28 protein-coding genes (2 of these 28 running past the window's edge) are annotated in these 57671 nt (G+C 71.2%); 10 read left to right on the forward strand and 18 right to left on the reverse strand.

Features of this window, described 5'->3' with window-relative positions:
• The 3 genes in view from EV374_RS11290 to EV374_RS11300 are tightly spaced (at most 47 nt apart) and all read right to left on the reverse strand, a layout consistent with a single transcriptional unit that may run on beyond the window.
• A protein-coding gene (locus EV374_RS11290; RefSeq protein ID WP_132234333.1) for a type I polyketide synthase crosses the window boundary here: on the reverse strand, positions 1–1996 show its start. It extends 7049 nt beyond the left edge of the window; 1996 of the gene's 9045 nt are visible here — the first part of the coding sequence; it begins with the start codon at positions 1994–1996; its stop codon lies off the left edge, out of view.
• A gap of 47 nt (positions 1997–2043) precedes the next feature.
• On the reverse strand, positions 2044–7491 hold the full coding sequence (locus tag EV374_RS11295) for a type I polyketide synthase (RefSeq protein ID WP_132234335.1): 5448 nt from the start codon (positions 7489–7491) through the stop codon (positions 2044–2046).
• A 37-nt stretch (positions 7492–7528) separates the two neighbouring features.
• Complete coding sequence (locus tag EV374_RS11300; protein WP_132234338.1) at positions 7529–15160, reverse strand: type I polyketide synthase; 7632 nt, start codon at positions 15158–15160, stop codon at positions 7529–7531.
• 509 nt (positions 15161–15669) lie between these two features.
• Here EV374_RS11300 and EV374_RS11305 point away from each other — a divergent pair.
• On the forward strand, positions 15670–17034 hold the full coding sequence (locus tag EV374_RS11305) for a condensation domain-containing protein (protein ID WP_132234340.1): 1365 nt from the start codon (positions 15670–15672) through the stop codon (positions 17032–17034).
• An 86-nt stretch (positions 17035–17120) separates the two neighbouring features.
• Here EV374_RS11305 and EV374_RS11310 read toward each other — a convergent pair whose 3' ends face one another.
• Both EV374_RS11310 and EV374_RS11315 read right to left on the reverse strand, forming a co-directional pair.
• On the reverse strand, positions 17121–17456 hold the full coding sequence (locus EV374_RS11310) for a hydroxyisourate hydrolase (protein ID WP_132234342.1): 336 nt from the start codon (positions 17454–17456) through the stop codon (positions 17121–17123).
• A gap of 642 nt (positions 17457–18098) precedes the next feature.
• Positions 18099–21269 (reverse strand): AfsR/SARP family transcriptional regulator, encoded by a 3171-nt coding sequence (locus EV374_RS11315; protein WP_132234344.1) that lies wholly within the window; start codon positions 21267–21269, stop codon positions 18099–18101.
• Positions 21270–22249: 980 nt separating this feature from the next.
• Between EV374_RS11315 and EV374_RS11320 the strand changes: the two genes are divergently transcribed.
• Complete coding sequence (locus EV374_RS11320) at positions 22250–22570, forward strand: hypothetical protein (protein WP_132234346.1); 321 nt, start codon at positions 22250–22252, stop codon at positions 22568–22570.
• A gap of 39 nt (positions 22571–22609) precedes the next feature.
• On the opposite strand, the gene EV374_RS11325 is transcribed toward EV374_RS11320, so the two are convergent.
• The 5 genes from EV374_RS11325 to EV374_RS11345 form a co-directional block, all read right to left on the reverse strand.
• Entirely contained in the window at positions 22610–24517 is a 1908-nt protein-coding gene (locus tag EV374_RS11325; protein ID WP_132234348.1) for a hypothetical protein, read from the reverse strand.
• Positions 24514–27885, reverse strand: coding sequence for a WD40 repeat domain-containing protein (locus tag EV374_RS11330; protein WP_132234350.1), 3372 nt, complete (start codon positions 27883–27885; stop codon positions 24514–24516). The genes EV374_RS11325 and EV374_RS11330 overlap by 4 nt, the downstream gene beginning before the upstream one ends.
• Positions 27882–29114: a hypothetical protein gene (locus EV374_RS11335; protein WP_132234352.1), complete on the reverse strand. Its 1233-nt coding sequence runs from the start codon at positions 29112–29114 to the stop codon at positions 27882–27884. The genes EV374_RS11330 and EV374_RS11335 overlap by 4 nt, the downstream gene beginning before the upstream one ends.
• Entirely contained in the window at positions 29111–30190 is a 1080-nt protein-coding gene (locus EV374_RS11340; protein WP_132234354.1) for a CCA tRNA nucleotidyltransferase, read from the reverse strand. Before EV374_RS11340 ends, EV374_RS11335 begins: the two co-directional genes overlap by 4 nt.
• A 1006-nt stretch (positions 30191–31196) precedes the next feature.
• Entirely contained in the window at positions 31197–31583 is a 387-nt protein-coding gene (locus EV374_RS11345; protein ID WP_132234356.1) for a hypothetical protein, read from the reverse strand.
• A gap of 224 nt (positions 31584–31807) precedes the next feature.
• Between EV374_RS11345 and EV374_RS11350 the strand changes: the two genes are divergently transcribed.
• Together EV374_RS11350 and EV374_RS11355 are read left to right on the forward strand one after the other, a co-directional pair.
• Positions 31808–35689: a WD40 repeat domain-containing protein gene (locus EV374_RS11350; RefSeq protein WP_132234358.1), complete on the forward strand. Its 3882-nt coding sequence runs from the start codon at positions 31808–31810 to the stop codon at positions 35687–35689.
• A gap of 162 nt (positions 35690–35851) precedes the next feature.
• Positions 35852–36415, forward strand: coding sequence for a hypothetical protein (locus EV374_RS11355; protein WP_132234360.1), 564 nt, complete (start codon positions 35852–35854; stop codon positions 36413–36415).
• Between the two features lie 677 nt (positions 36416–37092).
• Here EV374_RS11355 and EV374_RS32925 read toward each other — a convergent pair.
• Positions 37093–37575 (reverse strand): response regulator, encoded by a 483-nt coding sequence (locus EV374_RS32925; protein WP_486485700.1) that lies wholly within the window; start codon positions 37573–37575, stop codon positions 37093–37095.
• A 91-nt stretch (positions 37576–37666) separates the two neighbouring features.
• Positions 37667–37897 carry a transposase gene (locus EV374_RS32930; protein WP_486485701.1) on the reverse strand — a complete coding sequence of 77 codons (231 nt, stop codon included), beginning with the start codon at positions 37895–37897 and terminating at the stop codon, positions 37667–37669.
• 500 nt (positions 37898–38397) lie between these two features.
• On the opposite strand from EV374_RS32930, the gene EV374_RS11365 reads away from it, so the two are divergent.
• On the forward strand, positions 38398–39711 hold the full coding sequence (locus EV374_RS11365; protein ID WP_207914065.1) for an MFS transporter: 1314 nt from the start codon (positions 38398–38400) through the stop codon (positions 39709–39711).
• A gap of 282 nt (positions 39712–39993) precedes the next feature.
• Positions 39994–41001, forward strand: a complete 1008-nt coding sequence (locus EV374_RS11370) for a hypothetical protein (protein ID WP_132234362.1) — start codon at positions 39994–39996, stop codon at positions 40999–41001.
• Between the two features lie 476 nt (positions 41002–41477).
• Here the strand turns inward: EV374_RS11370 and EV374_RS11375 are convergent, their stop codons facing one another.
• Complete coding sequence (locus tag EV374_RS11375) at positions 41478–42983, reverse strand: AMP-binding protein (RefSeq protein WP_132234364.1); 1506 nt, start codon at positions 42981–42983, stop codon at positions 41478–41480.
• A 328-nt stretch (positions 42984–43311) separates the two neighbouring features.
• On the opposite strand from EV374_RS11375, the gene EV374_RS11380 reads away from it, so the two are divergent.
• Genes EV374_RS11380 through EV374_RS11395 form a run of 4 tightly spaced genes read left to right on the forward strand, consistent with a single transcriptional unit; the run spans position 43312 to position 51322 of the window.
• Entirely contained in the window at positions 43312–46572 is a 3261-nt protein-coding gene (locus tag EV374_RS11380) for a non-ribosomal peptide synthetase (protein ID WP_165947759.1), read from the forward strand.
• 33 nt (positions 46573–46605) lie between these two features.
• On the forward strand, positions 46606–47547 hold the full coding sequence (locus tag EV374_RS11385; protein WP_132234368.1) for a TauD/TfdA family dioxygenase: 942 nt from the start codon (positions 46606–46608) through the stop codon (positions 47545–47547).
• Complete coding sequence (locus EV374_RS11390) at positions 47544–49472, forward strand: condensation domain-containing protein (protein ID WP_132234370.1); 1929 nt, start codon at positions 47544–47546, stop codon at positions 49470–49472. Before EV374_RS11385 ends, EV374_RS11390 begins: the two co-directional genes overlap by 4 nt.
• Positions 49469–51322, forward strand: coding sequence for a non-ribosomal peptide synthetase (locus EV374_RS11395; protein ID WP_132234372.1), 1854 nt, complete (start codon positions 49469–49471; stop codon positions 51320–51322). The genes EV374_RS11390 and EV374_RS11395 overlap by 4 nt, the downstream gene beginning before the upstream one ends.
• On the opposite strand, the gene EV374_RS11400 is transcribed toward EV374_RS11395, so the two are convergent.
• The 5 genes in view from EV374_RS11400 to EV374_RS11420 are tightly spaced (at most 38 nt apart) and all read right to left on the reverse strand, a layout consistent with a single transcriptional unit that may run on beyond the window.
• A complete protein-coding gene (locus tag EV374_RS11400; protein WP_132234374.1) occupies positions 51319–52986 on the reverse strand; it encodes a PhpK family radical SAM P-methyltransferase in 1668 nt (555 codons plus the stop codon). The two genes, EV374_RS11395 and EV374_RS11400, sit on opposite strands and share 4 nt — an antisense overlap.
• Positions 52987–53024: 38 nt before the next feature.
• Positions 53025–54764, reverse strand: coding sequence for a class I SAM-dependent methyltransferase (locus tag EV374_RS11405; protein WP_132234375.1), 1740 nt, complete (start codon positions 54762–54764; stop codon positions 53025–53027).
• On the reverse strand, positions 54761–56545 hold the full coding sequence (locus EV374_RS11410) for a non-ribosomal peptide synthetase (RefSeq protein WP_132234377.1): 1785 nt from the start codon (positions 56543–56545) through the stop codon (positions 54761–54763). Before EV374_RS11410 ends, EV374_RS11405 begins: the two co-directional genes overlap by 4 nt.
• Positions 56542–57636, reverse strand: coding sequence for a non-ribosomal peptide synthetase (locus EV374_RS11415; RefSeq protein WP_132234379.1), 1095 nt, complete (start codon positions 57634–57636; stop codon positions 56542–56544). The genes EV374_RS11410 and EV374_RS11415 overlap by 4 nt, the downstream gene beginning before the upstream one ends.
• Positions 57633–57671: the 3' portion of a cytochrome P450 gene (locus EV374_RS11420; RefSeq protein ID WP_132234381.1), read on the reverse strand. The gene runs 1206 nt beyond the window's last position; 39 of the gene's 1245 nt are visible here — the last part of the coding sequence; its start codon lies off the right edge, out of view; its stop codon occupies positions 57633–57635. Before EV374_RS11420 ends, EV374_RS11415 begins: the two co-directional genes overlap by 4 nt.

Here is a 57671-nt window from a genome sequence, read left to right on the forward strand (position 1 = left end):
GCCGGGCCCGCAGGCTGGTCAGCCGAAGCGCGTCGGTGAGGGTGAGCACCCCGGCCAGGCAGTTCGCGACCTGCTCGCCGATCCCCTGGCCGACCAGCACGTCCGGCCGGACACCGCGGTGCAGCAGCAGTCGGGCGAGCGCGTACTGGACGACGAAGTGGAACGACGCGGCCAGTTCCGGCCGGTCGGCCTCGGCACCGGGTCCGGCGTGGAGGAACGGCCGCAGGTCCAGCCCGCAGTGCTCGGCGGCGATCTCGACGCAGCTGTCCACCGCGGTCGCGTAGGCCGGCTCACGCCGGTAGAGCCCGACCCCGAGCCCGCGGTGATTGGCACCGGAGCCGGGCAGCAGGAAGGCCACCCGCGGCCGGTCACGCAGGCTGCGCACACCGGCCGCGCCGGCCGCGGCGGTGAGCCGCCCGGTGGCGTCGGCGCTGTCCGTGGCGAGGACCGCCCGGCGGAAGCGGTGCTCGGCCCGCCCGCTCTGCAGGGTGTACGCCAGGTCGGCGACGGTGCAGCGGTCCAGCGCGCCGCCCAGCGCCACGAGCCGCTCACGCAACGCCGCCGGGTCGTGCGCGGAGACCGGCAGCAGGTACGGGCCGGGTGCCTCGGCGACCGGCTCGGCCTGCGGGGCGGCCTCCAGCACCAGGTGCGCGTTCGTGCCCGACCAGCCGAACGAGCTGACCCCGGCCAGCCGGGGCCGGTCCTGCTCGGGCAGGTCCAGCGTCGTCGTCGCCGGCCGCACGGTGTCGCTGGCCAGGACCGCCTCGGAGGGGTTGACCAGGTTGAGGTTCGGTGGGACCACGCCCTGCTTGAGCACCAGCACCGTCTTGATCAGCCCGGCGATGCCGGCCGCCGCCTGGGTGTGCCCGATGTTGGTCTTCACCGCCCCGACGTGCAGCGGCGTCGCCGGGGACCGGCCGCCGAAGACGTCGCCCAGCGCGCCGAGCTCGATCGAGTCGCCGAGCCGGGTGCCGGAGCCGTGCGCCTCCACGTAGCAGATCTCGTCCGGGCTGGTCCGCGCGGCGGCCAGCGCCCGGCGGATGACGTCCACCTGGGCGCCCCGGTTCGGCGCGGTCATCCCGTTGCTGTGACCGTCCTGGTTGACCGCCGAGCCGCGGATCACCGCGTGGATCCGGCGGCCGTTGCGCAGCGCGTCGGAGAGCCGCTCCAGCACCACCACCCCGGCGCCCTCGCCCATCACGTAGCCGTCGGCATCGGCGTCGAAGGTCTTGTTCAGCCCGTCCCGGGAGAGCATCGAGGTGGCGCAGGCGTTGACGTACAGGTCGGGTTGGATGAGCAGGAAGCCGCCCGCGGCCACCGCCAGGTCGCACTCGCCGCGGCGCAGCGCCGCACTGGAGAGGTGCACCGCCACCAGCGACGACGAGCACGCGGTGTCCAGGGTGACGGTCGGGCCGCGCAGGTCGAAGTGGTACGCGAGGCGGCCGGCGACCACGCTCGCCGAGCTGCCCTGCCCGGCGTACGGGTCGGTGAAGGCGGCGGCGCCCTGTAGGTCGGACTGCAACCGGCCGTACTGGGTGGTGTCCGAGAAGCCGATCATCACCGAGGTGCGGCTGCCCGCCACCCGGGCCGGAGGGGTGCCGGCGTCCTCCAGTGCCTCCCAGGTCAGCTCCATCAGCAGCCGCTGCTGCGGGTCCATCCGCAGCGCCTCGCGGGGTGGCGAGCCGAAGAACTCGGAGTCCCAGCGGGTGATGTCGGAGAGGAATGCTCCGCGACGGGTGTAGACGCCGTGGTCGGCGACGTACGGGTCGAGGTCGTACCGGCCGTCCGGTGCGTCGTCGAGCACCGCGCTACGCCCGTCGCGGAGCAGTTCCCAGTAGGCGTCCACGTTCTGCGCGCCGGGCAACCGGCAGGACAGGCCCACGATGGCGATCGGCTCGTGCCGGCCGGCATCGGCCTCGGCGAGCTGCCGGCGCGCCTCAGTCAGGTCGACGGTGACCCGCTTGAGGTATTCGCGGAGCTTGTTCTCGGCTGCCATCTGTCAAATCCCCTGTCCTAGCGCGTGGGTGGTGGGAAGCTGGATCGTCAGAGCTGGGTGTCGATGTACTGGAAGATCTCCTCGTCCGAGGCGGCATCCAGCTGCGCCTTCGACGCCTCCGCGCTGGTCCCCAGGCCGAGCCGGAGCAGGGCCGCCTGCAACGTCGCCACCACCCGGTCCCGCTCCCCGGTGTCGTCGTCGGCGAGTTGCGCGGTGATCCGGTCGAGGGTCTCGGTCAGCACGTCGTTGACCGCCGGCGCCGCCGGCGCGAGCTCGCCGAGCAGGTAGTCGGCCAGCGCGTCGACGGTGGGGTGGTCGAAGACCAACGCCGCCGGCAACTGCATGCCCAGCTCCGAGTTGAGCCGGTTGCGCAGTTCGACTGCGGTCAGCGAGTCGAAGCCCATCTCGCTGAAGGTCCGGTCCATCTCCACCGCGCCGGCCGAGCCGTGGGCCAGCACCCGGGCGACGTGCGAGCGCAGCGCCGCCACGATCTCCGCCCGGGCCTCGTCGGTCGGCAGGGCGGCGAGCCGGGCGACCGGGCCGAAGGCGCTCGCCGCGCTGCCGCCCTGCGGTCGCAGGGCGGGCTGGACCAGGCCGCGCAGCACCACCGGGATGTCGTCGCCGCTCTCGGCCCGCGAGCGCAGCGCCGCCAGGTCCCAGCGGGAGGCCACCACCAGCGGGTCACCGGTCGTGGCTTCGCGCAGCGCCGTGTCGAACAGGTCCAGGCCCTGCTCGGCCGAGATGGCCGCCACGCCGGCCCGGGACAGCCGGGCCTCGTCGGCCGCGGTCAGCTCCGCGGCCATCCCGGTCGACATCGACCACATGCCCCAGGAGATGGAGAGCGCCGGCAGCCCGGACGCCCGCCGGTGGGCGGCGAGCGCGTCGAGGAAGCTGTTCGCCGCCGCGTAGTTGCCCTGCCCCGCGTTACCGAGCACCCCGGCGATCGAGGAGAACAGCACGAAGGCCCGCAGGGGCAGGTCGGCGGTCAGCTCGTGCAGCAGCCAGGCGGCCTGGGCCTTGGGCCGGAAGACCGACTCCAGCCGCTGTGGCGTGAGCCCCTCCAGCAGCGCGTCGTCGAGCACCCCGGCGGCGTGCACCACGGCGGTCAGCGGCCGGTCGGCCGGCACCGAGGCCAGCATTTCGGCCAGCGCCGGGGCGTCCGCGACGTCGCAGGCGACGACCCGGACCGAGGCGCCGAGGCCTTCCAGCTGGGCGACGAGTTCGGCCGCGCCGCTGGCCGCCGGACCGCGCCGGGAGGTCAGCAGCAGATGTTGTACGCCGAAGCGCTGCACCAGCCGGGTCGCGACCAGTGCGCCGAGACCGCCGGTACCGCCGGTGACCAGCACCGTCCCGTCCGCCAGGTCCAGCTCGTCCACCGGGGCGGGCGAGCGACGGCTGACCCGCGGCACCAGGATCTTCTCCGCCTCGACCAGGCACTGCGACTCGCCCTTGCCGATCGCGGCGGCCAGCCGGCCCCACGGCGCCTCACGGGCGTCGGCCCTCAGGTCGGCCAGCACGAAGCGGCCGGGGTGCTCGACCTGCGCGGCGCGGACCAGTCCCCACAACGCGCCGGTGCGCACCGACCGCGGGTCGGCCAGGAAGACCAGCCGGGATCCGGCCAGCCGTTCGTCGGCGACCCACTGCTGCATGGCCTCCAGCGCCCGCCCCGTCAGCTCGCGGGCGGCGGTCGGCACGTCCGGCTCGGTGCCGGCGCCGGAGAAGACCGCGAAGTCGCACCGCTCGCCGCCGGCCACCGCGGCGGCCAGCGCGGCCACCGTCTGGTGACCGGGCAGCCCGGCCACCGGTTCGCCGAGGTACCGCCAGGTCGGCGCCTCGTCGGCGTCGGCAACCGGCAGGTCCACCCAGCCCAGGCCGAAGAACCCGGCCGGCCCGGTGGCCCGGCCCATCGCGGTGACCATCGAGGCGATGGAGACCGGCCGGACCCGCAGCTCCTCGATGGCGAGTACCAGCCGGCCGTCCGCGTCGGCGGCCTCGACCGCGAGCTTGTCCGCGCCGTCGGAGCTGAGCCGGACCCGCAGCGCCGAGGCGCCGTGGCCGGCCAGCCGGACCCCGCGGAAGACGAACGGCAACCGCAGCTCGTCCGAACCACCCTCGAAGATGTACGGGTGGAACGCCGTGTCCAGCAGGACCGGGTGCAGTCCGAAGCCCTCGGTCTCGGCGGCCTGCGGCAGGGCGACGTCGACGTAGAGCGCGTCGTCGGCCCGCCAGGCGGCCTGCACGCCGCGGAACGCGTCACCGTACTCGTAGCCGAGTTCGGCCAGCCGGTCGTACGCGCCGTCGAAGGCGATCGGGACGGCACCCGCCGGCGGCCACGAGGTCGCCCAGCCGCACCGGCCGTCGGTGCCGCCGCCGTGCGGGGCGAGGACGCCGCTGGCGTGTCGTACCCAGGTGTCGTCGCCGTCGGCACGGGCGTATACGCCCACCGTGCCGTCGCCACCGTCGACCACCACCTGTAGCGAGAGTCCGCCGTCGGCAGGCAGCACCAGCGGCGCCTCGAAGGTCAGCTCCACCACCTCGGCCAGTCCGGCCTGGGCACCGACCTGGCCGACCACGTCGAGCAGGGCGGCGCCGGGCACGACCACCCCGCCACCGACCGCGTGGTCGGCGAGCCAGGGCAGCTCGGTCAGTGACACCCGGCCGGTGACCACCACCCGGGTACCGTCGGCGACATCGACCGCGGCGCGCAGCAGCGGGTGGTTGACCGGGCGCAGCCCGGCCGAGGCGACGTCCGCGCTGGAGCGCCGGTGGATCAGCCAGTAGCGCTCCCGCTCGAAGGCGTAGGTCGGCAGGTCGACGGCGCGACCGCCGGCCGCCAGGGCCGTCCAGTCGACGGGCACGCCGACCACGAACGCCTCGGCGAGGCAACCCAGGAGCGCCTCCAGCTCCTCCTGCTTGCGGCGGTAGGTGGCGGTCACGACCGCCCGCTGGTCGGTGAGGCAGTTGCCGGCCATCCCGGAGAGCACCGGCAACGGACCGACCTCCAGGTAGACGTCGGTGCCGGCGGCCTCCAGCAGCTCGATCATCGGTGCGAAGCCGACGGTCTGACGGATCTGGTCCACCCAGTAGTCGGGGTCGGTCCAGGACCGCTCCGGCCCGAGGTTGGTCTCGTAGGGCAGCTGGGCCGCGCCGAAACTGGTCGCTTTCAGCTCGCGGGCGAACTCGTCGAGCATCGGCTCCATCAGCGGCGAGTGGAACGCGTGGCTGACCGGCAGCCGTCCGGTGCGCTTGCCAAGCGCGCGCCAGTGCGCCTGCACCGCGAGGCAGGACTGCTCGTCGCCGGAGACCACCACGTCACCCGGGCTGTTGATCGCGGCGATCCCGACCAGGTGCTCCATCCCCGCCAGCGAGGCGCGTACCTCGGCCGCCGGTGCCGCCACCGCGACCATCGCGCCGTCGGCGGGCAGGTTCTGCATCAGCCGGGCCCGGGTGGCGACCAGGCGGGCGGCGTCGGCCAGCGTCCAGATGCCGGCCACGTGCGCGGCGGCGATCTCGCCGACGGAGTGCCCGGCCAGCCTGGTCGGGCGTACCCCGAGCGAGGTGAGCAGCCGGAAGGCGGCCACCTCGTAGACGAAGAGCGCCGGCTGGGTGTAGAGGGTCTGGTTCAGCGCCGCCGCGCCGGCCGTGTTCGGCTCGGCCCACATCACCTCGCGCAGCGGCCGCTCCAGGTACGGGTCAAGCGCCGCGCAGGCCTCGTCGAAGGCCGCCGCGAAGACCGGGAACGCCCGGTACAGGTCCCGGCCCATGCCGGGGCGCTGGCCACCCTGCCCGGTGAAGAGGAAGGTGGTCGACACCTGGCCCCGGGCGACGCCGGCCGGGACCACCGCGCCGGGCCGGCCGTCGACGTACCCGGCCAGCCGCTCGACGAGTTCGGCCCGGTCCCGGCCGACGACCACCGCCCGGTGGTCGAAACGGGCTCGGGTGTCGGCCAGCGAGAAGGCGATGTCGGCGGGCCGTACGGCGGGGTCGGCGAGCACCCGGTCGTGCAGTCGCCGGGCCTGCCGGCGCAGCGCGGTCGGGGTGCGGGCGGAGATCACCCAGGCGTGCGGGCCCGGGTGCCCGGCTGCCGGTGCGGGCGCCTGGTCCTCCGTGGGCTCCTCCAGGATCACGTGCGCGTTGGTCCCGCTGATGCCGAACGAGGACATCCCGGCCCGGCGCGGCTGCTCGTCCAGGCGGGCCCAGGGCCGCGCCTCGGTGAGCAGTTCCACCGCGCCGGAGCTCCAGTCGACGTGGTGCGTCGGCGCGGTGACGTTCACCGTCCGGGGCATCGTGCCGTGCCGCATCGCCATGATCAGTTTGATCAGGCCACCGACGCCGGCCGCGGCCTGGCTGTGCCCGATGTTGGACTTCAACGAGCCCAGCCACAGCGGCCGGTCGGCCGGGCGGTTCTGCCCGTAGGTGGCGAGGATGGCGGTCGCCTCGATCGGGTCACCCAGCGGCGTGCCGGTGCCGTGCGCCTCGACCAGGTCGATCGCGGCCGGCTCCAGCCGCGCGTCGGCCAGCGCCCGCCGGATGACCCGCTCCTGGGCGCGCCCGCTGGGGGCGGTCATCCCGTTGCTCGTACCGTCCTGGTTCACCGCGATGCCGCGGATGACGCTCAGGATCCGGCGACCGTTGCGCCGCGCGTCGCGGAGCCGCTCGAGCAGCAGCACGCCCGCGCCCTCGGCCCACACCGCACCGTCGGCGTCGTCGGAGAACGCCTTGCACCGGCCGTCGGTGGCCAGGGCCCGCTGGCGGGAGAACTCGACGAACGGGTCGGGTACCGCCATCACGGTGACCCCACCGGCGAGCGCCATCGGGCAGTCTCCGGACCGCAGTGCCTGCACGGCCAGGTCCAGTGCGACCAGCGAGGACGAGCAGGCGGTGTCCAGGGTGACCGCAGGGCCCTCCAGCCCGAACGTGTAGGCCACCCGGCCGGAGAGCACGCTCGGCACGCTGGAGACCATCAGGGTGCCCTCGACGCTCGTCGGCATGTCACCGAGGAACTGGGTCGAGTAGTGGTCGTACATCATCCCCGACCAGATGCCCACCCGGTCGCCGCGCACCGTGGCAGGGTCGATGCCGGCCCGCTCGAACGCCTCCCAGGTGATCTCCAGGAAGAGCCGGTGGTGCGGATCGGTCGCCAGGGCCTGCCGGGGGCTCATGTTGAAGAACGGCGCGTCGAAGCCGGCCGGGTCGTCGATGAAGCCACCCCGGCGGGTGTACGAGGTGCCGTACGCGTCCGGGTCCGGGTTGTAGAGCTTCTCCAGGTCCCAGCCACGGTCGGTCGGGAACTCGCCGGTGGCGTCCACCTCGCCAGCGACGACGTCCCAGAGCTGCTCCGGGGTCGTGACGGCGCCGGGGTAGCGACAGGCCATGCCGATGACCGCGATGGGCTCGTGGTGCCGTTCGTCGGCCACGGCCAGCTGCTGCTTCGCATCGGCCAGATCAGCGGTGACCCGCCTGAGATAGTCACGGAGCTTGTCTTCGATCGCCATGGCTGTCCCTCCCCTTCTTCGTGTGTCCGGTGTGGTTTCAGAGCTGGCTGTCGATGAAATTGAAGAGATCCTCGTCAGAGGCCGTGCCCAGGCGGGCCGACGTCAGTACCGGCGCCAGGGCCGGGGTGTCCGGTTCCTGCTCGCGCCCGCCGTCGAACCGGTGCAGCGCGGCCCGCAGCACGGCCGTCACCCGGTCCTGTTCGTCCGGGTCGGCGTCGGCCAGGCGGGCGGTGACCCGGTCCAGCGCCTCGCGCAGCAGCTCGTCGGCGGCTGGCGGGGCGGGCATCAGCTCGCGCAGGATCCAGTCGGCCACGTCCTCGGTGGTCGGCTCGTTGAAGACCAGCGTCGCGGGCAGCGGCAGACCGGTGTCGGCCGCGAGCCGGTCGCGCAGGTCCATGGAGGACAGTGAGTCCAGTCCGAGTTCGGTGAACGGCCGGTCGGCCTCGACGGTGTCCTGCGGGCCGTAGGCCAGCACCAGCGCCACGGTCCGCCCGACCAGGTCCAGCACCAGTTGGCGGCCCTCGGTGTGGTCCAGCCCGGCCAGCTGGTCGGCCAGCCTGGCGGCGGCCGCCGGGCCGGTGGCGCCGGGCACGACACCGGCGGCATCCGCCAGCACGGTGCCGGCCGGGCTGGCGGGCGCCGCCCGACGGCCGGCACCCAGTAGTTGCCGCAGGATCGCCGGTGACTCGCCACCTGCGGTCAGCCGGGCCCGCAGGCCGGCCGGCTCCCAGCGGGCGGCGACCACCAGCGGGTCGCCCTGCCCGGCGTCGCGCAGCGCGGCGTCGAACAGCTCCAGTCCCTGCCGCTGGCTCAGGCCGGCCAGACCCGCGCGGGCGAGCCGGGCCTCGTCGGCAGCCGAGAGACCCTCCGTCATCTGCGTCCGGACCCCCCACAGGCCCCAGGCGATCGAGGTACCCGGCAGGCCGAGGTCGCGCCGGTGACCGGCCAGGGCGTCGAGGAAGGCGTTGGCCGCGGCGTAGTTCGCCTGTCCGGCGTTGCCCAGCAGGCCGGCCACCGAGGAGAAGAGCACGAACATCCGTACCGGCAGCTCGGCGGTCAGCTCGTGCAGCAGCCAGCCGGCGTCGAGTTTCGGGCGGAGCACCCGGTCCAGCGCGGACGCATCGAGCCGGTCCACCGTGGCGTCACCGAGCACTCCGGCCGCGTGCACCACGCCGACCAGCGGCCGCCGCGGCGGGATCGTGGCCAGCAGCCCGGTCAACGCCGCCCGGTCGGCCACGTCACAGGCCGCCACCCGGACCGACGCACCGAGCCCGGTCAGCCGCCGTACCAGCTCGGCGACGCCGTTGGCGCTCTCTCCCCGACGGGAGGTCAGCAGCAGGTCGCGCACGCCGTGGCGCTCGACCAGTCGGGCTGCGGCGAGCGCGCCCAGGCCGCTGGTGCCCCCGGTGACCAGGACCGTGCCCGAGCCGAGGTCCACCAGCGGGCCGGGCCGGGACTCCCGGCGGGCGAGCCGGGGCACCAGCAGCGCGCCGTCAACCACGGCGAACTGCGGTTCACCGGCGTCCAACGCGGCGGCCAGCCGCTGCCACCGGCCGGCGGAGCCGCCACCGCCGGGCAGGTCGGCCAGCACGAACCGGCCGGGGTGCTCGACCTGCGCGGTCCGTACCAGCCCCCACACCGCGGCCGTGCCCACCGACCGGTGCCCGGCCAGGATGAGCAGCCGGGCGCCGGTGAACCGGGCCTCGCCCAGCCACTGGCGCAGCAGCCCGAGGACGCGGTGCAGGTGGGTCCGGGCCCGGCCCGCCGGATCGAGGTCGTCCTCGTCGGCGTCGGCGGGCAGCGGCACCAGCACGACCGGCGGCACCGTACCGGCGTCCGGCCCGGCCAGCGCGGCGAGGTCGTGGTGCCGGGAGACGGTCACCCCGGCGGCGTCCAGCTCGGCGCGGATCGTGTCGGCCGCTCCGGTGTCGCCGAGCACCGCCCAGCTCCGGCCGGCGAGCTGCGCCTGCGGCGTACCGGCGGGGACCCAGCGCAGGTCGTGCAGGCCCGGCCCGAAGGCGCCCGGTGCGGTCAGCTCGGTGCCCGGCGGCACACTGCGCATGCTGAGCGCGGCCACCGCACCGATCCGCTGGCCGGTGCCGTCGTGGAGGGTCAGCGCGACGGCGCCGTCCGCGCCGGGGCTCAGCCGGACCCGCAGCCGGTCGGCGCCGGCCCCGGTGACCCGCACGTCGGAGAAGACGAACGGCAGCCGGAGTTCGCCGTCGCCGGCCCCGGTGTCGAGCACCAGCGGGTGCAGGGCGGCGTCCAGCAGCGCCGGGTGGATGCGGTAGTCACGCGCGCCGCCGACATCGGGCAACCGCACCTCGGCGTACCGGTCGGCGCCGCACCGCCAGGCGGCGACCAGTCCCCGGAACGCCGGGCCGTACTGGTAACCGGCCGCGGCCAGGTCGGCGTACGCGGTGGCCAGATCGATCGGCTCGGCACCGGCCGGCGGCCAGACGGTGAGCGGTTCGGACGGCGGGTCGGCGGGGGCGGGGGCCACCGACCCGCTGGCGTGCCGGGTCCACTCGGCCTCGGCCTCACCGACCGGCCGGGAGTGGATGCTGAGCGTACGGCGACCGTCCGCCTCGGCCTCGCCGAGGCAGATCTGCAGCTCCACGGCTGCCGCCTCGGCCAGCACCAGCGGGGCGTGCAGGGTCAGCTCGGCGAGCCGGTCGGCGCCGACCGCGGCGGCGGCGGCGAGCCCGAACTCCACGAAGGCGGTACCGGGCAGCAGCACCCGCCCGGCGATCATGTGGTCGACCAGCCAGGGCGTGTCGGTGTCGGACAGCCGCCCACGGAGCAGCAGCCCGCCGCTCTCGGCCACCGGCACCGCCGAGCGGAGCAGCGGGTGCCGGACCGTCCCGGTGGCCGGCTGGGCCGCGTCGGAGAGCCAGTAGCGCCGGCGCTCGAAGGGGTAGCTCGGCAGCTCGGGACGGTGCGTCGGAAGACCGAGCAGCCGCGCCCAGCCGACCGGCTCGCCATCGACCCAGGCCCGGGCGGCGGCGCTGAGGGCGTCGGAACCGGCCCCGTCGACGCCCGGCTCGGCCTCGGCTGGCTGGCCGTCCGCCGCGACCGGCCCGGGACGGTTCGTGGCGACGCCGGTCAGCACCGCCGGGTTCGGCGTACCGGCGGCGAGATCGGCCAGTGCGGCGCACAGTCCGGGCCGGTCGGCGCCGAACACGACCGCCCGGTGTGGAAAGGCGACGCGGCCGGCCAGTACGGCGGCGGCGGCACCGAGATCCGCGTCCGGGGCGTCCGTGGCGTACCCGCGCAGCAGCTCGGCCAGCGCGCGCAGCGAGTCACCGGTCCGCGCGGAGAGCACCCAGGGCAGCGGGTCGCCGGCCGCCGGGCCGGCCTCGTCCGGGTGCTCGGCCGGCTCGACCGACTCCAGGATGAGATGCGCGTTGGTACCGCTGATGCCGAAGCTCGACACCGAGGCGCGCCGCGGCCGCCCCGTCGCCGGCCAGGATCGCTGCTCGGTCAGCAGCCTGACCCCGGCGGAGTCCCAGTCGACCTTGGTGGTCGGCTCCTCGCAGTGCAGCGAGCGGGGCAGTACGCCGTACCGCATCGCCTGCACCATCTTGATCACTCCGGCCACCCCGGCGGCGGCCTGGGTGTGCCCGATGTTCGACTTCACCGAGCCGAGCCAGACCGGCGGCTGCCCGGTCCGGTTCTCGCCGTACGTCGCCTGGATCGCGTGCGCCTCGATCGGGTCGCCCAGCACGGTGCCGGTGCCGTGCGCCTCGACGACGTCCACGTCCTGGGCGCCGAGTCGGGCGTCGGCCAGTGCCAGCCGGATGACCTGTTCCTGGGCCAGGCCGTTCGGCGCGGTCAGCCCGTTGCTGGCGCCGTCCTGGTTGACCGCGCCACCGCGCAGCACCGCGAGCACCGGGTGCCCGTTGCGGCGCGCGTCGTCGAGCCGTTCCAGCAGCAGCACCCCGGCGCCCTCGGCGAAGGCGGTCCCGTCAGCCGAGGCGGCGAACGCCTTGGCCCGGCCGTCCACGGCCAGCCCGTTCTGCCGACTGAACTCCACCAGGTTGCCCGGGTTGGCCATCAGGGTCACCCCGCCGGCCAGGGCGAGCGGGCAGTCGCCGCGACGCAACGCCTCGAGCGCGAGCTGGATGGCGACCAGTGACGAGGAGCAGGCGGTGTCGACGGTGACCGCCGGGCCCTGGAAACCGTAGGTGTAGGCGATCCGGCCGGAAGCCACGCTCAGCGCGGTCCCGGTGAGCAGGTGCCCGTCGGCGGCCCCGGTCTGCAGGTGCAGCCGGGGACCGTAGTCGGTGGCCATCGCGCCGACGTACACGCCGGTCGACGAGCCGGCGAGGTCGGCCGGGTCGATGCCGGCCCGCTCGAACGCCTCCCAGGCCACCTCGAGCAGCAGCCGCTGCTGGGGGTCCATGGCCAGCGCTTCGCGGGGGCTGACACCGAAGAACGCCGCGTCGAAGAGGTCCGCGTCGTGCAGGAAGCCGCCGTACCGGGTGGCGCAGGTGCCGGGCCGCTCCGGACCGGCGCCGTAGAGGGTGTCCAGGTCCCAGCCCCGGTTGGTGGGCAGCGCGGAGATCGCGTCGGTGCCGGTCGAGATCAGCCGCCACAGCTCTTCGGGTGAGTTGACCCCACCGGGGTAGCGGCAGCCCATGGCCACGACGGCGATCGGTTCGCTGTCCCGTCCGGCGCGGGCGCCGGCGTCGACCCGAGCTCCGCCGGTGCCCGCCGAGGGCTGGCCCAGCGCGGCGTGCAGGTGTTCGGCGAGCCGGTTCGGGGTGGGGTGGTCGAAGACGACGGTGGTGTGCAGGCGCAGCCCGGTCGCGGCGCGCAGCCGGTGCCGCAGCTCGACCGTGCTCACCGAGTCGAAGCCCAGCTCCTTGAAGGTGCGTACCGGGTCGAGTTCGGCGGCGTCACGATGCCCGAGGACGGTCGCCGCCGCCGCCAGTACCAGGTCACGCAGTTCCCGCCGGGACGCCGCAGGTGGTGCTGTCCCGGCCGGCGCGGCGGTCTGCGGCACCGCCGTGGCGGCGGCCTCCCCAATCGGGCGCGCGGCGTCGCCGAGCCAGTACCGCTCCCGCTGGAACGGGTACGTCGGCAGGTCGACCGGCCGGGCGTCGGGCCGGACGCAGTACGGGTCCCAGTCGACATCGGCCCCACCGACGTACGCCTGGGCCAGCGCGTGCCGCAGTCGGGCCTGGCCGCCGTCGTCGCGGCGCAGGGTGCCCACGGCCAGTGCGTCGGACTCCAGTTCCTCGGCGGTCTCCTCGATGCTGGCGGTGAGCACCGGATGCGGGCTGCACTCGATGAACAGCGCGCCGCCGAGGCGCAGCGCGGTCCTGGTCGCCTGGTCGAACCGGACCGGCTGGCGCAGGCTGCGGAACCAGTAGTCGGCGTCGAGCTCGGCGGTGTCGATCGGCTCGCCGGTCACGGTGGAGACGAACGGGACGGTGGTGGAGCGCGGCCGGATCGGGGCCAACGCCTCGACGATCTCGTCGCGCAGACCGTCGACCGCGGGCGAGTGCGAGGCGTAGTCCACCGGCACGTCCTTGGTCCGGTGCCCGTCCGCCTCGATCGCCTCGCGCAGCCGCCCGATCTGTCGCAGGTCGCCGGAGACGACCGCCGAGCGCGGCCCGTTCACCGCCGCCAGGCTCACCCCGGCAGTGGCCCGCAGCCGCTCGACGAGCAGGTCGACCGGGGCGCCGATCCAGGCCATTCCGCCGCCGCCGGAGACCGCGGCGATGGCCCGGCTGCGCAGCGCGACCACCCGCGCCCCGTCGGCCAGCGACAGCGCGCCGACCACGGTCGCGGCCGCGATCTCGCCCTGCGAGTGGCCGACGACCAGGTCCGGCTCGACCCCGTGCGAGCGCCAGAGCTCGGCCAGCGAGACCAGCACCGCCCAGAGCGCGGGCTGCACCACGTCGACCCGGTCCAGACTCGGCGCGCCGGGCACCTCGCGCAGCACGTCGAGCAGCGGGTAGTCGACGTACGGCGCGAGCGCCTGCGCGCAGGCGGTGAGCCGGTCGGCGAAGACCGGCGAGTGGGCGAGCAGTTCGCGGGCCATCGCCGGCCACTGCGAGCCCTGGCCGGGGAAGACGAACACCCGCCGGCCGGTGGCCACCCGGCCGGCGACGACGGTGTCGGCAGGGCGGCCGGTGGCGAGCGCGTCGAGGCCGGCGAGCAGCTCGTGCCGGTCGGCGCCGAGCACGACCGCCCGGTGCTCGAACCGCTCCCGGGTGCGGGCCAGCGAGTACGCGACGTCGGCCGGCTCGACCGACGGGTCGGCGGTGACGTGGCCGGACAACGCGGCGGCCTGGGCGCGCAGCGCCGGTGCGGTACGGGCCGACAGCAACCACGGCGCGTCGGCGTTCGGGGCGCGGTCCCGGTGCACCGCGCGGCGGGGCGGCGCCTCGGCCAGCAGCAGGTGGCAGTTGGTGCCGCCCATTCCGAAGGAGCTGACCCCGGCGACCAGCGGCCGGTCGGCGGCGGGCCAGTCGCGTTCGGCGCAGACCACCCGCAGGTTGAGCTCGTCGAGCTTGATCAGCGGATGCGGGGCCTCGAAGTTGAGGCCGGGCACCAGCCGTCGGTGGCTGATGGCGAGGATGGTCTTGAGCAGGCCGGCGATGCCGGCGGCGCCTTCCAGGTGACCGATGTTGGTCTTGACCGAGCCGACCAGCAGCGGTCGGTCGGCCGGCCGGTCGGCGGCGAGCGCGGCGGACAGGGCCGCTGCCTCGATCGGGTCGCCGACCGGGGTGCCGGTGCCGTGCAGCTCCACGTACTGCACGTCGGCCGGGGCCACCCCGGCCCGGTGGCAGGCCAACCGGATCACCTCGGTCTGGGCGACCGGGTTCGGGACGGTCAGCCCGGCACCGCCGCCGTCGTTGTTGACCGCGCCGCCGAGGATCACGCAGTGCACCGGGTCGCCGTCGGCGAGCGCCGCGGAGAGCGCCTTGAGCACGACCAGCCCACCACCCTCGCCGCGGACGTAGCCGTTCGCGCGGTGGTCGAAGGTGTAGCAACGGCCGTCCGGGGAGAGCGCGCCGAACCGGCCGATCACCGCGCTGGTCTCCGGCAGCAGGTTGAGGTTCACCCCGCCGGCGATCGCCACCGTCGCGCCGCCGCGGCGCAGCTCGTCGCAGGCCAGCTGCACGGCGAGCAGCGACGACGACTGACCGGCGTCGACGGTCAGGCTCGGCCCGCGCAGTCCGAACAGGTAGGACAGCCGGTTCGCGATGAGGCCACGCTGCGTGCCGGTGAGGGTGTGCGGGCCGAGGGTACGGGCACCGAGCCGGTCGTGCAGGTTCGCGTAGTCCGCCGCGATGGCACCGACGAAGACTCCGACGGCGGCGTCGCGCAGCACGCTCGGCGCGATCCGGGCGTGCTCCAGCGCCTCCCAGCACAGTTCGAGCATCAGGCGCTGCTGTGGGTCCATCGCCGTCGCCTCGTGCGGCGAGATGCCGAAGAAGCCGGCGTCGAACCGGTCGACCTCGTCGAGGAAGCCACCGCGGCGGAACTCGGACTGCTCGGCCCAGCGGTGCGCCGGAGCGTCGACGACGGCGTCCCCGCCGGCACGCAGCAGCTGCCAGAACTGGTCGGCGTCCGCGGCGCGAGGCAGCCGGCAGGACATACCGATGACGGCCACCGGCTCCATGGCCGCAGATCCGCTGACCGAGGAAGACATCCGCTCACCCACCCGTCGCAGTGCATTCGTGAACAGCCACCGCCCCGGTTCGTTTCCGATTTACGGCCGAAGGAACGCCGCACCGATCCGGTCATACCGAGGAGATGTTTCGCGCCGGCCGTTCTCCGACCTGGAAGACGCGCTTGAATCGTCTGCTCCGCCGACGTGGACGTCAAGGCTGGTACAGCCCTATTCCGAGTGGCAATTAAGCGACGGTAACAAGCTGCCAGAGTGCCGCTGTTGACCTGACCAAATGCCTTATGAGTAGGTCTTAACATGCGTATCGCACCGCCGATGGGATACCGCCGGCCGTAGTGGCCGGTCCGGTTCCCGGACACGGATCACCGCGGAGGAGGTGATGAACATGCGCAGTGCCGGACACCGGTCGTTGGTCGTCTGCACCTGACGGTCGCCCGGCCTCGCCGGGTGACCGTCGCACCTCGTCGCCGCGCCCGGCGAGGCCCGGGTTTCGACCGGGCGCGGCCACCCCCGACCTCGAAGGAGTCACCGTGGCGATCGACGCTCCACTCACCTACGGACAGCTGTCGACCTGGCGGTCGATGGAGACGTTCGCCACCGACCGGTTGATGGAGGTCAACGTCCCGGCGACCTGGGACGTCCGGGGCCTCACCGCCGACACCGTGCTCGGCGCGCTGGGCGCGTTGGCGCGACGGCACGAGTCGCTACGGACCACCTATCACGTCGTCGACGACCAGCCGGTGCAGCGGATCCACGACCAGCTGCCGCTGCGGATCGAGCAGGTCGACCACGCCGTACGCGACCCGGCGGACCCGGCCGCCACCCTGCGCGCGCTGCACCAGCTGCCGTTCCCGGTGCTCGACGATCCCGGCTGGCAGGGCCGGCTCGTCAGCGTGGCGGGGCAGCCGCAGTTCCTGGCCCTGTCGCTGTCGCACATGGTCGTCGACCTGTGGGCGATCCAGGAGTTGGAGCAGCAGTTCCGGGCCGTCGCGGCCGACCCCGGTGCCGGCTCGGCACCGGCGCCGCGCAGCCGTGAGCTGGCCCTGGCGCAGCGCAGCGATTCCTGGCAGTCCCGTCGCCGACGTGCCGAGACCTACTGGCGGCGGCTGCTGACCGACGGCCCCGTACGCAACCTGCCCGCACCGCCGGCAGGCCGCGCGGCCGAGCGACGGATCCAGGCCACCCTCCGATCACACCACCTCGCTGTGCTGGTGGCCCAGGCGGCGAAGGCGCACAGTGTCTCGCAGCAGAGCGTGGTGATGGCGGCGACCGCCGTCGCGCTCGCCCAGTTCGTCGACCGGGACCGGATCATGATGAGTCTGATGTCGGCGAACCGGTTCGATCCCGAGTGGCAGCCGCTGATCGGCACCCTCAACCAACTGGTCCCGCTGGTCTGCCGGGTCGATCCGGACAGCACGCTGGCGCAGTACCTGAAGCGGACCCACTTCAACGCGATGCTGGCCTATCGCAGCGGCAGCTACGACGTGGACCGGGCCGAGGAACTGGCCAAGGAGATCGGCAGCCCGGACGGCACCCGGTTCACGCACGACTGCTGGTTCAACTACATCTCCGAGCCGCCGCGCGAGGTGCCGGACGACGCCCGCTCCGCCGGTACCGCTGAGTTGAGCTGGGACGTTCCACCGCGAAATGCCGGGCATCCGTTCTACGCCCGGGTGCACGGCGACGGGCAGCAGTGGATCGGCGTCACCCTGCGGGTCGATCCCGACGTGCTCGGCGCGGACGCGGTCGTGCGGGCCCTGCGGGTGATCGCCGAGACCGTACGACGCTCGGTCACCGATCCACAGGCCCGCCTCGGCAGCCTCGATGACGCCGGCACCGTCGTACCGGAGCCGGCGCTCTTTCCCGGCCAGGGCCCGGCACCGGCCGGCCGCTGAGCACCGGCGACCACTCCGGCGACGCCACGTCGAGCACCGCCGGACCGGTGCCGCGACCCGCGGCGCCGGTCCGGCCGCCGGCACCGTCAGCCGCAGCCCCGATAGCTCAGGTACGAGTTCACGGTGACCATCAGCGGCAGGTGCAGGTCGGCGTCCGGGTCCGCGACGCGAAACTCCACCACCGCTCTCGGGTGCAGCGGTACGGCGCCGAGGATCGAGTAGTAGCCGTCCAAGTCGACCGCCAGCTGGTAGATGCCGGCGTCGATGGTCGGCTCGGTCCAGATGGCGAGCCGTCCATCGGTTCCGGTGCGGCCGCTGGCCAGGTCCCGCCACCGTAGCCCGACCTGCCGGGCGAGCACGACGCCCACGTCTGCGGCGGCCATGCCGAACGAACAGTCGACGACCTCGACGGAGAGCACCATGAGCTATGACCACCTCTCGTTGCCGGCAGCCGGTCCGGCTGCCGGTCGGCCGCCGGTGGCGTCCGCAGGGACGATGGTCGGTTACGCCGATATCGTTCGCTCATCGATTTGTTATCGATACCCGGGTGGACGACAAGAACTGGCCGTTCGTTGTCCCTCATGGAATGTTGGGTTGGTCGTTGGGACGGCGCCAAACCTCAGCCAGTGGCGTCACCTGGTGGGCTATGGCACCAACGCCGGCGGCGATACCGGACCGAAAACCAGCATTTAGCGAGACCATAGCCAGCTTTTCTAGCGTCTGAGCCAATCCAGTTCGAGCCGTCGTAGGCAACGCCGGCTATCGCACAGAGAGTTGGTACCCATGGCATTCAACGTTTCGCGAAGGTTCCTTGCCGGCGTCGTGCTCCTCGGCACCGTGGCGGCCGGACCGGTGGCATACGTCGGCTTGTCCTGGGCCGCTCCGGTCACCTCGGCCGATTCCGGCCACGGTCACCTGCCCGCCCCGTCGGCACCTCCCACGGTACCCCTGGAGCCGACGCCCACGGCAACTCCCACCCCGCCCGCGGATCCGCAGCGCAACACGATCTGGGGCTGAGACCGGATGGCCGGGACGGTCAGGTACGACCATCCCGGCGGCGGCTCTCAGGCCCGTGGGGCCGGCCCGGGTCCGGTCGCCCCCTCGCCGCCGGCGGGCCGGCCGGCGTGCACACCGCCTGATCCAACCGATGTGACGGGCCGATCGGCATCCGCGCCGCCCAGTGCGGACAAATCCCGTCGCAGCTGCGCCTGCAGCGTGACCGCACCGCGCAGGCTGAGCCCGGACAGCACCGCCCTGGAGGACTCCCAACCGGCCCGGGCGGCGGCCCGCTCACCGGCGGCCACGTGGATCCGCCCGCGCAACGCCATCGCGCTGGCACCGAGCAGCGCGGCCCCTATCTCACCGAAGATCCGTACCGCGCGATCGGCGTGCTCGGCGGCCGAACCCAGCTCCCCGGCAGCCAAGGCGACGTCGGCGAGCGCGTGTGCCACCCGGCTCTCGGCCATCCGGTCACCAGCGGCCACCGCGAGCGCCTGGGCCCGGGCCAGCCGCCTGGCGGCGGACGCCAGGTCGCCACGTCGATGGTCGACCGCCGCCAGCCCGAGGATGGCGTAACACTCTCCGATCTGGTCGCCGGCGGCCCGCACCGAGTCGAGCACCCCGCGGTAGGCCACCCCGGCTCCCTCAAGGTCCCCCCGGCGCAGCAGCAACTCACCCAACCGGTGCCGGACCTGCGCACCGACCCGACGGTTGCCGACCTCCTCGCAGATCTTCCCGGCCCGGACCAGCAATTCGTAGGCCGCGTCCTGTTCGCCGTAGTCAAGGTGGATCTGAGCCAGGTTGTGCAGCACGTGCGCCTCGGCGATCCGGTCGCCGAGCAGCTGGAATGCCTCCAGCGCCCGGCCCCAGCGGTCGCGGGCCGAGGCCAGGTCGCCGTTGACCCGGTCGAGATAGGCCGAGTTCCGCAGCACCTGTGCCATGCCGAGCCGGTCGCCCAACTCCTCAAAGAGGGCGTAGGAACGCGTGAACTGCCGGGCCGCCGGTGCGCTCTGCTGGGCGAACATGTGCAGCGAGCCGAGCGAGTAGCGCATCGCCGCCTCACCCCGCACGTCGCCGGCGCGGCAGGCGGCGTTCAGCGCGACCTCGTGGGTCTGCCGCCAGTCGTTGAGGTACGAGCGGGACTCGAACAGCGTGACCGCGGTCAACGCCAGGTCCCAGGCGTGCTCCACCATCCCACTGGCGGCGGCCTGGGCGACGGCGGCGACGATGGCGGCGCGCTCCTGCTCGAACCAGGCCAGCGGATCCGCCAGCAACCGGTCCACCAACGGCGCTGGCAGCGGCCAACGGCTGGCCCCGCTGTTCGGGGCGAGGACGTCGTCGGAGTACTCCCGGCGGTGCGCCTCACCGGCCAGCGCCAGCAGCGCGCCGAACCAGCGTTCGAGAGCTGCCCGCCGCTGTTCGGGGCCCTCCTCGACGAACCTCTCGCGGGCGAACGGGCGGGTGATGTCGTGGAAGCGATAACGCAGCTGACCGGCCGCCGGCCCTGGCTCGGTGTCGATCAGGTACGCCTCGGTCAGCTCCTCCAGCGCGTCCTGCGCCCGCAGATGGTCGGTCTCCAGCAGCGGCGCGCCCACCCAGGACGCGAAGCTGGGCGAATCCAGCAGGGCGAGTCGGCGCAGCAGGACCTTGGCGTCCGCGGACAGCCCCTCGTAGGTCACCGAGATGCTGGCCCGGACCCCCATCTCGCCGTGGTTGAGCTCGTCCAGGCGGCGGGACTCGTCCACCAACCGCTCGAGCAGGTCGGTCACGCTCCAGTGCGGCCGGGCCGCGAGTCGGGCGCCGACGATGCGCAGCGCCAGCGGCAGGTCGCCGCTGAGCCGGCACAACTCGTCGGCGGCCGACGGCTCGGCGGCGATCCGTGCCGGACCGACGATCCGGGTGAGCAGCTGTACGGCGTTGCCCCGGCTGAGCGCGCCGAGTTCGACCCGGTTGACCGACGGCAACCCGGTGAGCCGGCGACGGCTGGTCACGATCACAGAGCACTTCGCGGTGCCCGGCAACAGCACCGCGATCTGCTGTTCGGTCATCGCGTCATCCAGCACGACCAGGATCCGACGCCCGCCGAGCAGATCGCGGAAGCGCTCGGCCCGTTCCTCGATCCCGTCCGGCATCGCCGCGCCGCTCACGCCGAGGGCCCGCAGGAAGCGTTCCAGGATGTCCGCAGGATTGGCCGGACGGTCACCGACCCGCAGCCGGGCGAAGAGCTGCCCGTCGGGGAACTCCGGGGCGAGCTGGTGCGCGACGTGGACGGCCAGCGTGGTCTTGCCCGCTCCGCCCGGCCCGACGATCACCCCGACCCGCACCACCGGCCGATCGACCTCAACCTGCCCCTGCTCCCCCAGCTGGGCGCGGATCGCGCCGACGATCGAGGCCCGGCCGGTGAAGTCCGGAATCGCCGCCGGCAGCAGGCTCGGCACCAAGGACCGCACCTGCGCTGCCGGGGCGATGGTCCCCGCGACAGCGGAACCGTGCGGCGGGAGCGGAATCGGACACTCGCCCTCGAGAATGGCCTGGTGCAGTCGACGCAGCTCCTCGCCGGGGTTGATGCCGAGCTCCTCCATCAGCACCTCGCTGGCGCGGCGGTAGCCCTCCAGCGCCTCGACCTGCCGGCCCGAGCGGTACAGCGCCATCATCAGCTGGGCACGGAAGTGCTCCTGGAGCGGGTGCCGGTCCACCAGTTCGATCAGCTCGCCGACCAGCTCGTAGTGCTTACCAGCCTGGAGTTCCAGGTCGATGCACTCGCCGTGCACCGCCAACCGGCGCTCGTTGAGCCGGCTGACGTAGGAGGTGACCACCCGGCTGTCCATCCCGGACAACGCGGGACCACGCCAGAGGGCCAACGCGTCGCGCAGCAACGCGGCAGCGGCGAGCGGACCACCGGTGTCACGAGCCTCGGCCACCCGGGCGTCGAAGACCCGCAGGTCGAGTTCGTCCGGACCGACATTGAGCAGATAGCCGGGGCTACGGGTGTCGATCAGGTCCCGCCCGCTGACCGCCTGGAGCCGCCGACGCAGGTTGGAGATGCAGATCTGCACCTGACCGCGTGCCGTCGACGGGGGGTCGTCCCAGACCGCGTCGATCAGCCGCTCCACCGGGATCACCTGGTTGCCCTCGAGTAGCAGCATCGCCAGGATCACCCGGTCGCGCGGGCCACCGAGCTGCACGGTTTCGGTGCCATGAACCACCTCCAGCGGTCCCAGGATGCCGTACTTCACCGAACGTCCCTCCGTGCCCTGCCCGATCGCAGCCGAGCCGGCCTTTGGTCGTCGGCCAGCGGCCACTCGACGACCGGGCCACCGCGCGGCGGTCCCATCCGGAGAGGGTGCGCCGCAGCCAACGGACCGACCTGCCGCGCGGGAACAGGAGCGCTCCCGCCCTTTCCGGAAATAGCCCTAACCGTCCGCGCAATACTCGCCAGCTGCATGAATACCCTAGGTTGAAACAAGGATAACTTTTCCAGCCACGCCACCGTGACTCGCACAGTCTCGGCCCACCGCGTCTCTTGAAAACATCATCCAAACGGACAGCTTCCTCTCATCTGCATCGAGCGCCGGCAAAACGATAACTATCAGTCACGCCCGACGTCCTGGCAAAGCATCCAATGCCGCCGCCGACAATTTGACCACAAAATATGCATAGTTACCAAAGTGGACTAAAAACTGGCAGGTCACCCTCTTCGGCGCCGAACCGGGGCGCGGCACTCCTGCCTCCGGTCCGCAGCTGGCCGGCGAGGTGGCAGGAAAACCTGGGATACGTCCGGATCTCAATCGAATGGCGAGGAGGAACAACACGCGAGGCAGCGGGCACGAATGGGTTGCGACTCTTCCCGGCACCACCCACGGACCGACACCGGCCACTGCCCGCTTAATGCAAGCGAATACGCCTTCCTGACAGATGAGACCCGACGTCACCAGGAATGAGTCCGCAGGGCGCGCCGCAGAAACGTCCGAACCCGGGTCGACTCCGGAGCCATGACAATCGTGGCACGGCGTACCCGCTCCCAACCGGGCGAAGCCCCACTCGATAATCGTCGATGACAGCCGGAACGGGCAGCACGAACTGTCATCCGGAGCGGAACGGCAGCCGACAGGCTGACACGGAGCAGCCGAGGGAGAACCGCAGGCGACTTCACATCGACAAGGCAACCCCAATCAGGCGTCGGTCACCGCCTACGGCCGGGTTGATTCGTAGACGCGTGCCTTCGGTCAACGCCGATTGCGCCAACGCCGACTCTGCCTACTACCTGATCAGAAGCGGCGTTGTGGCCACTAACCTGGGCAGCATCGCAGAACCGTCGGAGTACGAGCTTGCGGCATGGCGTGACATCCAGCGGTTCAAGGGCTGTCCGCTGTCGGCCGCGCTGCGCAGCGCCGTCGAGGGCATCTCCAACGGCGCCGCGGCACTTGGTCGGCGTGGAACGACGTATCTGGACAATCACGCAGGAGCCCAATCAGCCGTGTCGTGGGGCGCGCATCGTCGCCAAGGGTGCGAGCGTCATTGGCACTGGGGCCAGTAAAGCCGCCGGCGGCACCCAGGACCCGGAGTAAGGGGTCGTTCAGAACCGCTCGTTGGTCCGGGGCGCGATGGCGAAGCCATGCCCGGTCGACTCATGGGTGCAGCGGACGGTCGCCGTGCCCGCCTGACAGGTGAAGCCGAGAGCGCCGATCACCTGCCCGGCCGCCAGTCGGTCCCGCTTTCCCGGCTCGCGACCAACGGGATAGAACATCACGCCTCCCGCGCAGATGAAATCGGTGACCCCGGCTGCGGTGACGGACATCCCGCCTCCCCATTCCGGGCCCTCGCCGCAGGAGGCCGGGCGCGGCGGGATCGGGTCGGTCGGGCCCTGACAGAGCGCCTTGGTGGCGTCGATGCCGCAGATGTACTCGCCGCCGGATGACATGAAGAAGTAGGCTTCCGGGATGTCCTCGCTCTCGATCCGGTAGTTCTGAGCGGACCGGGACTGTCCGGTCCACTGTGCGGCGCCGGCGCCGTCAACGGTCATCCGGATTGATCCGCTGATGGGCGCGACGAATTTCTGCCCGGAGGAGTTGATGTCGTAGTCGGACGGCAGCCCGAGCCGACCGATGTCATTAATCTGCTCTGCAGTGCAGGAATCGGCATCGTCCGGGGTATCCAGACAGGAACGCACTGCCAGCCCTGGATAGGTCACGGAGTTCGCGTCCGCTGCGGGGTGGGTGCTCAACGACTTTCGCAGCTTGTCTCGGCCCACTGGGGTCTCCACTAGCTTGAGGGTGGGAGCGTCGCAGGCCGCGCACAGTGCGGCCAGGGTAGTGGTGTCACCGGCGTCCAGGGCTGCCGTGATTCGGGCGGCAAGGCCAAGGTATGTCGCGGCGACCGGATGTCCACGATCGGTCGTCGTGATCGGCGGATCTTCCGGCGTGCCGGTCCGCGCCTGCCCGGCAGCCTGCTCGGCGGGAGTCGCCCAGAACGCGGTGACACCTTCCCCGACCTCCTTGAGCGAGCCGTCCGCGCTGGTCAGCACCAGCTTTCCGGTCGTCGGGGTGTCCAGATCGATGGCGTACGAGCGGCCCTGGCCGCCGAATCCGGCCGCGCGCACGCCGGCCCGAACGAAGTGCCACGTGGTGCCGGTCAATGCGTACGTCAGAAATCTATTGCTGTGACTGCTCTGGCACTCGTTGGGCCCGAACGTCACCACGATGTCGTCGCCGGCCCAGCTGATCGCGGTGATGTCACGGCCGTCAGCCAGGACCGCGCCACGGAACGTCGCATCCGCCGGGACCAGTCGTTCCGACCGCGGGTTCCGCCCACTATTGACCAGCGAGAATATGCCCGGAGTACCGGAGCAGGCACCGGTGCTCGGGGTCTCGATCGTGGCTATCCGGGTGCCGTCGGGCGAGGTGAAACCGTAACTGATTGATACCGCGGAGTCGCCCGCGATCATCAGCCGTGCGCGGCCAAGGCTGTCGATCGCCGCCAACGCACTCTGACCTCGGTAGGCGGCCCTCTCCTCCGGTATCGGCTCGGCGACCGCGACCTGGTCCCGACCACCGGCAATGACCCGCGCATCCGGCATGGGGCGGCGCAGTGCCACCCTGGTCGCCGAGGCGGCCGCGTCGAAGAGAAGCAGTGCCAGCCCGTCCCCGCTGACGGTGGCGAACCGGTCGCCGAGACGGGCCAGCCCGGCGCACGGGCACGGCTGGGACCGCTCGGAACCGGTCGCCGCCTCGACGATGTACAACCGCGAGTCGTCCAGCCAGGCGAGAGTGGTGCCGTCCGCCGACCACGCGATGTCCTGCGGCGGGTACTGGGCGGCGACACCACCCCAGGTTCGGCCGGAGGCGTCGGCGAACATCATCCGCCCGTTCTGGTGGAAGGCCAGGATCGCCGGGCCTGGCACCGCGGGCTCCGGGATCTTGTCAGCGCCCGTGCAGCCAGTGAGCAGAACGGCGGCCACCAGGCAGGTGGAAAACACTCGTCTCATCGGCCCGCCTTCGCACACAAATCAATGTAATCAGCCGCAGAACCGACATAACGGGACCACTCCGCCCGGCTGAACCCACCACCAGCCCATCGGCAGACCTGACTGCTCCAGTCCAGCTCCCCGGTCTTCCACACCCGCAGCGGCGTGACCTGTTTGTTGCCGCGTTGCGGCGGCATGGTGGTGCCGGTCAGCAGCTCGCCATCGGGTGACCACGACATCGTCACCACGCGGCTTCCATAGGCTTGAAGGGGCGGCATCGCCAACGTCCGGGTGTCCACGTCGTACACCAGCACCTGATCGCCCTGCGCGATGGCCAGCCGCCGGCCGACAGCGTCGAGTGCGATGGCAGTGACCGGTTCACCCGACGTGGAGGGCCGCCACGAGTCGCCGAGCGGTTCCAGTTCCGGACCGCGGATCTGGATGGTGCCGTCGTCCCCCATGCTGACCGTCCGTGTGCCGTCCGGCGTGCCGGACATCAGCCAGGCGCCGGGAGCGGGCACCCGTCGGATGATCCTGCGCGTCGCGGTATCAACGTCGACCAGCTCGATCTTGTCCTTGCTTCCTGTCACCAGGGTTACTCGACCTGCTCGGACCGACATCCGGGTGTTACCCGGCGGAAGCTTGAGGGTGCCGGCCGATTCCAGGCCGGGAACGGTCCAGAAGCCGATTTCCCCGGACACGTGCCGGGCTACCAGCAGTCCGCCGTCCGGGGTGAGGCCGATGGCCGCGATGATCTTCTCCTGCGACGGGAGTTCCTTCTCGTCCGGCGGTGGCAGGAGCAGTTCGGTGGGCGAGGTGTGGTCATCGCCTTGCCAGACCAGGATCGCGCCGCGTCCGCGCACCTGACCGGCGGAGGCGACGAGACCCGGCCCTACGACGACCATGTTGGCGAAGAACATCAAACCTTCCTCGCCGTACGTCCAGCGCGTCAGCGGGTCGTCGGGGTATTTCCCAATCCTCGGGTCGAACACCCTGATCCCCGAGCTGAGGGTCCCGGTCGAACGATCACTCAGCCCCTTGGGAACGTCCGACGCGAGAAGCCGGCCGTCCGGCAGGAACGCCGTCGCCGTCGTGGTGATCTCCTGTTCCAGGGCCAACTCCCCGGTCGACGCGGCGATGACCGAGATGCGGCCGCCGGGTCCGCCCGCGACCATGCCGCGCTCGCTGATCGCCGCCACTGTGGCCGTGCCGCCACTCGGGGTCGCCAGGCTGTCGGCCATCCGCCAGTTGTCACCGGGCAGCGGGATCAGCGCGGTTCCGGCGTCACCGCCGATGAGCAGGTGGCCGTGTGACTCCACCAGCACGTGTGGTTCGCCGCCTAGGCCGCCCGCTGGGTTCGCGAGCAGCGTCCGGTGGCTGCGGCTCCACACAGCGACACCCTGCGGAAGGGCCACACTGACCGTCTCCGGCGAGGCCGCCACCAGGGAGGCGTCACCGACGAAGCTGTCCCGAGGCACCTCGACGCGGGCCTTCCCACCGGACCGACTGGAGATCACGTCATTGTTGGACAGAACCATCACGACCTCGTCGCCGGTGCCTTCCACCACATCCGCAGCGACCACCTTGTTCACCGGCAGCGTCTCCGCGAAGGTCAGCGGGGCCAGGGTCCTCTCCGAGTCCCGGCAGCTCGTCTCGCTCCGGGTGACGACGTCGTAGTTGTTGACCGCGCCGTCCTTCCAGACCACGACCAGGTTCGTGTCGTTCCTGGTGAAGCCGAACGCGGCTACCTCTGTCTCGTTCGAACAGGACAGGTCGGGCAGCGAGCCGAGTTCGGTGAGAGTGTCACCGCCGATGTCGAACAGTGCGAGGCCGTCGTCGATGGCGGCGGCGACGTAAGCCTGTCTCTCGGCGGCGACCATCTGATGGGTCCGTACCGGGAGCTCTCCCGACGGCGCGCCGGACGACAACGCCCACATCCTGGTGACTGGCTCGGAGCCGGACGTGACGATTCGATCCAGCGGCTCGCTGACCGCCAGTGCGCCGACGCGTGCCGGGTCGGCCTGCCAACTGCGGACCACGTTGCGGTTGTCCTCCAGCACGTCGCGGAGCGCGTCGGTGGCCCGGTTGCTGTCCGGTGCGATGTGATGGGCGGCCAGTCCTAGCTTGGCGGCCAGCACCGGATCGGTTTCCCGCATGGTGACCGAGCGCGCGGCCAGGTCGGCGGCGAGCGCTCGGCGCTGGTCGAGGCCACGCTGGGACTCGGACAGCCGGTACAGGCCGAGGCCGGTCGCCGCGACCAGTCCCAAGCAGATCACGATGATGGCGGAAACGCTGCGGCGGTGGATGGCACGGCTGGCTCGGGCGGCCTGACGCCAGGTGTCGACCGGGAGCAGGTGAGCGAAGGCCTGGTTCTCCCGCAGCGCCGCCGCATGGTCGGCACTGGGCAGGACAATCCGGGTGTCCTCGCTGACGACGCTGAGTTTCGGGCCGTAGCCGGCCACTGACAGGGCTGCGGTGGGGTCGCCGGGGGAGACCCGGCCGACGATCGCGGTGCGTGCCCTCGACCGGCGCACCGTCAGCCGCCCGACCACCCGGCGGCTCAATCGCCGTTGTTCGTCGAGCAGGACGGCGAAGGCGAGGCTCAACGACTCGCCGGTCACCCGGGTCACCGGTCCGACCTGGTCGGTGAGTGACCACAGGACCGTGCCGTGCGGCGGGCCACCGGCGATCCGACGGGCGGCGGCGAGGGCCTCGCGAAACCGCTCGTCCGCCGAGCAGAGTGTCATCACGGCCGGGTCGGGGACCAGACCGGCGGGCAGGCCGGGTGCCCAGGACAGCCGGAGCGTGGCCCGTCGGCCCTGCGTTCCGAGGTCCAGCAGCACCTGGGTGCTCGGGCCGAGCCGCACGGAACGCGACCGGTCCCAGCCGTCGATCTCGGCCAGCCAGACCAGGCTTAGCAGGTTCAGTTCGCCCGCCTCGGCGAGTTTGCGGATCGTCGCCACATGCGGTGTGTCGACGGCGGCCGGGACGGTCCGGACCGGCGCGTGGTCTGGATCCGCCCATCCCGAGTGGTCAATCCACCGGTGGAACACCCGCAGGTGATCCAGTGCCCGCTCCGGGGTGTCCGCCAGGACCAGCCCGAGTGCGGCGAGGGCGCGGCCGGCGTGGACCGGCGATGCGTCGCGGGGCTGGAACGGCTCGCTGTCCAGTTCGCTGACCCGAGTCAGCGGGACCGCGGTAGCGAGCAGCATCTGGTGGACCGCGCGGGTGCCGGAGAGCAGCCGCGTCAGGTTTTCGACGTCGTCGCTCGCGACACAGGCCCGGACGATCGCGAGCAGGCGCTGTCGTCCGTCGATCAGCTGCTGGCCGAGTCGCTCCGCGTCCTCGGTGCTGATTCCGTCGGCGCAGAGGTCGCCGACGGTGATCACAGCGATTCCTCGAACTTCGTCGCCGCGCGCCGTACCGGATGGGAGAACGGCAGTCCTTCGGCCAGGTCAAGCCAATACTGAGCGGTCGGCGCGCTGCTGGCGTACAGGGACGCCAGCAGCGTCTCGGGATCGACATCGCGAAGATCATCGGTATCGACCGGCATGTCGTCCACGTCCACGTCCGACCAGCCCGGCGGCAGCACCACGGTCATCGCGCCGAGCAGCGCGTCGCCCTCGGGATACATCGCGATCCAGAAGAGCCGTTCGGCGCCGTCCCGTGGCACGATCCGAACCGGCTGGAAGACACCGGCACGCTCGCTTAGCGGGCTTTCGGCCGGGCGCCCGACCCGGACCAGGATGCGCAGCGAGCCCGCTTGGGTCTGGACGAGTTGCACCCGCTGTAAGTCGTCGTCCAGAAACTCGATGTTCTCGCGGATGTCGTCGGTGCCGGCCGCCGCCACCAGCGCCGAGTTCAGTGAGACGCGCAGCCGGTGTGCTGGCGTGCCGGTCAGCCGGGCCGAGACGACCCGGGCCGTGTGGCGATACAGCGGGTCTATTCGCCCGAGTGTGCCGACGAGCCGGTCCAGCGCAGCGATCGACCGCTGCGGGATGCGAGAAAGCGGCAGGTCACGGAGGACGGACAGCAGCGCCGAGGCTCCGAGCCGGGCGATCTGCCCGTCGCCGGTGCGCAGGCCGTGGTCGAGTTGTTCGATCGGGCCGGCCAAGCCGATCAGCGCCGGGGTCAGCCAGTGCTGGATCCTGACCATTTCGCCGAGATCGCCGATCGATTCCAGACCCGCGGTGACCGCTGCCGTCGCCCGGTCGAGTAGATCCCACGGCAGGATCGCGAAGACCTCATCGGGCGGGTCGGACTCGGTGGCCAGGCGTTCCATCAGCCAGTACCGCAGCGGCAGCGCCTCATCGGCGAGCGTGACGACCCCGTCGCCGACATCCGGCCAGCTCTGCTCGATCCTGTCGATCACCACGATGGCCGCCGGGCCGACCGTGATCGGCGCGCCGAAGTCGTCCAACTCCACCACGATCGTGCCGTCCGTATCGGTCAGGCCGAGCGCGAACCGGTCCGGCTCCACCTCGACGCCTACTCGGCGCCATTCACCGGAGAAACAGTCCATGCTCCTGGCGTCGGCACGGTCGTCGCCATCGTTGACCGGACCGAGTTTCCCGGTCCTGGGTTCGAAATGCGCGATCCACGCGCTCAGCGGCCTCATCGGATACGCCCGATCAGCGTCTCGATGAGCTCACGGCCGGGCTCCGGAAGAGTCGACGCGAACTCCTGCTGCAATTCTTTCGAGGCTTCTGTCATACGTCGATATGCGCTGGTGAGACCATTCCAGTCACCCCGGCTCAGGCGCTGACAGAGATCAGTGGGAAGGCCGGCCACCCAGTCATGCAGGGGCGTCAGGTCCAAAGGGATGTTTTCCCGCCAGCGCAATGCGAACTTCATCGCCCGCACGACGATGAATGCCCGCGTCAACGGATCATCGCTCGGATTCAGCGGGGCGAAACGCCGCTTGGCGTCCCGCAGATCGCGCACCCCCGTCCCACAGCCGTCCAGGACCAGATGATCAAGTACGTCGTACAACAACGCGTTGAACGAGAAGTCACGCATTGCGGAGTCCTCGGTGATGCCGCTGCCGACCGCCGGGAAGCGGAACCCGCCCCGGTACAGCCCGCGGTACTCGATCAGCCGCTCGTTCGACCGGGGCGGCACCAGGGCACACACCAGCGAGTTCGGGGTGATCGTCCGGCGGAACTCGGTCATCCCCAACGCGCGCTGCGTCTGGTACATGATGTCGGTGAACCGGCCCGGCCCCACCGTCCCGGTCAGGTCTAGGTCGTTCACCTCGTGCAGCGGCACCCCGGCCACCAGGTCCCGGGCGGCCCCGCCAGCCAGCCACAGCCGATGGCCGGTCGCGTGCACCGCCGCGATCAACGGCCGCGCCAGCGGCTGCCACGCTACGCCGGGAAGGTTGAGCAGCAGGTCCGCCCGGGGCGGGATGGCCGGATCGATCGCACCCGCCGCCACCACCCGCTCCGACGGAAGATCGGCGGGCGGCATGATCCCAGTCTGCTCAGCGCCCTCGGCCGTCTGCGGCACCGGCCGGTCCGGCGGCGAGGTCAGCGCCTCGTCACCGTCGAGCAGCAGTCGATCGTCCTGATGAGTCGACTCCCCGCCAGGCCCCTGCCAGGCAAAACCCTCCACCCTCCGCCCGGCCAGCAGATCACCGACGGCGAGCGGGCGAACGGGCGACACGCGGTAGGGGGCGGCTCCGGTATCCATCATCAACAGTCCTCGGAAGACGTGCGCTCCGAGCACTCACCGGCCACGACGGCCTGGAGAGGCGCCTGCTCGAAGAATCGGGCAGGTTCTCGCCACCTGCTCCCACCACAGTGGGGTGAGTAGCCAAACCTAACAACCGCTCTCAAAGATCACAATCCCGTATTCAAGTCATGCCAGGCCGTTCTTTTGGGAAGTCGCTCGTGCAACGCCAACAAGCCGCCTGGAAAGCCATCGGCCATTGTGGCCATTTACCCATCATCATCAACGATGCGGTCGTCTTGTTGGCCCAGTACGCCCAACCCCCTGATGGCGCCAACCGCAAGGTGAGCTCCCCCGCTCTCGTGGAGCTTCTTGACCATGTTTGATGGCCGTGGGGAGCACGATCCGTGGCGGCACCGAAGACGTTTGTGGTCCAGGTACGCGCGTGCCTCCGCAGGGGTGAACAGGCCGACCAGCACGATGTGGCGGCGGCCAGCAACGCCGCGGCGCGGCGCCGCGTCGTAACCACTGTGCGTCCCATCGCCGTGGTGTGCGGCCAGAGCCGCACAGGTCAGCGGGGTCGGTCAAGTCGTCGAGCACGATTAGCCTGCGCCGGTCGGTGCCGCCAGCCATGCCAGCAATCGCGCTGCGGCCTGCGCCTGGTCCGGGTCGGTTACCCGCCCGTAGGTGCCCCGGCAGTAGTCGCACTTGCTGGAGGTGGGTTCGGGTCGGTTGCGTCCGGCGCGGGAGAGGGCTTTCGTCGCGGCCGACGCAGGTATAGCGACGGGTTCGTCCGTGGCAGCGGATGCCGCGCGTGGACGCCGCTCGATCAGAAAAAGCGTCGGACCGGGCTGACACGTTGTCGACCGCCAGCTCGCAGTTCGTCTTCCTGCGGATCCGTCCGGCAGCGGCAACGCATCGCCTGTGAGCGGGATGCCAAAACGGGTTCGAGTTCCTTCGGGCGCGCCACACCACCAAGGCCGTGTCTGCGGAAGCGCAGATCACGGCCTTGGTGGCTGGCTGAGACTGTTCAGCAGTGGCCGACGCCGACCTGGGATTCCACGAGCGAGGAGTGCACGTACGCCTTGTACACGCCCACGCTGGGCACGTCGACCTTGAACCAGCGGTTGGAGGCGTAGTCGGAGTCCGGCGGGTATACCCACTGCGTGTCGACCCAGCAGACCATCGTGACGGCGGTGTTGTTGCCGACGTAGCGGACCTTGTACTGGTCGCCGAGGTAGGCGGCGCTGCGCAGCCAGGCACCACCGGAGTTCGAGCCGATGTAGGGGCCGGCGGCGAGCGCGGGGCCGGCGCCAAGGGTGTTCACCGTGACCATCGCAGCGATGACTGCCGCTACTCCGGTGAGGCGACGCAGCACGGTGCGTTTACCGGTCTTGCCGATGCTGTGGGAGTACATGAGGGGTCCTTCCTTCAGGAGGTAGGCGGTGACGGATCGACGACAGGCTCGGTGTCCTTTCCGGCCGTCGGTGACCTCAGATTGCCAGGTCAGCAAGGCGCTGCAAGGCGCGGAAGCCGAGATTGGACGAAGTTGGACGGCTCACCGCACGAACATGGACAGTCACCCGTCTGTAACCTGGCTCCACAGTGCGTGAACGGCCGACAACTGTTTCAGGAGCCGCCGTGCAGTCGCAGTACCCCGCCCCACCCTTTCCAGAGATCACGACGCGGAAGGCGTTCGCTGAGGCGCTGCAAGCGCTCAACACGGCGGCATGGTCCTATCGCCTCCTAATGGACAAGTGCCGCGCCGAAGGCGCCGGGGTCGACCATCGGACCATCGGCACCTGGTTCACCGGTAGCAACCTTCCCTCGCCGAAGTTCCATCACGACTTTCGCATCCTGCTCCACTACCTGGGAGTCGATCAGAATGAGGTCGAACGGTGGCTCGCTACCGTCCGACGGCTGCGCAGGACCCGCAACTCAGGTGACGTCGTGCCCTACCGGGGTCTCGACAGTTACGGCGTGCAGGATGCTCCGTACTTCTTCGGCCGCGCCAGGCTCTTGGCGTCCGTACTAGACAATATCCGCGAAATGCACGAGGCCGGCGGCGGCACCATGCTGCTGGTCGGCTCTTCCGGAGCGGGCAAGACTTCCCTGCTCGAAGCTGGCGTCCGTCCGGCGATTGCGCAGGGTGCCGTCATTGAGGGCAGCACCACCTGGGCCGTGCTGTCCTTCGCGACGACGCCCACACCGGCTGCCCAGCTCGCTGAGTCACTCGCCAAGCACCTCGGCCTGTCTTCCGCAGCGGTCGCCGCGGATCTGCGGGCCGACCCTGCTCGTGTCGCCCCTTACCTGGATCGAATCGCGCTGGATCGACCGGTCCTGATCATCGTCGACCAGGTTGAACAGGCACTCATCGCCGCGGGAGACGATGCCGACGAGGAGCTGGCGGGGTTTCTCGCGGCGCTGCAGGCGGCCACGTCCAGACCAGGAGGCGGGCTCGTCGTCCTAGGTCTACGCGCCGACCAGTATGGCGTGGCCCAGGACAATGTGCAGCTCCAGGCGCTGACCGACGGCCGTCAGGTGTCAGTGACCCCGATGGATGAGGACGAGTTGCGCGCGGTCATCGCTGAGCCCGCGCGCAAGAACGGCGTCGAGCCGGAGGCGGGCTTCGTGGAATTGGTGATCAGCGAGGTGTCGAGCCGGCCCGGCCGCGCCGTGCACCGCGCCGCGCTGCTGCCGCAACTGTCCCACGCACTGAGCAAGACGTGGCTGGCTGGCAACGGCACCAACATGACGGTGCATCACTATCGTCAGGTCGGTGGCCTGGACCGTGCGGTCACCGACACTGCCGAGGCGGTCTTCGGTGAGCTGAGCCCGATCCAGCGATCGATCGCCCGCAAGCTCTTCTTCCACTTGGTGCTGGTGCACCCCACTGCGGCCGACAGCCGTCGGCAGGCGCTGCTCAGCGATCTGTCCGACGAGGGCCAAGACGCCGAGCTGTACGAGGTCCTCTACCGCTTCGCCCATCAGGGCCTGCTCACGGTAGATGCCGAGACCGTCGAGATCACGCATGAGTCGCTGATCTTCACCTGGCCGCGGCTGCGCGAGTGGCTCGATGCGGACCGGGCCGGCCGGCTGCTGGCTCAACGGATGGCCGCCGACGCGCAGGAGTGGGAGCGGCACGACCGCGACCAGGACCATCTTTATGAGGGCACTCGTTTGCACACCGCCCGGGAATGGGCAGATCAGCATTCCGACGAGGTGCCCAAGCCGGTCAGAACGTTCCTCGACGCTGGCGTACGCCGCTCCCGCAGCCGCACCCGCCGGCTCCAGCAGGTCATCGCCATGCTGTCCATCCTGCTGACGGCGGTCGGTGCGCTGACGGTGGTCGTCGTCGCGCAGACCAGCGCCGCCACCCGCCAACGTGACGAAGCGGTCTCCCGGATGATAGCCAGCGAGATCACCAACCTGCGCGAGGTCGATGTCTCGCTGGCGCGCCAGCTGGCAGTGGCGGCGTTCCGCATCGCGCCCACCGTGGAGGCCCGCTCGGCACTGATCGAGGCGACCGCTCAGCGCCCGGCTGTCCGGATGCGGGCCACTGGCGGCGGCATCATGTACGCGGTCGGCATACATCCCAGTGGGCGGATCGCCGCGGCGGCGACAGGGAACACCGTGCGGTTCTGGGATATCACCGTGCCGGGTCATCCACGGGTACGCCCCGACTTGCCGAACGCCGCATGCGGCAAGGTCTACGCGCTGGCGTTCTCGGCCGACGGGAAGTTGCTCGCTGCCTCCTGCGGAGACGGCAGTATCCACCTGTGGGATACCCGTGACCCGATGGCTCCCGCAGCGCTGCCCACGGTCGCAGGTCTCGGAGCGAAGGTCTACTCCGTGATCTTCAGCCACGACAGCAGCCTGATGGCCGCCGCCGTTGCCGAGCCGCTAGTGAACGACACCAGCGCCGGCAGCGTACGACTCTGGTCGGTCACCGATGTCGAACTGCGTCCTCTGGGCGAGCCGTTGCACGTCGACGACGATGCACCAGCGAAATCCGTCGCGTTCAACCGAGACAACTCTCGGCTCGCGGTAGGCACCGACGACGGCACCGTACAAGTCTGGGACATCAGCGAACCCGACCGCCCCGCCAACCCGTCTCCCGCCCCCGGGCCGACGAAGGCGATCGGCCAGCTGGCGTTCAGCCCGCGAGGCGACACGCTCGCCGCGGGAAGCGCCGACCAGCAGGTGTATCTCTGGTCGACCGCTGGCAACCCGGTACCGAGCGGACCTCCCATCGACGGCGCGGCCAGCTGGGTCAACGCGGTGGCGTTCTCACCGGACGGCGCCACACTCGCAATCGCCAGCTCCGACAGCGACCAAGGTGTGCGGCTGCTCGACCTGACCAGTCGCCGGGTCACCGCCACGATGCCGCACCCGTCACCGGTCACGTCGGTGAAGTTTGGACCTGATGGCAGAACTGTGATCACCGGAGCGAACGACGGCACGGCACGGATGTGGCCCGTGGCCTCACCCACGCTGGAGGGTATGGACTATACGGTCAGCGCCGCGCGCTTCAGCCCCGACGGCACCACCTTGGCCATCGGTAGTGCGGACCTGCGCTTGCTCGATGTCGCCGATCCAGAGCACCCCACCTTGCTTGGACCCCCCACCACCAACCCGGACAGGTTCTCCGGCACTCTCGCATTCGCGCCGAACAACCGACTGCTCGTCGAAGGGCGCGGCAGGTCCGGCACCGTGCAACTCTGGGATGTCACCGATCGGACTCGCCTAAACCAGATAGGACCTCCGCTGAAGGCGCATTCGCGCCAGGTCGAAACGGTAGCCTTCAGTCCGGACAGTTCGGTGCTCGCCACCGGCAGTCGCGACGGGACGGTACATCTGTGGGATGTCAGGAACCCCTATTCCCCAGCTCGACTGTCGACACCTGGAACCTTTAGCGGATATGTCAACCAAGTGGCCTTCAGCCCGAATAGTGAATTTCTCGTAGCGGGCAGCGTCGATAAAACCGTTCGACTGTGGGACGTTCGTGACCCCCGGCTTCCCACCCCGGCCGGCACCCTCACCCCCAGTAATCACTACGTCTTCGCGACTGAATTCAGCCCGGATGGTAGTTTGCTCGCCGTCGGGCTCGCTGACAGCACCATCCGGCTCTATGACGTGACCAGCCCCGGTGCACCGAGCCCGATTGGTGCGCCACTCACCGGTCCGCTGAACTACGTGCATTCACTCGCTTTCACCAGCGACGGAAGTACCCTCACGGCGACGACAGCTGCCGGCACCATCTGGATCTGGGACATACGCGACCGACACGCACCCGTTGTGCTCGCCAAACTCAAACCGGCGAGGGGAGCCATGTATCCGGTGCACTATCAGCCGGGAACCCGGCTCCTCGTATCCGGGGGAGACCGGAAAAAGGCGTGGGTCTGGACTGTGGATACCGACGCCGCCGCGGCGCTGATCTGCGACACCAGCGGTGACGCCATCACCATTGAGGAGTGGAAGACCCACGTTCCCGACCGGCCCTACGACCCCCCTTGCCCGTGATCCGGCCGCTCGGGCGTCGGGACACGCTGACCAGGCACAGCACGCCGTCCAAGGCTTGTCCAATCTTGCTCAAAGGAGTTGCCGCCGCGCACCCCGGTGGTCACCGTAGTGATACCGGCCTGGGCGGCACACCTGCCGCCCACCAGAGAGGACTGTGCCGCCATGAAACGATCTCGCCTCGGTGCCCGCAAGTTGGTCGCGTGGACAGCAGGATTGTTGACCATAGTTTCTGCCACGCTCGCGCTCGCCACTCCGGCGAGTGCCGCACCGTACTGCGGTCCGAGCAAATTCGTCGAGTCCATCGAAACGGTGAAGTGGGCCGAAGGAGAGTTCCAGATTCTCGTCAAGCCGACGGGAGAGGCCAGATGGCACGCCGCCTTCGCGGCGAATCCGAGGGACGCCGTGGTCGAGCAGTGGCATGCGGTGCAGCGTTGCGTACCCGGACTTTACGGCGAGCTGGCCGACACCATCTGGGATCAACTTGAATGCCACCAGCTGAACTCGTGGATCCCCTTGAAACGCGAGGGGAGTAACTGGGCGACCGGTGAGACGTACGATCTGGAGAGCTGGCGTCCTACCCTCCCCCGCTGGGTGAACGGGCAGGATCTTATCTTCACCGAATGTCTTAACCGACTGGGTGTCGACCCCGAAGGTCCTTACGGCGACGGAATCCGACCGGACGCGGGGCAGACCGACCTTCACGACGCACTGTCCCGCATCGCCTGACGATAAGGGGCTATAGCTCTCTGAGTGCGGGCAGGCGCATCCCGGCCAGTTGGTCGGGATACGCCTGCCTAAGCGACGTCTCGCGACCGGTCACAGTCTGGTTCGGACCGTGGGTGATCATCGCGGAGGGAATTGTCAACACCGCCGACATGCGCACCGGCCACGGTTCCTTTTGGACAAGTACCCACAGTTACGTGATGAGGAGCCATTCGAAGCGTTCGTGGGCGACGGCACGGACGATGCTGACGAGAAGTTCAGCGTGCTTGGCGAACCCGCCCAGGAGGGCGGCCCCGACCTGCCCTGAACCAGAACTTGCGGCCTGCCGCCGACATGCGGCAACACCGGCGAGTCCGGGCCGTCGTCATCCTCGACCAGGCTGCTTCCACACGGCCAACGAACGTCGGACGAGTGGGTGGTGGTGGTGCGCGTTCGGCGGCAGCAGGTCTATGAGCCTTCCAACTGTTCCAGCCGACGAAGGTCTGGCGCGGGGTAGGAACATCAGGGTCCGGATAACCGGTTTGTCCGCATCGTCGGCTCGCCATAAGGCGTCGACATGGGTGGCCTTTGGGTGCCCGGGCGCCCGCTGATAGCCCGGAGTTCGTGGTCCTTGCTGGGCCGTCCTTACTGCACCGGCGCCGAGATCTTCGGTGCGGTGACGGGATAGGACGCCACCACCCTCACCGGCCCGCCCAGCGGTAGCGCCGTTCCGGGCGGCCGGCGGTGCCGTATTTCAGGGTGACCTCGGCCCGTCCGGTTCCGGCATAGTGCTCGAGGTAGCGGCGGGCGCTGACCCGGGAGACGCCCACCTGGTTCGCGCATTCGGCAGCGGACAGCGTGCCGGTCTGTTCCCGCAGGGCGTGTTCGACCAGTTCTGCGGTCTCCGGGCTGAGACCGCGGGGCAGGGCCGGGATGGCGGTCGGCGGGCCGGTGCGGGAGAGCACCCGGTCGACGTCGGCTTGGTCGCTGACCACTGCGGCGTCAAGCGAGTTCCGCCGGGCGGCGTACTGTTCGAGCCTGGTCCTCAGTTCCTCGAAGCCGAACGGCTTGAGCAGGTAGTTGACCGCGCCGTAGCGGACGGCACGGCGGACCGTGTCGGCCTCCCGGGCGGCACTGATGACCAGGATGTCGCAGTCGTGTCGGGTGACGTGCAGTCGGGTCACCGCGTCCAGGCCGACGCTGACGCTCCAGTCGATGCGTCCGGCCTTGTCGGCGGCGGCCTGCAGCCCGGCCAGGACGCGAGCCCAGGTGCCATCACGCTGCCATCGGCGGAACCATGGATACCGCGCGCCACGGGGCGTAGTTCGCGGGCACGTCACGCCACGTCGCACCGGTGCGTACCCGCCACCGAATGCCGTCGATGATCTGTCGTCTGGTCCACTTACACGGTCTTCCCCGCGACGATTCCGCAGGCAGCAACGGGCGCAGGTGCTGCCACTGGATGTCGCTCAGGTCATGCCGCGCCGCCGCCGCTAGGCTGGCCACGAGGTCTCCGGTATTCAGGTTTGCTTGGTCGCTAACCCACCTGCCGGAGACCCCTTCAGCTATCGATCACCGCCACGCCGTGACCTCACCCTGCCACGCCCGCTTACGAAACACCGGCCAGAGCGAGTGATGCCACCAGAAGGCGGTGACGGCCACGGAACGACCTCCGCAAGGACCGCCCAGGAGGTCTGTGGAAGCGCCCTGAGTAGGTGGGCGGTGTGCCAGCACCGCTCCCGATGAAATTGCGAGCCGCAGCCTCCCTGCAACGGTACAGTCATGGGCGCGCCACGAGAGCTTTCACGCTGCTGGAAGTCAACTGCCTCACTAGGCGTGACCGCGGCTCCACCCGGACGGTTGCCGGGTTGGGGTGATCGGGCGAGTGCTCCGACGTACGGGTGAACCGGCCTTCGAACCGGGCTGGGCCGTTCGCCGGCGTCCGACGGTGTCACACCCTGCGGTTATCTTTGCCGGCGCTGCCGACTGCCCTGATTGAGGAGACCGTGCCCGAGACAAGCCTTGCCTCCGAGACCAGTCCCGCGCCGGCACCCGCACGCTGGAAACGCAACGTCGCGCTCTTCCTGTCCGGCCAGACCGTGTCGCTGTTCGGTTCAATGGTCGTCCAGTACGTGGTTATGTGGTACGTCACGCTCGAGACCAAGTCCGGTCTGGCGGTCGCGCTCTATGCCGTCTGCGCGTTCGCCCCCCAGGGTGTCGTGTCGATCTTCGGCGGGGTGCTGGCCGACCGGATGAACCGCAAGACGCTGACGATCATCGCCGATGCGGGAATCGCGGCGGCGACGCTGGTCCTGGCCCTGTTGATGTTGAATGGCATCACCGACCTGTGGGTGATCCTGCTGGCCGTCGCGGTCCGCTCGTTCGGGGCCGGGGTGCAGACACCGACGGTGCAGGCGATCATCCCGCAGATCGTGCCGGCTGACCAGCTGATGCGGGTCAACGGCATGTTCCAGACCATCAGCTCCGCGATGGCCCTGCTGGCTCCGGCGGCGGCTGCCGCCATCTACGCCGGTTTCGGAGTGGTGCCGGTCTTCTTCCTGGACGTGATCACCGCCGTGATCGGCATCGGGCTGCTGGCCCTGGTCGCAGTGCCCACCCTGGATCGGGCGACCCAGGCTACGACGACCTATCGACAGGATTTGGTCGAGGGCATGCGGTACATCTGGACCCACCGGATCGTCCGCTGGCTGCTGCTGGTCTTCGCGATCATCTTCATGCTCACCGTCGCGCCGTCGTTCGTGACGCCGCTGATGGTGGCCCGCAGCTTCGGTAGCGAAAAGTGGATGCTGGCCGTACTGGAGATCGCGTTCAGCGTAGGAATGGTGCTCGGCGGAGCGTTGATCTCCACCTGGCTGGCCAAGCGCAGCCGGATCGGACTGGTCCTGATCTCCACCTTCGGCTTCGCCATTTTCACCGTGGCGATGGGCCTCAGCACCAACCTGTGGGTCTTCTACGGCTTCATGTTCTTGTTCGGGTTCGCGGTTCCCCTGTTCTCCACCCCGTTCATGACCTTGATCCAGGAGACGGTGGAGCCGGAGAAGCACGGCCGGGTGTTCAGCTACGTCGGCATCGTGATGGCCCTGGCCACCCCGATCGGCATGGTGGTGTTCGGCCCGCTGGCCGACGTCATCAGCGTCCAAGCCCTGCTGATCGTGGCTGGCCTGGTTACCATCGCCGTGATGATCGTGGCGATCATGGTGCCGTCCGGACAGGCCGCGATCGCCGCCGCCCGCGCCACGTCGTCGCCGGCAGCCGAGGGCCCAGCCGCCGAGAAGCCGCTGGCCGCCCAGGCCCAGTAGGCGCTGCCCACTGTCGGGCATACTGCTCTCCGTTTCGATGCAAGCAGGGGCGTTCGCAGATGTGGAATGAAGCCCTGCGGTGTGACCGGGCGGGCCGGACCGGGCTCCCGACGCGATCGCCGAGAGCCCGGTCCGGCCTCTCCTAGGCCCTGGTCAGGGCGTCGATGGCGGCTTGGCCGATGAGGTCGATGCAGGTGGTGGGTCATCGACGGTGACGGTGGTGGCGGACCACATCGTCTCAGAGGTACACGAATTGCATGCATTCGATCACCAAGGAGCGGTATGCGGGTATTCGTCAGAGGGTTCGGCGTGGTGATGACCCTGGCCGGACTGGCCGCATGTGCGGGTGCGCCCACGGCGGCCGAGGCACCCGCCGATGGGCGGGAGGCGCCGCGGTCCGCTGCGGCAACCGGCAAGCCAACGATCCGATCCGCGTGGACCTCCTGCGCGGTCGACGCTCCGGTAGCGGTCGACGCTCCGGTAGCAGACGACGGACGCCCGCCCGACGCCCTCGCCCTGCCCCGCCTGGGCACCGACTTCACGGTGGCGGCTGCGATTCACTGCCAGCTCGAGCCGAAGCGACGCGCCGACCTCGGTGAGGACCTGGTCCTCACCGAGGGCCGGGCCACCGACGTAACGGCGCTTCTTGCCGCACTGCGCCTACCCGATGACACAACCACCGTCGAAGCCTGCACCCTGGAGATGCCCTGGGTGCCGAACCTGCTGCTACTCGACGCGCAAGGGCAGTGGATCCGCCCGGGACTACCGACGGACAGCTGCCGCAGGCCGCGCCCCGAGGTATCAGAGGCGGTGCGAGCCCTGCGCCTGACCTCCGTCTCGGAGAAGGTCGTACGGGAGGTCGTGTCAGCCGGAGCGGCCGCCTCCGGATGCAACCAGGATTGGTCAGACGTGGTGGCCACCGAGACCAGGGACCCGAGGCTCCTCCCACGGCCGGGCCGGGTGTCGCTCCCGTCCCAGGTACGTCTGTGCGTGTACCGGGTGCCAGCGCAGCAGCAGGGAACGCCCCGGCCAACCGGGACCTTCACGTACGGACTGCTCCTACCACAGCAGCGGCGGGCGGCCATCGAGCGGAAGCTGGCAGCGCTACACCCCGCTGAGCAGTGCTCAGTCGCCGCAGACCGCTTCGCTGCCCTAAAGGACGCCACGATCACCAGCGACGTGGTCTACATCGAACTCGACCATTGCCGACGGATCCTGGCCACACCACTGCATGGCCCGCCGAGCCTGGCCCAAGCCGACACCACGCTCATCGAACTGCTCAGGAGGTAGTCGCCCGAGCCAGGCCGACGTCGACCTCTCCGCCGACGCGAAGACAAGTTGCTCCACTGTCCACCGGTCAACTCGTGACGACCAGGACCAGGGAGCGCCGACGACCCGGCCGCATTCAGGCTCGTCGAAACACCCGACGTAGTGACAGCTGGCAACATCTGGAGCGCTTGACGCGAAATCAAGAGACCAAGGTGCCGCTTCATCCAGGACGCAGATGAAGCGGCAGGTCAGAGCGATCAGCGGCGATCACGGTGTACACGAACACGTCCCGGCTTTCGGTGCCCAGTTCCTGCCGCGGTTTCCCGCGCGCACGGCGGTGGCGTCTCGACCGCGAACTGCTACGCCGCCCCGGCGGAGACCGACGGCGTACGACAGATGAGCTCGCTGGGATCGTCTGGGACAGACCTTCGTGCGGATGTTTGGGCCGTGAACCTGGCCCCTTGGGTGCTTCAGCAGTGCTGGCGGGGCAGCGGGCCCTACGGGCGACACAGGAAGTCGGCGGCCATCCGGTCGACCGCGGCCCGGTCCAGCTTGCCGTTCGGCAGTCTCGGCAGTTCCTTGACCGCCTCCCAGCGGCTCGGCAGGGCGCCGCGAGGCAGGTCGTCGCGGAGCAGCCGGCGCAGGTCGGGCAGGCTCTCGCGGGCGTCGGCACAGGCCACGAAGGCGACAAGACTGGGAACCGTCGAGCCTCGGCGGGCGATGCCGACGGCGGCGGGTCGCCCGCCGACGCGCCGTACGATCGCCTGCTCGATCTCCGCCAGCTCGATCCGCATACCGCCGATCTTGAGTTGGGTGTCGCGGCGGCCCACGAAGTGGACGAGATCCTCGGCATCCAGGCTGACGATGTCGCCGGTCCGATAGGTTCGCGCCCCCTCGACGTCCGGGAAGTGCGCGAGCCCACCGGCCGCGGTCGCGTATCCGGCTGCGACGCCCGGGCCCGAGATCCGCAGTGCACCGGTTCGGGAGCCGGTCCGCTCGCCGTCGAGGTCGATGTACGCGGTCGTCCCGGGAATCGGCCGGCCGATCGGCACGTCGGACGAGCCCGCGTCCGCCGGACGGCACCGGTGGACCATCGTCCACACGGTGCCCTCGGTCGGTCCGTACTCGTTGTAGAGCGCCGCACCGGGGAGCCGCGCGAAGTGCCGGCCGACGAGGCGCGGCGGGCAGGGCTCCCCCGCGACGATGACCGTGCGGAGGCTGGCGAGCTGCTCCGGGCCGGCCGTGTCCAGCACCGCCTCGTAGAGGGTGGGCAGCAGCAGGAGGTGGGAGCCGCGGAAGCGGTCCGCCGCCGTCACGATGGCCTCGGCGTCGAGCGGGTTGGGGCCCGGGATGACGAGGTGCGCCCCGGTCGCCAGCGACCAGTAGATGCCGGCCACGGAGCTGTCGAAGGATATCGACGAGCAGAGCAGGTAGACCGACGGCGCCTCCGGGTAGTGGTGGATGCGGGCCCGGGTGGAGTAGCCGAGGCCGCCGTGGGTGACCACCACGCCCTTCGGCGTACCGGTCGAACCGCTCGTGAACAACGTGTAGGCCGGGGACTCCCCCGCCGGCCGGGCGTGCGGGGACGCCCCGGACCGCCCCGCGGCGGCGCCCGTGATCCGAAGTCCCGCGTCGGGGGGCCCGGACTCGGTGATGCGGCAGGTCGCCCCGCTCGCCGCGATCACGTCCTCCTGCCGCCGGCGGGGGAACAGCCGGTCGACCGGCACGTACTGCGCGCCGGCCCGCAGCACGGCGAGCATCGCGACGATCGCCCACCGGGACGTGGCGGTCTGGATGATCACCGGCTCCGCCGCGCCGACGCCGGCCGCCCGCAGCTCCGCCGCCAGTGAGCGGGTCTCGGCGTCCAGGTCGGCGAAGGTCAGGCAGCCGCCGGGATCGGACACGGCGGGCCGCTCCCCGAAACGGCCGAGGGAGGCGTCCAGCAACGGAAGAATCGGCTCACCGACGGCGAGGTCCGCACCCACGAGCCGGATCGATTCCACGTCGCCCCCCGAGCCTCCGCAGACAAGTCAGGGTAGCCGCCCCCAACGCTCGCGTCCAGCCGATGCCGACCCCGCCAATGGTCGATTAGCGCCAATGCCTGATGGCGGCTTTCAGATCTTGGCAAGGGTGCCGTGGCAGGCGCTTGACGAAACTCGGCGGGCCTTGTTGTACTGGGTCGGTCTTCACGATCGTGCACCGCGATTTCGGCGGCGGCACGACCGATAGCGGCGTCCGAGTGGCCGCAGCCAATTAACGTCCACCTCATGAATTGTTGGCGATCAGGACTCGCGAGGCCGATTGATGCAGCGTTCGGACGAAGGAACGGAGGTGCCGTCGCGGCCGGAGGTGGTCTCCGCCAGCCAGCGGCGCTTCTGGTTCCTGGACCAGATCACGCCCGGCGTCCCCGTCTACAACAGCTATTCGGCGATTGACCTGTCGGGCCCGCTCGACCCCGCGCTAGCGGTCCGGGCGCTGCAGGGGGTCGTCCGCCGGCACCGCATCCTGCGTTCCCGATTCCGGGACGAGGACGGCCAGCCGGCCATCGACACGTCGACGGGTGACCAACCGGCGGCGATACCGTTCATCGACCTTTCCGCGCTTCCGGACCCGGCACGCGGTACGACCGCCGGCGGCCTGGTCGACCGACTCGCGCATCGCAGATTCGACATTCAGCGTGGCCCGCTGTTCCGGGCGGCGGTCATCCGCACGGAAACCGACCGGCACATCGTGCTGTTCGGCGTGCACCACATCGTCTCCGACGGCTGGTCGGCGCAGGTGGTGTTCCGCGATTTCCGCGATCTGTACGCCACCCTCGCGGAGAATGGCGAATTCCGTCCGACACATTCTCGGCCGCAGTTCTCGGACGTCGTGGCGAGACAGGAGAAATGGCGGGACAGCGCCGGACATGACCGTCAGCTAGATTACTGGCGCGGTCGACTGGACGGCATCCCCGGCGATTCCCGCGTGCCACCGGACCGCGGGGCGAGGACCGATGCCGGGCACGCCGCCGGACACGCCCGGTACGCCATCGCCGACGACCTCGCCGGGCGGCTGCGGGCCCTCGCCCGCGCCGAGCGGGTCACGCTGTTCATGGTGCTGCTGACCGGCTTGAAGATCACCGTGTCGCGTTACCTGCAACGCGGCGACATCACGGTGGGCACGCCGATCGCGATGCGCGACGATCCGGACGTCCAGGACATGGTCGGGCCGCTGCTGAACACCCTGGCGCTGCGCACCGATCTGTCCGGCGCGCCGACCGTACGACAGGCCCTGCTCCGGGTACGCGGCACCTGCCTCGCCGCGTACGACAACCAGGACGTCCCCTTCGACTCCGTGGTCGCCGCGCTGGGCGGCGGGCGGGATCTGGAGAACAGCCCGTTCTTCCAGATCCTGTTCCAGTACGTCGCCGGCGCCGGCGAGCGGCACTCCTTCGCCGGACTGCGGGCCTCACTGAGGGAGGTCGAGCTCGGTCTGGCCAAGCTCGACCTGACCCTCGACGTGGTGGAGGACGACGGCGCCCTGGAGCTCGTCGCCCGGTACCGGGCCAGCAGCTACGACCGGGCCACGATCGACCGTCTGGCAGGGCACTGGCAGAGCGTGCTCGTCGGCATGTGCGAGCGGCCGGACGCGGACATCGAGGACCTCGACGTGCTCACCCCGGCGGAACGGTCCGTGGTCGCCGCCGCGTCGACCGGGGCGCCCGTCGTCGCGCCGGCGGCGACGTCGGTGCTGGATCTCTTCGAGCGGATCGCCGACGCCGACACGTACGCCGAGGCGGTCGTCTGCGGAAGCGTACGGCTCGGCTACGAGCAACTGGACCGGCGGGCGAACCAACTCGCGCACCGCCTGCGCGAGCTCGGGGTGGCACCCGAGACGCGGGTGGGCATCCTGATGGAGCGTTCGGTCGAGACGATCGTCGCCGTGCTGGCGGTCTGGAAGGCCGGCGGAGCGTACGTGCCGGTCGACACCGACATGCCGGCCGCCCGGCGGGAGGCGATCCTGGCCGACGCGGGCGTGACCGTCCTGCTCACCCAGGAGCAGCTCGCCGGCGACCTCGCCGACGACCGGCGGCACGTGCTGACCGTCGACCCGGACCACACGGCGTTCGGCCACCTGCCGACCGATCGGCCGCCGCGCACCACGGCCGCCGGGCAGCTGAGCTACGTCATCTACACCTCGGGGTCGACCGGACAGCCGAAGGGTGTCATGGCGACCCACGGTGGCCTGCTGGGCACCTGCCTGGCGTGGGAACACGCGTTCGGGCTCCGGGGGCGGATCCGGTCGCACCTGCAGATGGCGAACTTCTGCTTCGACGGCTTCCTCGGGGAACTCGTCCGGTCCCTCACGTCCGGGGCGAAGCTGGTGGTCTGCCCCCGCGAGTTCCTGCTCTCGCCCGACCGGCTGCTCGCCCTGATCCGGGACGAACGGGTGGATGTCGCGGACTTCGTACCGACCGTCCTGCGGGCGTTGTCCGGGCACCTTGAGCGCAGCGGCCAGGGCCTCGGCGGGCTCCGGCTCGTCATCGTGGGGTCCGACACCGTACCCGCGGACGAGCTGGCCCGCCTCCGGCGGCTCGGCGGGCCGGACACTGAGGTGGTCAACTGCTACGGGCTCACCGAGGCAACCGTGGACAGCACCTACTTCGTCTGCCCGCCCGACTGGCCGGAAGACACGTCCGTGCTCATCGGCGAACCGCTGCCCGGAATGACGGTCCATCTCCTGGACCCGGCGCTGCGGCCGGTGCCGCCGGGAATGCCCGGCACGATCTTCGTCGGCGGCCCCACGGTGGCTCGCGGATACCTGGGCGATCCCGGCCGGACGGCGTCGGTCTTCCTGCCCGACCCGTTCAGTCCGCTGCCCGGCGCCCGGATGTACCGGACCGGCGACCGGGCGCGTTTCCGCCGGACGCCGCAGGGGTTGCGGATCGAGTATCTCGGCCGGGCCGACCAGCAGGTCAAGATCCGCGCGTACCGGGTCGAGCTGGGCGAGATCGAGGCGGCCCTGCGGCGCCTGCCGGGCGTCCGGGACGCGGTGGCGGTCGTAAACGACAGCGATCCCACCGACCGGCGGGTGCATGCCTTCGTCGCCGCCGCCGAGACCGCCGAGACGCGGGACTGGCATGCCGCGCTGCGCGCGACACTTCCCCACTACATGCTTCCCGATCGTCTGGTGCTGCTGCCCGCGCTACCGACCACGGCGACCGGTAAGACGGACCGCCGCGCCCTGGCGGGTCGCCCCGGCCGGGAGATCCCCCTGCCGGGCACCGGGACGCCGCCGCGTACCGAGACCGAGCGGCGGCTGGCTCGGCTGTGGACGCGGGTGCTCCGCGGGCGGCGGACCGGTGTGCACGACGACTTCTTCGTCGCCGGCGGCGACTCCCTGCTGGCCATGCAGCTCGTGGCGCGCGTGCGGGCCGAGTGGGGCATCGAGTACGGCCTCCGGCAGTTCTTCCGCCAACCGACGATCGCGCAGGTCGCCGCGAGGATCGACGCCGAGGACGAGCGCCCCGACCGGGACCTCGCCCGGCTGGACGAGATCGTTCCGGTGGCCCGTGAAGTCGTCCGTCACCCCGCTGACGGAACGCCGTGATCCCGCTCGCCGACCGGCGCTGAAGGAGAGGCCGTGGACCTTCCGTACGTCATCCGCAGTGACCGCCCCGCGGAGAGGCTCACCGACCGGATCGCGGCCGACCGCCCCGAGATCCGGCACAGGTTACGCACCAACGGCGCGGTCCTGCTCCGCGCCTTCGACGTCGGCGGAGTCGACGGTCTCGAGGCGGCGGTGCGGGCGCTGTCCGGTGATCCGCTGCCCTACACGGAGCGTTCCTCACCCCGGTCGACGATCAAGGGGAGGATCTACACCTCCACCGACTACCCACCCACCGAGGAGATCTTCTTCCACAACGAGAACTCCTACCAGAGTTCCTGGCCGATGACGCTGTACTTCCACTGCGTACAGCCGCCCCTGGAGCGGGGCGCCACCCCGCTGGCCGACACCCGCGGCGTGCTGCGGGAGCTCGACCCGACGGTGCTGGAGGAGTTCGCCAGGCGCCGGTGGATGGTCCGGCGCAATTTCACTCCCGACGTGGGCCTCCCCTGGCAGGAGGTGTTCAACACCACCGACCGTGACCAGGTCGACCGCTACTGCGCCGAGCACGGCATCGAGGCGCAGTGGCGCGGCCCACAATGGCTGCGCACGACCTCGGTCCGCGATGCCGTGCACCGGCACCCGCAGACCGGGGAGCGGGTGTGGTTCAACCACGCCGCCATCTTCCACGTCACCACCCTCGGGCCCGACGTCCGCTCCGGGCTGCTGGAGATGTTCGGGGAGGACGGACTGCCCAGCAACAGCTACTTCGGCGACGGAGGCGCGATCCCCGACGACGTCATCGGCCACGTCCGCGACTGCTACCGCGCGGCCGGCACCCGATTCGACTACGAGCGCGACGACGTGCTCGTGATCGACAACATGCTGACCTCCCACGCGCGTGAGCCGTTCCGGGGCCCGCGCCGGATCGCCGTCGCCATGGCCGAACCGGTGCCGACGGTCGGAGCGGCGTCATGAGCGGGGCCGGTCCGGTCGTCTCGAGCGAGGCCTCCTCGGCGCAGCGTCGCATCCACTTCCTCGACCAACTGGTGCCGGACGGCGCGGTGCAGAACATCACCCGGGCCCTCGATCTGCACGGTGAGCTGGACGTCGCGGCACTCGATCGGGCACTGCGGCGGACCGTGCGCCGGCACGAGAGCCTGCGGACCTGTTTCGCCGTCGTCGACGGCAGCCTGCGTCAGCTGATCACCGAGCGGGAGCCGCGGCTGCGCGTCGTCGACGTCCGTGACGTCCTGTCGGGGGACGCCGCGCCGTCGCCGGCGGGACTGGTGCAGGCGCTGACCGACCAGGAGGCGGTACGCGTGTTCGACCTCGCGCGCGCCCCGCTGCTGCGCCTCACCCTGCTGCACACCGGTCCGCGCCGGTACGTACTGCTGACGTCGTTCCACCACATCATCGCCGACGCCTGGTCGGTCGACATCTTCTTCACCGAGCTGGCGGCGCTCTACCGTGCCGATCGGACCGGAGAGCCGGCGCTCCTGCCCGAACCACGGCTGCAGTACGCCGACTACGCCACCTGGCAGAACCGGCTGATGCGGGCCGGCCGTTGGGAACGCGGCAGCGCCTACTGGCGGGAGCAGTTGCGGGACGCGACGGAGCTGGCCCTGCCCACGGATCGTCCCCGACCGGCCCGGCCCGCTTACCGCGGTGACAGCTACCGCTTCTCCCTCGACACCGCCGTCACCGCGCGTCTGGGGGAACTCGCCCGCGCGGAGGGTGCCACCGTCTTCATGGCGCTGCTCGCCGGATTCGCGATCCTCCTGCACCGCTGCACGGGCCAGCAGGACATCGTCGTGGGCGGAACGGCCTCGGGACGCGACCGGCCGGAGATCGAGTCGCTGATCGGCGCCTTCGTCAACATGCTCGCCCTCCGGATCCGGGTGGACGGCGAGCGGAGCGCCCGCGAGGTGCTCCGGCTCACCTCGGAGACCTGCCAGGACGCGTACGAGCACCAGGACGTCCCGTTCGAGCAGGTGGTGGCGGCGCGGGGCGAGGCACGCCGGTCGGACCGCCACCCGATCTTCCAGGTCGTGTTCCAGATGATCACAGAGGCGGACCCTGAGTTGGCCCTGCCGGGTGCCACCGGCACGTTGCGCGAGGTCGACCGGGAGAACTCCACCTACGACCTGGTCTGCACGGTCACCCGGACGCGGGAGCGGCTCGCCGGGCGGATCGACTACGACACCGATCTCTTCGCGCGCTCGTCCGTCGTGGCGCTCGCCGACTGCTGGCTGGCCGTCCTCGCCGACCTCGGCCGGGACCCGGACCGGAAGGTCCGCGAGCTGGCGCCCGGCGGTGACCGTACGGCCGGCGCACCACCGGCTCCGGTGACCCGGGCCGCGCTGGACCAGGTGCTCGACGTCGCCGCGCTTGCCGGACCCGACGCGGGTGACGACCTGCACGGCGAGGTCGTCGACGTGCACGGGCTGCCGACGCCGGTGGGTATGCCCGGCGAGTTGTGGGTCGTCGGCGGAGGCTGGCGGACCCGCACCGGGCGGCTGGTCCGGCGGCGCCCGGACGGGACCCTGGTGCCCGCGTACCTGCCCGACCACCCCGCCGAGGGGGTCGAGACGCGGGTCGCGGGCACCGGCCCCACGGACGCGACCGAGGTCGCGATCGCCGCGATCTGGAGCGAGGTACTCGCCCGCCCCGACATCGGCCGGCACGACAACTTCTTCGTGCTGGGCGGGCACTCCCTGCTGGCGACCGTCGTCGTGACCCTCATCCAGGAGCGTCTCGGGGCACCGCTCAGCCTGGCCGACTTCTTCCTGTACCCGACGGTCGCCGGGCTCGCGGCCGAACTGACCGCGCGGCCTGCCGTCGCGGGGACCGACGGCGAGCTGGCCGACATGTTGGCCGACCTGGAGCGCGAGTCGAGATGACCGAGGCGACCGAGGCGCCGATGTCCCGCACCGGGTCCGCGCCGACCAGCGCGACGACGGCAGGTGCCGCCGCCATCCCGGACGTGGTCGGGCTGATCGAGCGGTGTGCCGCGGGTACGCCGGACGCCGCCGCGGTGACCATGGGCGACACCCACCTGACGTACCGGCAGCTCGACCGGCGCGCCGACGGGCTCGCCCGGCGGCTTCGGGACCTCGGCGTCGGCCCGGGACGGATCGTCGGCCTGCACGCCGATCGGTCCCCCGAGCTGATCGTCGGCCTGCTGGCCGTGTTGAAGTCCGGCGGCGCCTACCTGCCCCTCGACCCGGCGCTGCCCGACGACCGCCTGCGCTTCATGGTCGACGACGCCGCCGCGTCGATCGTGCTGACCCGACCTGGGCGGCACGGCCCGATGGCCGGCGGCTCGTACGACCTGGTCTCCCTGGACGGGGACGAGGACGGGGACGGGGACGGGGACGAGGACGGGGACGGGGACGGGGCGAGGCTCGGGGCCGGAGCCGGCCCACGGGACCTGGCGTACGTGATGTACACCTCGGGCTCCACCGGGCGACCGAAGGGCGTCATGGTGGAGCGCCAAGGGCTGGCGAACTACGTGCGGTGGCTGATGGCCGAGTTCTCGCCGGGCAACCCGGTGCACAGTCTGCTGCACAGCTCGATCGCGTTCGACTTCTCCGCCACCAACATCTACCTGCCGTTGGTGACCGGCGGGAGCCTCGCGCTGGCGCCGCCGGACGCCGACCACGAGGCCCTCGCCCGACTGCTCCAGGACTCGCGGCTGGACCTCGTCCGGGTGACCCCGTCGCACGCCGAGCTGCTGGACGCCGCCACGGGCGGGCGGACGCCACCACCCGGGCCGCGGTACGTCGTCGTGGGCGGCGAGATCCTCCGGGCGCACCAGGTGTCGACCCTGCGCCGCCTCTTTCCCGGATCAGTCGTCTACAACCACTACGGACCGACCGAGACGGTGATCGGGCGCTGCTTCCTGCGCCTCGACGAATCCGCCGGGTTCCACCTGGACGACTACGCCGCCCATGATCCCGTGCCGGTCGGCGGCCCGATCCCCAACACCCTGCTCACGGTGCGTCCCCGAGAGCCGGAGGCGACCGCGGACGACACCGGCGAGCTGCTGATCGGCGGGCTCGGCCTGGCCCGCGGATATCTGAACCTTCCCACGCTCACCGAACGGAACTTCGTCACGCTGCCGGACGGTACCCGGGCGTACCGGACCGGCGACCTGGTGCGCCTGGACGGCCGGCGGCGGCTCGTGGTGGTGGGACGGACCGACGACCAGGTCAAGATCCGCGGGCACCGCGTGGAGTTGGGCGAGGTCGAGGCCTGCCTGCGGGCGTCCGACGAGGTACGCGCCGCCGCCGTCGTGAAGGTGGCCTCCCCCGGCGACGCCCTGGTCGCCTTCGTCGTACCCGCGCGGGACGGGCATCTTGATCCGGCCGCCCTGCGCGCCGGCCTGGCCCGGAGGCTGCCGAACTACATGCTGCCGCACCGGTTCGTCGTACTGGACGCGCTGCCGCTCTCCGCCAACCGCAAGCTCGACCGGGCCGCCCTCGCCGCGCTGGCGGTCGCCCCCGCGCCCCGACCGGTGGCCGAGCCGTCCGACCCGCACGCGGAGAGCCGGGAGGAGCGGTTCCTGCGGTGCGTACGGGACGTGCTGGGGCTGAGCGAGGTGTCGGCGGACGACGACTTCCTCGCCCTGGGCGGCGACTCGATCGCCGCGATGAAGCTGGCCGCCCGGTGCCGGGCGATGGGCATCGAGCTGCGCTACACCCGCATCCTCGTCGCTCGGAGCCTGGGCGAGACGCTGGACACCGCCTAGCGGAGCGTCGGCGACACGGTGGCGGAGCCGAACCGGGAGGGCCGCGCGTCCACGCCCGCGTACCAGTCGGTCAGGGCCCGCTCCGCGACCCGGCGGCGCGCCTGGGTCCCGGCGTCCTCGCCGTCGTTGAGGACCATGAGGTCACGGCCCAGCCGGTGCAGCTGAACGACCTGCTCCGGGCTGAACCCTCGGCCGAGCAGGTAGGGCAACGCCCAGAAGTCGAAGTTCCACATCGGCATCCACAACGACTCCGTCACCTCGGCGAAGACGCGATCCACGGCGTCGCACGCGCCCGCCGAGTCCATCGTCGCGTGCCGCCAGCGGAAGTCCCTGCCGGTCAGCGCGTACTTCGCCGCCTGCTGGTGGATCGGGGCCCGGTGGTTGTACCACCACGGCTCGATCCGGAAGAACGTCGGTGCCACGTCGTTGAGGAAGTCGATCGTGTTCCGCACCGTCTGCTCCGTCTCGCCGGGAAAACCGGCGATGAACGAGGCGAACGACATGATGCCGCGCTCGTTGAGCCGCTCGATGCCGTTGCGGTACCGGTCGACGCTGGCCGACTTGCTCATCGCCTTCAGGACCGTGTCGTCGCCCGACTCGATCCCGAGGAAGACGCCGGCGCACCCGCTGCGCGCCATCAGGTCGAACATGTCGCTGCCCCGTACGTTGCCGCACCGGAAGTACGAGTACCAGCGGAACCCGTACCCTTTGCGGATCATGAGCTGGCAGATGTCGACGAAGCGCGGAAGCGGCACGTTGAAGGTGTCGTCGACGAAGACGACGTCCGTCGCGCCCAGTTCGGCCATGGCGTCGAGTTCCCGTTCGATCGTCCGCAGCGAGGCCAGCGACAGCGCGCCCGCCCGGATCGGGTAGTCGCAGAATCCGCACTTGAACGCGCAGCTGCGCGCCGTCCGGGTCTGTAGCACGGGTCCCAGGTCGCCACCGTCGAACTGACCCCACTCGATGGCGCACTCGTCGAGCGAGTTGTTCTCCGGCACCCGGCGGGTGCTCACCACCGTCTCCCCGTCACGCACCCACAGCAGGTTCGGCACGTCCTCTAGCGACCGTCCACCACGGACGGCAGCGGCCAGTCGACGCAGCGTGTCCTCGCCCTGCCCGTCGTGCACGTACACGTCGGCGCCAATCTCGGCCAGCACCCAGGGCAGCGTGGCCGCATCGGCATCGACGATCAGGTTGGCGACCAGCGGCCCGCCGACCACCACCATCGTCTCCGGGTTGCGCTCCCGGACGAACTCGACCAGCTCGATCACCGGTCCCGGCGAGACGTAGAACGTGGTGGTGATGACGGTGAGCACGGGGTCTCGCTCGGTCAGCAGGGCCGCCAGCCGGTCCTGCTCCGGGCGGAACGCCGAGACGAAGTCCGCCTCGTACCCGTGCCGGCGCAGGTGGCTGGTCAGGTACACGGCGGCGAGGTTCGGGACCTCGCCGATGTGGTACCCGACGTGGCCGGCGCCCGCGCCGGAGCGGCGACGGTCCAGTTCCGACAGCAGGTCCATGTACGGCAGCCGCTGGCCGTCGAAGCGCACGTGGTCGTGGCGGGCGGTCCGATACTCGATGGCCTGGCCGCCCTTGCGGCCCACCAGGTCCAGGTGACGCGAGAAGGGCGTGTCGTTGTAGCCGATGATCAGACAGTCGAGCCGCATCGTGTGTCCCTTCGTGGGTCCTCCGACGCGACGCCGCGCTACCGGCGCGCGCAGAGCATGAACATCTGACTCGGTGCCGCGGGGTCCCTGCCGGTGCGCTCCGCGTCCAGGTCGACCAGCCGGGAGAGGTGCACCGCGCCCGTGCCGGAGACACTGGAGCCGGCGATCAGCCAGTCCGGAAACGTGCAGAAGCTCTTGGTCGTGACGTCGCGGAACCCCGACCGGGCGCACTCCCCCACCAGGGTCCCCGGCGGCGTGAGCCGCCCGCGCAGTTCGGCCACCTCCCGGGGCGAGTAGAAGGACAGGAACGTCTGGAACCGGCAGTCGGGGTTCCACGCGCTCACCACCAGCCGGCCCCCGGGGCGCAGGGTCCGCCGGGCCTCGGCGAAGAACCGCCCGCGCTGCGCGGCCGAGAGGTGATTGATGGTGCCCATCATGCAGCTGACCAGGTCGAAGGACCCGGTCCGGAACGGCAGGAAGGTCCCGTCGGCGACCGCGAACCGCCGCTGCCACCGCCCGTCGACACAGGTCCGTACGCCGGCGTCGCTCAGGTCGACGCCGAACGACCGGACGCCGTACCGGCTCAGCACCTGGGGGTAGCGCATGGTGCCGCTGCCCACGTCGAGCGACGTGCGGTAACGGTCGACGGGACCGAGGGCGTGCAGCAGCTCGACCGACTCGAGCTGCTTCTTCGCGGTGTCCGTCACCCCGGTGTTCTCGAACTGGAGGTAGAACGTGGCGTCGTAGGCGTCCAGCCGGGTCGCGTCGGCGTCGAGCAACCCACGGTCGGCGAGTTCCCCGACCAGCGCCGCCGGTCTCGGCGTGCGCCGAGCCGACCCGGGTGCCTCGGCCGGGGCGGGCACCGCACGGCAGGCGGCGTGCCGCGCCTGGGCGTCGAGGTAGCTGACGTCCCAGGCCAGCAGGGCCTCGAAGCAGTCGGCGGCCTCGCCGGGGCGGCCCTGCTCCTGCAGGCGCCGGGCCTGGTGGTAGAGCTGTCGGAGCTCCTCCTCGCCGGGACCGCCGAGCGACGCCTGCTGGAACGCGATCGCCGCCGCGGCCGGGGCGCCGACCTGCTGGAAGCACTCCGCGGCGGCGTACCAGGCGGAGGCCCTGAGCCGCGCGGACGCGGTGGCCGCCTGGAAGTAGGCGACCGCCTCGCCCGGCTCGCCCCGGTCGCGCAGTGCGCGGCCCACCTCGTACGCGGCGGACGAGTGGCCGTGCAGGGCCGCCCCGGCCGCCCGGGCCACCGCCACGACCGCCGCGTCGCCCTCCCCGGCGCCGGCCGCGCCGACGCGTTGCAGATGGCGTATCCGGTGCACGGCGAAGGACGGGCCGGCGGTGGCGGCGTAGAGCCGGGCGGCGCGGTCGAGGGTGCCCGCGTCGACCGTGCCGAGCAGCCGACGCTCCGCGTCCAGGAGAGTCGCGGCCTGGGCGGCCGTCAGCGACGGCCGCAGCGCGTGCACGGTACCGGCCGTGGTGCCGGCGAAGACCTTCGTGCCGTCGGCGCCCGCGGTGACGGCGGTGATCGGGCCGTCGAGGGTGGCGGCACAGAGCGGCGTGCCGTCCAGCAGCAGGGTGAGCCGCGCGCCGTCGGCGACCAGCTCGCACCACGCCGGATCCCCGGCGGGCGGGGCACCGGACGACCCGGCGGCGGCCGGCGAGCCGTCGGTGCCGAGGAGGGCGCGTCCGCCGTGGTAGGACACCTCCAGCACGTCGTCGCGCCGCCACGCGAGCGTGCGCACCGGCATGGCCATCGGGGCCGTCCAGAGCGGCTTCACCGGTCACTCCCGCCGGCCGCGGGCGCCGTCGGCTGCGCCCCGATCCAGGCGCTCAGCTTCGCCACGGTCGGGTGCCGCAGGAAGGTCTCCAACTCCGCCTGGATGCCGAACTCCTCGTTGAGCCGGTTGGTGAGCACCGCCGCGAGCAGGGACGTACCACCCAGCTGGAAGAAGTTGTCGTCCGGGCCCACGTTGACGGCGTCGAGGACGTCCTCCCACAGGCGGCGGACCGCGTCCTCGACCGACCCGTCGGCAGTCGCCGCACCGGTGCCGCTGAGCACCAACTCCCGGGCGGCCAGCGCGGCCCGGTCGACCTTGCCGCTCGGCGTCGTCGGAAACCCGTCGACCGGCACGACCGCCACCGGCACCATGTGCGCCGGCAAGGCCGACGTCAGCTGCCCGCGAACGTCGGCGGGCCACCCGCCCGGACCGGCGACGGCGTAGGCCACCAGCCTGCGCTCGGCGCCCGGGCGGCCGTGCGCGACCACCACGGCGTCGGCGAGGCCGGGCACGGCCTTCACCGCGACCTCCACCTCACCCAGCTCGACCCGATGGCCACGGATCTTCACCTGGCCGTCGTCGCGGCCGAGGAACGTGACGGCGCCGTCCACGTCGAGGCGCCCGCGGTCCCCGGTCAGGTACAGCCGCCCGCCGGCGGCACCGTGCGGATCGGGCACGAAGCGTTCCGCCGTCAACGCCGGGCGGTGCAGATAGCCACGGGCCAGCACCCGCCCGCCGATGGCGATCTCCCCGGTCGCGCCGACCGGCAGGGGCAGCCCGCGGTCGTCGAGCACCACGATGCCGGCGCCGTCGATCGCGGCGCCGATCGACGGCAGCTCGGGCCACTCGCCCGGGTCGCGCCCGAGCTGGATCGACGTCACGATGTGCGTTTCCGAGGGACCGTACTGGTTCACCAGCGTGGCCGCCGGCAGCGCCGCGAAGAAGCGCCGCAGCGCCGGCGTGACATACAGCTGTTCCCCGGCGGTGATGACCTCCCGGACCGCCTGGGGGAATCGTTGCTGCCCGGTGGCCGCGCCCGCCAGCGCCTGGAGCGCGACGAACGGCATGAAGATCCGGTTGATCCGGTACTCGTCGACGAAACGCAGCAGGCGGTGCGGGTCACGCCGCACGTCCTCGTCCAACAGCACCAGGCAGCCACCGGCGGCCCAGGTGCTGAACATCTCCTGGAAGGACGCGTCGAAGCTGAACGCGGAGAACTGCAACGTGCGGGAGCCCTCCGCACAGCCCGACGCCCCGCGCTGCCACTCGATGAGGTTGGTCAGCGGGCCGTGCGGCATCGCCACGCCCTTGGGGACACCGGTGGAGCCGGAGGTGTACATGACGTACGCCAGCTCTTCGTCGGTGACCACGGGCCACGGCTGCCCGGGCCGCGCACCGCCCGGCGGCTCCTCGTCCAACCACACCGTACGGACGCCGACCCGCGCCGGCAGACGCTCGGCGATGTCGGGCTGGGTCAGCAGCACCCGTACGTCACTGTCGCGCAGCATGAACGCGAGGCGTGCCGGCGGGTAGGCCGGGTCCAGCGGCAGATACGCCGCGCCGGCCCGCAGAACGGCCAGCACGGCGACGGGCAGATTGACGGAACGGTCGACGGAGACGCCGACGATGCGGCCGGTCACGCCGAGGCGCAGCAGCCGCTGCGCGAGCCGGGACGCCGCCGCGTCCAGCGCCGCGTAGGTGAGGGCCTGGCCGTGGTACTCCACGGCGGGGGCGTCCGGCACGGCCCGGCAGCGGTCGTCGAACAGGCGCAGGACGGTCATGACCGCCCCGCCGGTGCTCGCAGGGCGTCGGTGAGGATCGTGGCCAACTCCCTGACGTGCGGTTCGGTCAGCATCGAGTAGTGGTTGCCCGGGACGAGGTGCCGCCGCACCGGACGCTCGGTGATCCGCTGCCAGCTGTCGGCGGCCCGGTCCCGTCTCAGCGGGTCGGCGTCCGACGCGAAGACCAACAGGAGTTCCTCCACCGGCCGGACGGCGCGGTGGCGGCGCCGGGCCCGGTCGTGCGCGCGGAAGAGCGTCAGCCAGGTCAGCAGTTCGGTGATGTCGGTGCCGGGCGGCAGGGCACCCGCGGCGCGGGCCGCGGCGAGGACCCGGGCGAGGCCGTCGCCGAAGGAGAGCGCTCGCAGGTCGTCGGCCGGCACGGCGAAGGGCCGGCCCAGGATGCCGCCCAGGTGGGTGGCGAAGGCCGACAGGATCTCGGTCTCGCCCGGCGCGTCGGTCTCCGCGGCCGGGTAGCTGTCCACCAGCGCCAACAGGTCGAGGCGCGCGCCGGCCGCGCGCAGCCGTCCGGCCATCTCGGCCGCGAGCACCCCGCCCATGGACCAGCCGATCAGCGAGTACGGCCCGGACGGCTGCGCCTCGGTGAGCCGGGCGAGATGGTGTTCGGCGATGTCGGACAGCTCCGGCTCGTACGGATCGGTGTCCGCTGGCGGCGCCGGCAGCCCGTAGACGGGCCGCTCGGGCGGCAGCAGCCGCACCAACTCGCGGAAGGCGATGAGGTCGCCTCCGGCCGGATGCACGCAGAACACCGGGTCGCCGCCGCCGCGCCGCAGCGTCACCGGGCCCGCCGGGGAGTCCGGCTGCCGGCCGCCGAGGCCGCGCCGGACCAGACCGCTGAGCACCGAGACGCTGGCGGCCTCCTCGTCGGCGTGCTCGAACAGCACGGAGACCGGCACCACCGTCCCGAACGTCTTCTTGATCCGGGCGAGCAGCTGGACGGCCAGCAGCGAGTGCCCGCCGAGCGTGAAGAAGTCGGCGTGGACGTCGACCCCGTCCACGCCGAGCAGGTCCTCGTAGATCCGCGTCACCTCCAGTTCCACGCTGTCGCGCGGGACACTCCTCGCGGCGGTCACACCGTCACCTCCCTGTCAGCACGATGGATGGGCAG

The sequence above is a fragment of the Micromonospora sp. CNZ303 genome, from assembly GCF_004345505.1.

What these genes read in the sequence shown, in the direction of transcription:
- EV374_RS11310 (WP_132234342.1), bottom strand. Translation starts at nt 17,456, where the DNA reads ATGGTGCTCTCCGTCGAGGTCGTCGACTGTTCGTTCGGCATGGCCGCC.
- EV374_RS11295 (WP_132234335.1), bottom strand. Translation starts at nt 7,491, where the DNA reads ATGGCGATCGAAGACAAGCTCCGTGACTATCTCAGGCGGGTCACCGCT.
- EV374_RS11325 (WP_132234348.1), bottom strand. Translation starts at nt 24,517, where the DNA reads ATGAGACGAGTGTTTTCCACCTGCCTGGTGGCCGCCGTTCTGCTCACT.
- EV374_RS11340 (WP_132234354.1), bottom strand. Translation starts at nt 30,190, where the DNA reads ATGATGGATACCGGAGCCGCCCCCTACCGCGTGTCGCCCGTTCGCCCG.
- EV374_RS11300 (WP_132234338.1), bottom strand. Translation starts at nt 15,160, where the DNA reads ATGTCTTCCTCGGTCAGCGGATCTGCGGCCATGGAGCCGGTGGCCGTC.
- EV374_RS11395 (WP_132234372.1), top strand. Translation starts at nt 49,469, where the DNA reads ATGACCGAGGCGACCGAGGCGCCGATGTCCCGCACCGGGTCCGCGCCG.
- EV374_RS11370 (WP_132234362.1), top strand. Translation starts at nt 39,994, where the DNA reads ATGCGGGTATTCGTCAGAGGGTTCGGCGTGGTGATGACCCTGGCCGGA.
- EV374_RS11345 (WP_132234356.1), bottom strand. Translation starts at nt 31,583, where the DNA reads ATGTACTCCCACAGCATCGGCAAGACCGGTAAACGCACCGTGCTGCGT.
- EV374_RS11400 (WP_132234374.1), bottom strand. Translation starts at nt 52,986, where the DNA reads ATGCGGCTCGACTGTCTGATCATCGGCTACAACGACACGCCCTTCTCG.
- EV374_RS11335 (WP_132234352.1), bottom strand. Translation starts at nt 29,114, where the DNA reads ATGAGGCCGCTGAGCGCGTGGATCGCGCATTTCGAACCCAGGACCGGG.
- EV374_RS11355 (WP_132234360.1), top strand. Translation starts at nt 35,852, where the DNA reads ATGAAACGATCTCGCCTCGGTGCCCGCAAGTTGGTCGCGTGGACAGCA.
- EV374_RS11390 (WP_132234370.1), top strand. Translation starts at nt 47,544, where the DNA reads ATGAGCGGGGCCGGTCCGGTCGTCTCGAGCGAGGCCTCCTCGGCGCAG.
- EV374_RS11410 (WP_132234377.1), bottom strand. Translation starts at nt 56,545, where the DNA reads ATGACCGTCCTGCGCCTGTTCGACGACCGCTGCCGGGCCGTGCCGGAC.